General features: G+C 40.7%; 35 protein-coding genes. 15 read left to right on the top strand and 20 right to left on the bottom strand.

Features of this window, described 5'->3' with window-relative positions; genetic code table 11:
* Nucleotides 1-18 precede the first annotated feature (18 nt).
* On the bottom strand, nucleotides 19-1,056 hold the full coding sequence (locus tag GNE10_RS04815; protein WP_185563900.1) for an NADP(H)-dependent aldo-keto reductase: 1,038 nt from the start codon (nucleotides 1,054-1,056) through the stop codon (nucleotides 19-21).
* Between the two features lie 70 nt (nucleotides 1,057-1,126).
* Nucleotides 1,127-1,285 carry a hypothetical protein gene (locus GNE10_RS04810; RefSeq protein ID WP_185563899.1) on the bottom strand — a complete coding sequence of 53 codons (159 nt, stop codon included), beginning with the start codon at nucleotides 1,283-1,285 and terminating at the stop codon, nucleotides 1,127-1,129.
* 935 nt (nucleotides 1,286-2,220) lie between these two features.
* Between GNE10_RS04810 and GNE10_RS04805 the strand changes: the two genes are divergently transcribed.
* Nucleotides 2,221-2,901, top strand: a complete 681-nt coding sequence (locus tag GNE10_RS04805) for a peptidoglycan-binding domain-containing protein (protein WP_185563898.1) — start codon at nucleotides 2,221-2,223, stop codon at nucleotides 2,899-2,901.
* A gap of 372 nt (nucleotides 2,902-3,273) precedes the next feature.
* Here GNE10_RS04805 and wecB read toward each other — a convergent pair whose 3' ends face one another.
* The gene (gene wecB / locus GNE10_RS04800; RefSeq protein ID WP_185563897.1) at nucleotides 3,274-4,386 is read right to left on the bottom strand and encodes a non-hydrolyzing UDP-N-acetylglucosamine 2-epimerase; all 1,113 of its coding nucleotides are present in this window, start codon (nucleotides 4,384-4,386) and stop codon (nucleotides 3,274-3,276) included.
* 453 nt (nucleotides 4,387-4,839) lie between these two features.
* Nucleotides 4,840-5,214, bottom strand: coding sequence for a hypothetical protein (locus tag GNE10_RS04795; protein WP_099066106.1), 375 nt, complete (start codon nucleotides 5,212-5,214; stop codon nucleotides 4,840-4,842).
* 731 nt (nucleotides 5,215-5,945) lie between these two features.
* Between GNE10_RS04795 and GNE10_RS04790 the strand changes: the two genes are divergently transcribed.
* From GNE10_RS04790 to GNE10_RS04780, 3 genes are all read left to right on the top strand, one after another.
* Entirely contained in the window at nucleotides 5,946-7,226 is a 1,281-nt protein-coding gene (locus tag GNE10_RS04790; protein WP_185563896.1) for a type IV pilus twitching motility protein PilT, read from the top strand.
* Nucleotides 7,227-7,426: 200 nt separating this feature from the next.
* Complete coding sequence (locus GNE10_RS04785; protein WP_185563895.1) at nucleotides 7,427-8,194, top strand: circadian clock KaiB family protein; 768 nt, start codon at nucleotides 7,427-7,429, stop codon at nucleotides 8,192-8,194.
* A gap of 256 nt (nucleotides 8,195-8,450) precedes the next feature.
* Nucleotides 8,451-8,939 carry a hypothetical protein gene (locus GNE10_RS04780; protein ID WP_185563894.1) on the top strand — a complete coding sequence of 163 codons (489 nt, stop codon included), beginning with the start codon at nucleotides 8,451-8,453 and terminating at the stop codon, nucleotides 8,937-8,939.
* 90 nt (nucleotides 8,940-9,029) lie between these two features.
* On the opposite strand, the gene GNE10_RS04775 is transcribed toward GNE10_RS04780, so the two are convergent.
* A complete protein-coding gene (locus GNE10_RS04775) occupies nucleotides 9,030-9,428 on the bottom strand; it encodes a nuclear transport factor 2 family protein (RefSeq protein ID WP_185563893.1) in 399 nt (132 codons plus the stop codon).
* Nucleotides 9,429-9,653: 225 nt separating this feature from the next.
* On the opposite strand from GNE10_RS04775, the gene GNE10_RS04770 reads away from it, so the two are divergent.
* Nucleotides 9,654-10,559 carry a DUF4437 domain-containing protein gene (locus GNE10_RS04770; protein ID WP_242062267.1) on the top strand — a complete coding sequence of 302 codons (906 nt, stop codon included), beginning with the start codon at nucleotides 9,654-9,656 and terminating at the stop codon, nucleotides 10,557-10,559.
* A 63-nt stretch (nucleotides 10,560-10,622) separates the two neighbouring features.
* Complete coding sequence (locus tag GNE10_RS04765) at nucleotides 10,623-11,366, top strand: arylmalonate decarboxylase (RefSeq protein ID WP_185563892.1); 744 nt, start codon at nucleotides 10,623-10,625, stop codon at nucleotides 11,364-11,366.
* 164 nt (nucleotides 11,367-11,530) lie between these two features.
* Here GNE10_RS04765 and GNE10_RS04760 read toward each other — a convergent pair whose 3' ends face one another.
* Together GNE10_RS04760 and GNE10_RS04755 are read right to left on the bottom strand one after the other, a co-directional pair.
* Complete coding sequence (locus GNE10_RS04760) at nucleotides 11,531-12,844, bottom strand: hypothetical protein (protein WP_221642730.1); 1,314 nt, start codon at nucleotides 12,842-12,844, stop codon at nucleotides 11,531-11,533.
* Nucleotides 12,845-12,954: 110 nt separating this feature from the next.
* Nucleotides 12,955-13,596: a hypothetical protein gene (locus GNE10_RS04755; RefSeq protein WP_185563891.1), complete on the bottom strand. Its 642-nt coding sequence runs from the start codon at nucleotides 13,594-13,596 to the stop codon at nucleotides 12,955-12,957.
* Between the two features lie 1,083 nt (nucleotides 13,597-14,679).
* Here GNE10_RS04755 and GNE10_RS04750 point away from each other — a divergent pair.
* On the top strand, nucleotides 14,680-15,108 hold the full coding sequence (locus GNE10_RS04750; protein WP_185563890.1) for a hypothetical protein: 429 nt from the start codon (nucleotides 14,680-14,682) through the stop codon (nucleotides 15,106-15,108).
* Between the two features lie 178 nt (nucleotides 15,109-15,286).
* On the opposite strand, the gene GNE10_RS04745 is transcribed toward GNE10_RS04750, so the two are convergent.
* A complete protein-coding gene (locus GNE10_RS04745; protein WP_260446803.1) occupies nucleotides 15,287-16,003 on the bottom strand; it encodes a glycoside hydrolase family protein in 717 nt (238 codons plus the stop codon).
* A gap of 326 nt (nucleotides 16,004-16,329) precedes the next feature.
* Between GNE10_RS04745 and GNE10_RS04740 the strand changes: the two genes are divergently transcribed.
* On the top strand, nucleotides 16,330-17,292 hold the full coding sequence (locus GNE10_RS04740; protein ID WP_185563889.1) for an aldo/keto reductase: 963 nt from the start codon (nucleotides 16,330-16,332) through the stop codon (nucleotides 17,290-17,292).
* Nucleotides 17,293-17,362: 70 nt separating this feature from the next.
* Here the strand turns inward: GNE10_RS04740 and GNE10_RS04735 are convergent, their stop codons facing one another.
* From GNE10_RS04735 to hemF, 9 genes are all read right to left on the bottom strand, one after another.
* Nucleotides 17,363-17,878: a MauE/DoxX family redox-associated membrane protein gene (locus GNE10_RS04735; protein WP_185563888.1), complete on the bottom strand. Its 516-nt coding sequence runs from the start codon at nucleotides 17,876-17,878 to the stop codon at nucleotides 17,363-17,365.
* Nucleotides 17,879-17,988: 110 nt separating this feature from the next.
* Nucleotides 17,989-19,404 carry an NAD(P)/FAD-dependent oxidoreductase gene (locus GNE10_RS04730; protein ID WP_185563887.1) on the bottom strand — a complete coding sequence of 472 codons (1,416 nt, stop codon included), beginning with the start codon at nucleotides 19,402-19,404 and terminating at the stop codon, nucleotides 17,989-17,991.
* A 394-nt stretch (nucleotides 19,405-19,798) separates the two neighbouring features.
* On the bottom strand, nucleotides 19,799-21,526 hold the full coding sequence (gene cobJ / locus GNE10_RS04725; protein ID WP_185563886.1) for a precorrin-3B C(17)-methyltransferase: 1,728 nt from the start codon (nucleotides 21,524-21,526) through the stop codon (nucleotides 19,799-19,801).
* A gap of 33 nt (nucleotides 21,527-21,559) precedes the next feature.
* On the bottom strand, nucleotides 21,560-22,423 hold the full coding sequence (locus GNE10_RS04720; RefSeq protein ID WP_185563885.1) for a DNA methylase: 864 nt from the start codon (nucleotides 22,421-22,423) through the stop codon (nucleotides 21,560-21,562).
* Nucleotides 22,424-22,459: 36 nt separating this feature from the next.
* A complete protein-coding gene (locus GNE10_RS04715) occupies nucleotides 22,460-23,752 on the bottom strand; it encodes a DNA methyltransferase (protein WP_185563884.1) in 1,293 nt (430 codons plus the stop codon).
* 300 nt (nucleotides 23,753-24,052) lie between these two features.
* Nucleotides 24,053-24,442 carry a hypothetical protein gene (locus GNE10_RS04710; protein ID WP_185563883.1) on the bottom strand — a complete coding sequence of 130 codons (390 nt, stop codon included), beginning with the start codon at nucleotides 24,440-24,442 and terminating at the stop codon, nucleotides 24,053-24,055.
* A 316-nt stretch (nucleotides 24,443-24,758) separates the two neighbouring features.
* The gene (hemN, locus tag GNE10_RS04705) at nucleotides 24,759-26,156 is read right to left on the bottom strand and encodes an oxygen-independent coproporphyrinogen III oxidase (protein ID WP_185563882.1); all 1,398 of its coding nucleotides are present in this window, start codon (nucleotides 26,154-26,156) and stop codon (nucleotides 24,759-24,761) included.
* 180 nt (nucleotides 26,157-26,336) lie between these two features.
* Nucleotides 26,337-27,089: a heme oxygenase (biliverdin-producing) gene (locus GNE10_RS04700; protein WP_185563881.1), complete on the bottom strand. Its 753-nt coding sequence runs from the start codon at nucleotides 27,087-27,089 to the stop codon at nucleotides 26,337-26,339.
* Between the two features lie 29 nt (nucleotides 27,090-27,118).
* On the bottom strand, nucleotides 27,119-28,162 hold the full coding sequence (gene hemF, locus GNE10_RS04695; protein ID WP_185563880.1) for an oxygen-dependent coproporphyrinogen oxidase: 1,044 nt from the start codon (nucleotides 28,160-28,162) through the stop codon (nucleotides 27,119-27,121).
* A 252-nt stretch (nucleotides 28,163-28,414) separates the two neighbouring features.
* Here hemF and acsF point away from each other — a divergent pair, with 252 nt between their 5' ends.
* The gene (gene acsF, locus GNE10_RS04690; protein WP_185563879.1) at nucleotides 28,415-29,491 is read left to right on the top strand and encodes a magnesium-protoporphyrin IX monomethyl ester (oxidative) cyclase; all 1,077 of its coding nucleotides are present in this window, start codon (nucleotides 28,415-28,417) and stop codon (nucleotides 29,489-29,491) included.
* A gap of 172 nt (nucleotides 29,492-29,663) precedes the next feature.
* On the opposite strand, the gene GNE10_RS04685 is transcribed toward acsF, so the two are convergent.
* Nucleotides 29,664-31,325 (bottom strand): alpha/beta hydrolase, encoded by a 1,662-nt coding sequence (locus GNE10_RS04685; RefSeq protein ID WP_185563878.1) that lies wholly within the window; start codon nucleotides 31,323-31,325, stop codon nucleotides 29,664-29,666.
* Between the two features lie 551 nt (nucleotides 31,326-31,876).
* Between GNE10_RS04685 and GNE10_RS04680 the strand changes: the two genes are divergently transcribed.
* Nucleotides 31,877-32,338, top strand: a complete 462-nt coding sequence (locus GNE10_RS04680; protein ID WP_260446802.1) for a hypothetical protein — start codon at nucleotides 31,877-31,879, stop codon at nucleotides 32,336-32,338.
* A gap of 84 nt (nucleotides 32,339-32,422) precedes the next feature.
* On the opposite strand, the gene GNE10_RS04675 is transcribed toward GNE10_RS04680, so the two are convergent.
* Entirely contained in the window at nucleotides 32,423-33,469 is a 1,047-nt protein-coding gene (locus GNE10_RS04675) for a M28 family peptidase (RefSeq protein WP_185563876.1), read from the bottom strand.
* 499 nt (nucleotides 33,470-33,968) lie between these two features.
* Here GNE10_RS04675 and GNE10_RS04670 point away from each other — a divergent pair, with 499 nt between their 5' ends.
* From GNE10_RS04670 to GNE10_RS04660, 3 genes are all read left to right on the top strand, one after another.
* Complete coding sequence (locus GNE10_RS04670; RefSeq protein ID WP_185563875.1) at nucleotides 33,969-34,370, top strand: DUF4112 domain-containing protein; 402 nt, start codon at nucleotides 33,969-33,971, stop codon at nucleotides 34,368-34,370.
* Between the two features lie 162 nt (nucleotides 34,371-34,532).
* The gene (locus GNE10_RS04665; protein WP_185563874.1) at nucleotides 34,533-35,804 is read left to right on the top strand and encodes a sulfite exporter TauE/SafE family protein; all 1,272 of its coding nucleotides are present in this window, start codon (nucleotides 34,533-34,535) and stop codon (nucleotides 35,802-35,804) included.
* Nucleotides 35,779-36,444, top strand: a complete 666-nt coding sequence (locus GNE10_RS04660; RefSeq protein ID WP_185563873.1) for a hypothetical protein — start codon at nucleotides 35,779-35,781, stop codon at nucleotides 36,442-36,444. The genes GNE10_RS04665 and GNE10_RS04660 overlap by 26 nt, the downstream gene beginning before the upstream one ends.
* A gap of 120 nt (nucleotides 36,445-36,564) precedes the next feature.
* Here GNE10_RS04660 and galE read toward each other — a convergent pair whose 3' ends face one another.
* The gene (gene galE, locus GNE10_RS04655) at nucleotides 36,565-37,563 is read right to left on the bottom strand and encodes a UDP-glucose 4-epimerase GalE (RefSeq protein WP_185563872.1); all 999 of its coding nucleotides are present in this window, start codon (nucleotides 37,561-37,563) and stop codon (nucleotides 36,565-36,567) included.
* Nucleotides 37,564-38,114: 551 nt separating this feature from the next.
* Here galE and GNE10_RS04650 point away from each other — a divergent pair.
* Together GNE10_RS04650 and GNE10_RS04645 are read left to right on the top strand one after the other, a co-directional pair.
* Complete coding sequence (locus tag GNE10_RS04650; protein ID WP_099066132.1) at nucleotides 38,115-38,747, top strand: hypothetical protein; 633 nt, start codon at nucleotides 38,115-38,117, stop codon at nucleotides 38,745-38,747.
* Nucleotides 38,748-38,927: 180 nt separating this feature from the next.
* Nucleotides 38,928-40,679, top strand: coding sequence for an ABC transporter ATP-binding protein (locus GNE10_RS04645; RefSeq protein ID WP_185563871.1), 1,752 nt, complete (start codon nucleotides 38,928-38,930; stop codon nucleotides 40,677-40,679).
* Nucleotides 40,680-40,740: the final 61 nt, after the last annotated feature.

The following is a 40,740-nucleotide window of genomic DNA, read 5'->3' as shown; positions in this document are numbered from 1 at the left end:
TCCCCCATCGCCCCACCCTTACGGCGCTGGGTTCGGTGACTGTGTATGAGCCTTATCCAATTCTTCTAAAATGTCTTTGTCGAGAACTACATCGACACTTTGGAGATTTTCTTTGAGTTGTTCGAGTGTTGTGGCACCAATAATTGTGCTAGCTACAAACCAACGACTCCGCACAAATGCTAAAGCTAGATGTGCTGGACTCAGTTGATGGCGCTTGGCAATATCCACATAAGCTTTTACTGCTTCATTTACTTTTGGTTTCAGATAGCGCTGACCAAAATTTTCAAACAAACTTACTCTTGCTTTCTCTGGTTTGCCGTTTAAATATTTACCAGTTAAAAAGCCAAATGCTAAAGGACTATACGCTAGTAATCCAATTTGTTCGTAATAAACTGCTTCTGCTAAGTGTCCATCAAATACTCTATTGAGTAAATTGTAGGCATTTTGAATGGAAACAATTTTGGGCAATCCTAACTGTTTGGCAATGTTACTAAACTGGGTGACTCCCCAAGGAGTTTCATTACTCAAACCGATATAGCGAATTTTCCCTGCGTTAATGACATCGCGGAAAACTTCTAGCTGTTCGGCAATGGGAACTGTTTCGCCTACTTGAGTTGGATCGAAAACTGTTTGTCCGAATCGTGGCACGTAGCGATCGGGCCAGTGAATTTGGTACAAATCTATATAATCTGTTTGTAATCTTTTAAGGCTATCATCTACAGCTTGTTTAATATTATCGCGGTCAATTGCTTTGGCTCCACCACGTACCCATTTAAAGCCTCTACCAGGCCCTGCAATTTTAGTAGCGACAATAAGTTTATCCCTTTGTTGATGCTTTAACCATTCACCAATGTAAGTCTCAGTTAATCCATAAGTTTCAGCACTTGTAGGGACTGGATACATCTCAGCCGCATCAATAAAATTGACTCCTTCACCAATAGAATAATCTAGCTGCTGATGTGCTTCTTCGATGGTGTTTTGCTGTCCATAGGTCATGGTGCCCAGACAAATTTCAGAAACTTTTAAGTCACTATTACCAAGTTGGTTGTACTTCATATTATTGAATCAATTTTCAGTCTAATAGAATGGTTTTTCAATAATTTATATAAAATAAATTATTCTATAGCTATGCAACTTTAATATAACTTTGCCACACTATATTTGCTAAAGAATAAACTAACCATGCAGTGGTAGTTTCTGCCATAAAACTACCAATCATAGATATCATTTGTCCGCTAAAAAATAGCCGGAAATTTCTAGACTCGAAAGATTGTAAAGTTTGCATTACATTCATTTTGAAGAAATGTTTAATTTAGACTTTATTTTTCCATACAAATTCCTTATTTATAATTAAAACTATTCTGGCAGTTAACTAATAGATAAATCTCTGCAAAATACTTATCTAATCAACTCTGGTAAAGCCAATTCCAGTTAATCTTAAAGCACTATATAGCAATCCAAAATGATTTGTAAAATATTACATCTGAGAATTGTTGACTGTTAAAACCAATGCTGTTTATGGTTGCATAGATTAATTAGATATGTAAACTAAAATTGAGCAAGAAAAAGTCCCAAAATGTAATAAAAAATACTTGCTTTTATTAAGTTTTCGTGGATATGGACTTTTTTAGCCTCAGTTATACTACGGTAAATATATACAATTGCAGTAGTATATCAGAAAGTCTTAAGATTCTTCTAAATCAAGTCTTCATAAATGTTCATAGATGCTACTGGCAGCATTAGCACAGCAAGTTAGTTTTGTAATTGGCAATGAGATGATGTGAAGTTGCAGTCAAAGTATACAGGACTTACGCAGGCTTGATTGCCTGTTGGGACTGGTTGTAAGGGTTTTAGGGACTTGCAACTTAAAAAACATTCCATCGCATTAAGGGCAGTTCTTAGCACAATACAGTCCAGATAAGGGACTTCCAAGTAAAAAAATATTCCACACAAGACTGTTAACTGTTGACCGTTGACACTTAGCAGTCAACAGTCAACGACCTAAATTGGAACAATTTATTTTTTGGAGTTCCCTAAGCCTGTTTTTTCTGTTCCCCATTCTTTATTCCCTTGCTTCCACAGACGAAGAAAGCAATGAGGAATTTGCTAGCAGTAAAAAAGTTTTTCTGAAAATTGCTATAAAATATACACAGGATAAATACAGAGAAAAACCAAGTAATTCTCTGTCAGCACTCATTTTTTGATATACAGGAACGCATTATGGAATATCTTGCTTATTCCCACATGTTTATTGCTCAAGAAGAGGCATCTAAAAATATTGAATATCAACTTCCTAAACCTGAATTTCATTGGCGAAAATCTCTGAAATCTTCTGTAGTTATTACTAAAAAACAAGCATCCCCAAACAGTAAATATCATTTCCTCAAGTCTAAATTCAATTGGAAAAAACTTCTTAAATCTTCTGCTTGGTTAGCTTTAGCTGGTGTTGGTGTATTACTGATTGCTGTCAGCCAAATTCAAGTCACTTTTGCAGCATACGTCAGAACTAACGGCAGTTGTTTGCGTATTCGTACAGGCCCAAGCGTTAACTATTCCTATGTAGATTGTGTAAAAAATGGCACTCCACTTCCAGCAATTGAAGGCTATGAAAATGGTTTCGCTAGGCTTTCTACAGGTAGATATGTTTTTGCTCGATGGGTTGGTAATAAACCTAATAGTCCGACTGTGAATAGACCTGGTGGGGTTGGTGGTTCATTTATTCTCACTCCTGGTTCTAGAGGTCAGCTTGTCAGAGATGTTCAAACAGCTTTGGGTAACCTAAGAGTTGATGGAATTTACGGGCCAGAAACTGTTCGTCAAGTACGCAATTTTCAAGCAAGTAAAGGTTTACTTGTAGATGGCATCGTCGGCCCTGAAACTAGATTAGCTCTGGGTATTTAATACTAATTTGAAAAAAGAATCAGACACACGTATCTTAGGGGTGTAAAGCTTTGCGCCCCTGTAGATTTTCGATCTGTTGTAAAGATTTTTTATTTCTAATACCAATTTGAAAAATGATTGCGACAGATGTATAGCCAAAAGCGATTACTACTAACTGTTTCACAATCCAAAATCTAAAATCTAAAATCCAAAATGGTATAAATTACGTAACTCTTATCATATTCATATAAATTAGCACTATCGTATAGTCCGTTATAAAGGTAACGTACTATACAAAATTGCTTTCATTTGCTTACGGCATTGAAGAATGCACCCTAATAAATAGAAACTTGGGATTTTGTTTAATTTAGTTTTTTAAATTGCTGTTGATAATCAAAGACCCAAGTACTTTTGGACAATCTCCAAGATGCGTTCTGCTGCATGACCATCACCAAAAGGATTAATAGCATTTGCCATTGCTTCATAGGCGGCTTTGTTACTGAGTAACTCGCTAGCAGCTGCAAAAATATTTTTACTTTCAGTTCCTACAAGTTTGGCTGTACCTGCTGTAACAGCCTCTGGTCTTTCTGTGGTGTCTCTTAAAACTAGTACTGGTTTTCCCAAGCTGGGGGCTTCTTCTTGCAATCCACCAGAGTCAGTGAGTAATAAGTGCGATCGCCCAATCGCTCCCACTAATTGACCATAATCGAGAGGTTCTGTCAAGAAAATTCTCTGATGATTTCCTAAAAGTTGTTGTAATGGTATTCGCACTGTGGGATTGCGATGTAATGGTAACAGCAATGCTGTATCAGGAAACTGGTCTAAAATTTGTAAAAATCCCGCCGCAATACTTTCTAGTGGTTCTCCCCAATTCTCCCGACGATGTACCGTTGCTAACAATACACGATATGAATTCCAGTCTAAGCCCGGTACATCACAGTTAACTTGAGTTGCAGCCACATTCAACAAAGCATCAATTACAGTGTTACCAGTCAAGTGAATTTCACCTAAAACACCAGAACGCTGCAAATTTTCCACAGCCCAAGGAGTTGGCGCAAAATGCAACTGAGTAATTTGAGAAATCAACCGCCGATTAGCCTCTTCTGGGTAAGGATTGAATATATCATCAGTTCTTAATCCGGCTTCTACATGACCAACAGGAATTTTTTGATAAAAAGCTGCTAAAGCTGCGGCAAAAGCTGTAGTAGTATCTCCCTGCACCACCACCAAATCAGGTCTTCTCTGTCGAAATAATGCATCTAAACCTTGTAAACTCCGACAAGTAATATCATTTAAAGATTGCTGAGCTTGCATAATTTCCAAGTCATAATCTGCTTTGATATTAAACAGATCCATAACTTGCTCAACCATTTCGCGATGTTGTCCAGTTAAAATTACTTGGGATTCAAAATCTGAACATTTTTGGAACACCTGAATCACCGGAGCTAGTTTAATCGCTTCCGGACGAGTACCCAAAATAATGCAAACTTGCTTTCGATTAGTCATTTTTCCGTTGAAACTTGTCAAAGCTATAGTCAACGGTCTACGCTCAATAGTCAATAGTCAACAGCCAATCATCACAGAAACCATAAATATCAAAGTATAAATCACAAAAAACCTGAAAAAACGTGGCTTTATTGGGCGTTGGGCATTGGGCGTTGGGCATTGGGCATTGGGCATTGGGCATTGGGCAAAGGGCAAAGGGTAAAGGACAAAGGGCAAAGGGCAAAGGGCAAAGGGCAAAGGGCAAAGGGCATGGGGGAAGGAGGAAAAAAAAGATCCCTCCTTTTCCCTTTAACCTTTCCCCTTTTCCCAAGGCGTTGCCATCCCCCTCATCTCCCCAGTCAACCGTCAACCATCAACCGTCAACCATCAACAACATCCATCTAAAATGAAAAAACCCGGCTTAACCGGGCAGACGCACTGTTTGTCGAATTTAGTTGTAATGACTAGAAATGATTAGATTTTGATTTCACAGGTTAAGGGGCAAGATGCATAAACAGTAGTCTGCGTTTGGTCTACTTCTCCATGCAACCAGCTTAACCATTTAACATCGCTAGGATGAACTCCTCTTGCAGTTAGTACACCCGCAGCAAATACAACTGCCAGAACATTGAACATCACTAAACAGCCTGCAACCAATAAAACTGCACTAACAGGCATTACAGATTGTAAAACAATCGACAACAGACATCCGACCGTAGCCATTAAAACAACTAATGGGAAACCGACAACCAGCAAGCATACTGCCAATGTGAAAGTCCATATTAAAAAGCTTTTAATCATCATCAAGGAGTAGGTCTTTCCTAGATTAGAGCTCTGAGCCGAAACCATGACTTTTCCTCCCAAAAATACACAGCAAGTTTTAATTTTCAGTTTTTTTACGCTTTTTGCGAATAAACTGAATCATTTAGTGAAGTTCAGTATATAAAACCTAATTAGGAAAATGAGCATTTTTTTACTAAACTTTACAGTTAATTTTTTGTAATTATGAATGTAAAGTCAAGTTGCTTTTTATTCAAAAACCTTGCTTCTTTCATCTGTCTTCAGGAGTAGAAGCTAAAAGGCATCAGCTTTTAACTTTGATCCCCAGGACATCACCCTGATTCAGCTTAACATTTCTTATAAAAATTAGTACTTCTTCTCATAATTTGTAGATTGGCTAAATTCATCAACTGCTAATGGTTTGTGTTGTTAACTGCTAGCAATTAAACGCGATAGTTGCAATTAATTTCTCATTTAAGAGAATTAGAATATTTACTAGCTAATTTTGAAGTGCCACATAAAACTTTTTGTTTTAGAGTATTTACTGAGTAGCGATTAGCCTTGAATGTGTTAAACCAGGTTATACAGGCTAAATAATTTTTATTAAATTTCCAATTAGTTAAATCGCCGATAAAAAAGATACAAATTGAGGGGGATGAAATGTATTGACCGTGGTTCTAGAGTTTCAATCGCCTTGCATTGCCTTTAAGCCTTGTATGCCAGACTCTTTCAGAACTCATCTGAAGAAGTTATTTGACTTCTCACTAATTCCATTTCTGAACTGCCAAATGTGAAGATATATGACAGAATCACAGTCTCCATTAAATTCTAATTCTGCTACCGGTCGTAACGTGCCACCAGCACCACCACCACCTCCACCAGGTATGAGTACGCAGCGCCAAATGACACAAACATTGGATATGAGCGCTAACTCTCCTGCTGTTAACTCTGCGCCATCAGGTCATCGTCCAGGTACACCACCACCAATACCTAGTTCAGCTCGCCCTAAAACTAGCCCTCCAGGACTGACTTTAGCGCAGATTATCAGGGAAGCTTACGATCAAGGATATTCCGATATTCATTTGGGTGTAGGCGAAGTACCGCGTTTCCGCAACCGAGGAGAAATTCAATCAACAGAATATCCAGAAACGGATAAAGAGAGTTTGATGAGTTGGTTGAGGGAGGTGATGACGGAGGCAGAAATTCAACGCTTTGAAGAACATCTAGAATTTGATGGAGCAACTCAGTACGAATTTGCTCGCGTGCGGATTAACGTATTTGGTTCTCTAAAAGGGCCTGCAATGGTGTTGCGGTTGATTCCTTTAAAAATCTTGACAATGGAACAGTTGAGATTACCCCCCATTTTTCGGGATATTTGTCATCACCACAAAGGCTTAATTTTGGTAACCGGGCCGACTGGTTCTGGTAAATCCACAACAATGGCGGCGATGATTGATTACATCAATAAAGAGATGGCTAAGCACATCATCACCATTGAAGACCCCATAGAATTTGTCCACCAAAGCCGCAAATCCTTGGTAAAGCAACGGGAAGTGGGAATGCACACCCGAAAATTTGACAACGCTTTGAAAGCAGCTTTACGGGAAGACCCAGATTTGATTCTAGTGGGGGAAATGCGGGATAAAGAAACAGTCAACACCGCCCTCAAAGCTGCTCAGACTGGTCACTTGGTAATGGGAACCTTGCACACCAATAGCGCTGTGAAAACCATTGAGCGGATACTCAACCTCTACTCTGGTGAAGAGCAAGATGCCATGCGAGTGGCAATTTCTGAGTCTTTAGTGGCTGTAATTGCTCAAGGTTTGTGTCGTACAACAGACGGTAAGCGAGCTGCTTTCCACGATATCTTGATCAACACCGAAGCCATCAAAGAATGGATCAAAGATGGTAAGTATGATGAAATTACCGAATTGATGAAACAAGCCAGCTTTGACGGCATGATCACTATGAATCAGTCCTTGCTCAATCTTTATCAAGATGGTCGCATTACTGAAGAAACAGCCCTAGAGATGTCACCAACTCCTAACGAAATGGCACAATTTCTCCGAGGTCGAGTTTAGTATTGGGGACTGGGGAGATGAGGGGGATGGCAACGCCTTGGGAAAAGGGGAAAGGTTAAAGGGAAAAGGAGGGATCTTTTTTTTCCTCTTTGCCCTTTGCCCAATGCCCAAATTCTTTGTATTCCTGCTTGCAGTTCTCGCTAAGGTAAAAGGTAAAAGAGAAAGTTTTTTAGTTTTTACCTTTTAATTCCTTTGCTGTTGTGAATAACTTGACGACAAACAAACTATCTACACCCCAGTTGTTTAAAGGTATTGCGCTATTTACACCTGGAGGAGATTTAATTTACTGCATCGACCCTGGTAAGCAAGGTCGATGGCATTTGCATTTGTGTTCTGCTTTGCAGGAAATTCTAGATTTACCAGAGCCACCACACTTTTTAGTACCTTGTTATACTGCGACTATTGACCACTGGTTAGATCCGCGTACTCAACGAGTGCGAACTTTTGCGGAAGCCTATCCATCTGTAATCAGATATCAACCTTTGCTGAATGCTATTTTTGATACAGAGGAGTTAGTATGGCAACCAGCTCCTTGGCAGGAAGGATTGTGCGATCGCATGGTGCTATCAACTTATCGTTCCTCATTTCCGCAACTTTGGGAAGATCACGATTTAATTGTACGTTTAGATCTTTCTGAACCTGTACCAAAATATCACCAGCCAGCGATCGCACAAAAAGAACAATCCACAACACAAGGCTATGTCCTGCGTTTGTTTGTTGCAGGACATAGCGGAACTACCGAACGCATACTTCAAAATTTACACGAGTTGTTAGAGCGATCGCTCCGACACCCTTATACTTTAAAGATCATTGATGTTTTAACTCATCCAGAACAAGCAGAAATTAATCAGGTTTCTGCTACTCCTACTCTTGTTAAAGTTTGGCCTCACCCAATTCGCCGAATCGTTGGAGATTTAGATAGTGCAGATAAAATTGTACAAATGTTAGCTACTAAGGAGAAATTTTAACTTTTATTAAAAGTTTTAATGTTTTTATATGGGATTGTTGATTGATGACTGTTGACTAGGCATAGGGCATTGGGCATGGGGCATTGGGCAAAGAGGAAAAAAATATCCCTCCTTTTCCCGGTTGGTGAGCTTGTCGAACCATTAACCTTTCCCCTTTTCCCAAGGCGTTGCCATCCCCCTCATCTCCTTACTCGCCAATCCCCACTCCCTAAACAGTGGTAACATGTTCTCATGGCTGCTCTAATCCTTGCTATTGATGAACAAATTATTGGATGAAACGCTGTCAATTAAAATTGCTCAAAGCATAAACAGCAAAGCTAGTACCCCGTTTGACAATGCATACAAAGCAGCGTTATCAACTGAGGGAGCAAAATATGTCCAAGGATTTTTAACTTTTGTGGGAAAGCCATACAGACCAGTTGAACACAGTTGGATTGAGGTAAGCGATACTTCCAGCAATGACTCCCTTATACGCATTATCGATCCCACATTACCGCATCTGAAAAAAAATCCTCAAGAACTCTGGTATTTTGCTGCACAAAAGCTGACTGTAAAAAAACTCAAAGCCATTATTGAAGAATCAAAAGAAGACTATCCAGAAGACGATCCGTTACCTATCTATGGTGAGCCACCTTATGAATATTACGGTGATGTGATGCTGGGCGGTCAAGACTATTTAGCGGCATACCAAGCAGCAGAAGCTAAATGTAAAGAAATTAACCAACTGAATATTGAGAAAAACTAATGAAATTTTAGATTTTTGTTTTCAGCTTTGACACTCCTTTGTGGTAGTTACTTTCTCAGACAAAGCGATTTCTGAATTCTGAATTCTGTTTTAATACGATTTGCCATCACTACCAAAATATTCTCGATAGCCACAAATTTTGTCTCCACGCACATCAAAGGAAACTGCTACTCGATTTTTGTAAGGCTCTCCAAATAAAAGTCCTTCATCACGAAATTCAAAGACAGCAGTTGTTTCATTGCTGGTAACACGGTCTAAACCAGTTAGTTTCAAGCCTGGTGTGAAGGATTGAGAAACATACTCAAAAAATTCTCTAGCTCGGTCTTTTCCTACATTCAAACCGTGAAATTTCCCCATAGGAAACCAAAGGGTAAAATCTTCCGAGAGCATATCTAACAATGCTTCCCATTCTCCTGTTTCCATGCCATATGTAAGATTTTTAAATGCCTGCTGAGCAATTTTTAAAGTATTTTCTGAGTTTTGTGTCATTTGTAGATTCCCTTTGATATCTAACTTTTATACATTTTTAGTTTTTAAGTTTTAAAATTACTATAGCAATCCTATTTCAGTTGTGAACAATATCGGTGTTAATTGTTGACTGTCAACAACCTTAATACGTAATATTTCACAAATTATTTAGCATTGCTATATATGCTTAAAGGAAATTAAGACAATCAAAGCTCAAATTCTATCCATAATAACGTTGAAATTCAAATGAACAAGAATATCTTTACAGGACGCAAACATGTAGAAACTGAAGAATCACTCAACTCAGTTATCGACTTTCCACAAGTGCCTTTTGAGGTAAAAAACTTTGTGATTGGAGAAGATGCTACTGCTCAAGTTCTATCCATCAACGAAAGTACAGGTGAATCTACACAGCGAGTAGTCTTGAAAAAGGGTTGGAGCGCACCTGTTGGTCATTTTACTACCAACGTGGAAATTTTTGTCTTAACAGGGGCACTCTATCAGGGTGGGTTTATACTACGCAATCTCAGTTACTCTTTTATCCCTGCTGGTATACCTACTGGCCCTTGGAAAACGCAAGAAGACACCATTTTGTTGTGGATGCCAGATGCTACACCTACCTATATCACAGAGGACTACGCAGAGCTTCCACAAATCCCGGAAACTTCTGTATATCACGTAAATATGCAGACTCACGAACGTATGACTGAGTATATTCCATTGCAAGAACTCCATGCAATGAAATGGGAGAGTACAACGTTTTTACCTCCAGGTTCAGCCCGTAAAAGTCTATATACCAATAAAAAAACTGGACGCGCTACGTGGATTCTCGGTTTAGTACCTATGTGGATTGAAGGCAATTTCTATGCTGGTCATCCTACCACTGAGGAGGCCTATGTGATTTCTGGCGATGTCCTTGGACATTGGTCCATGAGTGACGATCCCTTTAATAGACGCTATACAGCAATGTGCAAAGATGGCTATTACTGGCGACCCGCACACATTCCACACGGGCCGTTTTGGACAGAAAGTGGCGCACTACTTTTGTTTCGCACTAATGACCGTCTAGATTGTTATTGGATACTGCATAACCCAGACATTACTCAGCAAGATCAAGCACGTCTGGAGGCTGCAATTAATAAAGACAAGTAAAGTTTTAGTGGAGCGAAAACTATAATTAGCACAGCAAATAACTTTATCCACAAGGACTTTACCATGACGGACGCCTTAGGATGGCGAAAAAAATTTGGGGTGCTTGCGCCCAGTACAAACACCATCGTCGAACCAGATTTTCACGCGATGGCTGTACCGGGCGTTACGTCTCATATGTCCCGGATTTATATTCGAGACCAAGACTTGAGTACCGATAAAAAAATGGTGCGTATTCTGGAGGAAATCGACAAGGAAATTTTTTTCGCAGTCGATCGCGTGATGACTGCGGCTATCGACTACGTAATCATGGGAATGAGTGCTGAGACTTTTTGGGGAGGAATTGAGGGAAATAGAGCTTTCATCAAACGACTGGAAGAATATACTGGCCTGCAAGTGGCTACCGGTGCTTCAGCGTGTCAGGCGGCTGTAGAAGCGTTCAAATTAAACAAGATTGCAGTCATTACCCCTTATCAGGCTGTGGCGGACGATAAGTTACGCCGCTTTTTTAGCGACATTGGCGTGGAAGTCGTCCGCCTGAAAGGATTGCGTTGTCCCACTGCAACAGCGATCGCCGAAGTCTCAGAAGATACTCTTCGCAATCATCTTCAGGAAATCGATGGTGATGATGTAGACGCCATCATACAAATGGGTACTAATTTGAGTATGCTCCGACTCGCCGACGAAGCAGAGCGATGGCTCAAAAAGCCCGTGATTGCCATTAATGCAGCAATCTGGTGGTACGCCTTACGACAAAACAACATCCGCGATCGCTTTTATGGGTATGGCAAACTCTTGAGAGAATTGTAAAAAATATTATTGTCATATCAAATTGGCATAGGAAGTATTGTTTGAAATTTTGCGAACAGCCTTGTATCAAATGTTTTTAATCCAAAATCCAAAACTTGTACTGAGCCTGTCGTTGGCGCAGCCTCTCGTAGAGAAGTATCCACAATCCAAAATTGGTATGAAAATTACCAACTACGAATTTTTAAAGCTCGTTGTTTGTAACGGAATATACATAAGAGAACAATTAGCAATATAAAGGCTTTGACTGTAGATGGCTCTACTACCTTTTTTACTTCCGTGGGGGTTTGAGGAGTAACACTACATGGAACTTCAATAACTTGTGTACCTTGCGAACCGTTATTATTGGGATTTAAATCGCATTCTCCTTTGTTGGTGAGAGACAAAGGTGGATTTGTGGGAGGGGGAATAACTGGTTGTGCTGAAGAAACTGAAGAACCTGAAGAACTATCATCACTTAATAGTAAAAGCAGAATTAAACCAAGACCACCAACTCCAATTATTGGCCAAAGCGGGAAAGAATCAGAATTGTCTTGCACCAAAACATCTCCCGCAGAACCAGGGAAAGTATCGAGGCTGATTGCTTCTCCATCCAATGGTAGTGCATTGTCAGCCAGCAAAATATCTCCTGGTATATCTTCTCCCAAGAGTTGATTGAATTCTTGCGGAATTGCATTATTGGGGCGTCCGAATTCCCCACCATCTTTAGAGTAGGGAAAAGATAGTACCTCAAAAATCCTGTTTTCTAATTGGCTCCGGTCTCCAGAATTCAGTGCGTCCAAGCCTCTAGAGATTTTATTTACATAAAAATTCGTCATTTCTGGGGACAGGCCTAGAGACTGAATCTGCTCTCTAATGTTGGAAATTTTTGAAGCTTCTTCAAACAGCAATCGTCCGTATGACAATTTGAGATTTAGTAATCCATTACGGAGGCTCAGTGAGTCATTCACTCCAGAATATGGTGCCCAATAAAATTGGTTGGTTACAGATCCCAATCCTTGTACTGGACTACGGCCAAAAGATTGTCCCAGGACGTATTGAGATCCATCCATGATTGTGGAGGATTCTTTTCTCCAAAAAGAAGCAAAAGGCACTGTAGAGAGATTGGGATTGTTACCGTAAAAGCTAGCGAAATTCTGGAAATTTTTCTCCCCGCCAGCAGCTCGTATCAGTAGATTTTGATAATTAGTCCCACCATTTAGCTCAATTAATCGTTGGATTACCGTTCCAGTTTTATTGCAAGTCAAACCAAATCCCACATCACATGCAGGAATTACTCGCATCTGACTGAGATTTTGGTTATTGACTTGGTACTGGAGATACTCATACTCCAGTCCTCGTTGGATACCATAGCGGCCAATATTTAACTGTGCAAAAGCAGACTGCCACGTAGTGAGTACTACTCCAACAGATGAAAATGCGATAGTTGCCCAGCAAACCGCTTTTGCCGCAGCGATTTTTTTAATAGTTGATTTAGGCAAGATGTACCTCCAATAAATACAGATTGGGCATTGGGCATGGGGGATGAGGGGAATAAATCCTCCTGATTTACCAGTCATCAGTGAACATTCATCAGTCCCCACTCATCACTTCAACTCTTAGGCAAATCAATATTGATGGTGATTCCCGTACCTTTGAGGTTTCCTGATGAGAGTGTGTGATATATGACTAATGCTCGGTTTGGTTGGTCAAAAAGGAATGCGCGAGGTGTAGGTTTAATCTTTCCTTGCTTAACTAGGGAAACGAAAGCTTCTAAATATCTGCGTATACTTTCGCGGTTGTCTTGATTAGCATTCATATGACGCTCAATTAGCATCATAAAAAAGTCCAAGCTACGATTTTCTTGACCCTCTATCAGACTTCCTTCGTCTAAGAAAGAACTTGCTATGAGTCTGTTATCAACTTGTTTAACTTTAAAAAGAGTAAAGTAACGTCCTTCTTTTTTGGGATCGTTGGCATAACAAACCCACGAACCTTCTTGATTCTGTGTAAAACCCTGGTCAGCAAGGTAGGAAAGTAAAGAATTACTCGCTTTGGTTTGTGGCGGAGGTAATAAATCTTCAATGGGATCTAAAGAGCAAATTCTTTGGGTTGTTGTCTGTTCAGGAACAGTAGGAGTCTCTTGGGTATAGACGCCGGTAGGTTTGTCATCAGACATTGCAATGTTAGACATTGCAGCCAACGCAGACACTTGAAAAAAGAATACTCCAAATAAACGAACAATAATATTCATGTTTGTCCTGTTACTTTTGCTTACATTGTTAATAACTAATTTGTGACTCAATACGATTGGTTTAGTAGCCTAGAATTATTTGCTAAATTTTATTGTTTGCCAGATTTTTTCAAAATTCAGCTACATTTTGAGAGAAAAAAAGGAATATTTGACATGAGAAATTAGCGTGCATAGACATCATAATATTAGATAAAATGCACATTATTAAATTTCAATTGACATTAGAAAGTGTGTCTTTCGATGTTTTGAGATACACGAAAAACAACTGACATAGTGTCAATCCTTTATATTTCAGCTAAAATATTCATCATTTTGAGAAAGTTTTATGATGTACTTTTCTGTTTATGATGATTACTAAGAAGTGGCTTTTTTTGCTATGAATAGCTTATATAATGGAAATTATAAAAGCTGTGTGCCTTATACAGTAAAGCTTTTACTGATTCTGGCGATACATTAAATAATGTTTTGTTTTTTGAGAGTTAGCACACCTAACTACTTGTTTCAGCATGTTTCCAATTTGATGTATAAAATGTTATCTTTTGACAGTAAAATAATATTACCATGAGCTTGAAATCTGCAACTATTTTGTGGACAGTTGTTAAAGCTGTACACACTAAATTGTAACTACCTCTTGATTAGATTTTATGGCAAATACCTGAGAACAAAAGTCAATTGACTTACATACACCTAGTATTTTAAAATCTGATACTATTATTCTTAATGGTAGTAGTTAATGTTTTAAATACTACAAAAAATTAAAACGACTACGGTTGATTAATATATTACGATTGTCGAATGAGGCTGAATTTATCAGTTTTCAGGTACAGGCGATCGCGTGAAAAAAGTTAAATTAGATTACAGTAATATAACTATTATTTAGCAGGTCTTGTTACAGGCCTGAATCTTTTTACTCATGAGTGCTTAGAGGATTGCTATATATTGTTATGAGTAAACACATGTAATGATATTTGCTCTGTAGATAGAGGAATATCCTTAACAAAATAAGTAGAATTTTATGATAGCGATGGCTATTCTTGACTAGAATCAAAAGATGAACTTGGTATTTTTACAAGTTTTGGCTGTATGAATGTGGAATTTTTTTACAGGATACCTTTGATGCCTTTAGGCTTACTCTGGCTAGCTTATGCTTTCCTGGGGTGGTATCTTGCTGCTAATCATATCATTTGGTTAGTGGGAGCTTTTGTAGCTGCTATGGTGATAGCTGTAACACGCAAGAGTATTTCTTGGTTAGAACGCTTAGTTGAATTTGGCTCTAAAGCTTTAGTAGTTGTCTTATTTTTAAGCATATCAATTGCTTTAGTAGCAACTTGGTCGTTATTATTTAGTCTATTTCTGATACCATTGACAACTACGCTTTTAGCTGACTTAGAAATGCGTTTTTCTGGTTTTAATAAACTAGATTCATTTTGGATATTAACAATTTTAGCAATATTAGGTTTGATAGTAGGTGAACTAATAGATATTCTATTTTTTCCCAGTAGCAGATATTAGACTGGGAAAGGGTAAAGGGGAAAGGGTAAAGGGATAAATTTAACGTTTCTCCCTTACCCCTTTCCCTTTTACCATTCGCTGGAAAGCCCCATGCCCAATACCTAATCACCTGCGGGTCTTAAAACTTCATTTTGTCAGATTTATTAATGCGTGAATTTTGAATTGGTATTATCTGATTTTATCGTGGTTGACTTGAAGGATTTGGGGATGGAGTTGAAGTTTGGGTTGTTGGTTGCTTGGCTGCTTTTAATTCTTCTTGCAACATTTTCTGATAAATTTTAGGCAAAGAACTACTAATAGAGTTAGTTTCTATGCCGTATCCCAAGCTTGTCCAAGTGGGAGAAAGTAGCCGCAAAACTTCTTTTAATTTTCCCTGACGCAAGAGTTGAGAAATATCAGTTCCCCAGACTTTTGAATCATTTAGCCAACGATAAACTACTGTGTCTTGATATTCTGCTTCAAAACTATAATTTACCCAAAACATCAACTGCATTGGGTTTGGGTGATAACGAGGAGCTATATTATACCAAGTAGTATTGATAATTTGATATCTACCCGCAGCAGTGGAACAATTACCTGTGTTGGGGCCTGTGACAATTGTGACGCATATTTCAGGATGGCGGCTGAGGTCGTTGACTTGCTGACCACCATATAACAGAGAATAGGGACGGTTACCATTTGCCTCACTTGCGGAGATGGTTCGCATTAAAGCGCGGATATAAGGATCGCCATTTTTCATCACCAAAGGTGGTTGTCTAACTTCAAAGATGGGATCGGAAGGCGATCGCAATTCTCCTTGAATATACCACTGCAACAAACACACAAAGCCGAGAAGCGCCGCTATTGGCCCAATGAGTTTTTCAACACCTTTGAATTCAAAGCCTTTCAGAGTCAACTCCTTAAAATTCGCTTTCTTCAGTAACCAAAATCATCGACGAATTCATTGTGACAAAGTTCGCGTTTGTTGTCAGTTAAGTAGCTGTGCAAAATTACAGAATAGGGAACTGGGAAAGTAATGTGTCTCATTGATAACAAGTAAGCCGTAGCTAGAGATTTTTCACTGAGGTTCATGGAAAATTGAAATACTGAGTAAATTATAGAAATCCTGCCTTTTATTGTGGAAAAGTGTATCTTGAGAGAGATATTGTGAGATTTACATTTTGTTTAAATTAGCACCTAGTTATATCTACTTAAGTAGTGGTTGCTATACAAGGGAAACAAATGTCCGAAACTACATCAAATTCACAAATGCTATATCGAGTTCTTGGTAGTACAAATGAAAAAGTTTCTGCCATCGGACTCGGTGGTTGGCATATTGGCTTGAAGGACGTTGATGAGCAACTCGCTATCCGAATTGTTCGCACAGCAATCGATCGCGGCATTACTTTTATGGATAATAGCTGGGATTACAATGGTGGAGTTAGCGAAATTCGCATGGGGAAAGCACTCCGTGATGGCTACCGTGACAAAGTGTTCCTGATGACGAAAATAGATGGTCGTTCCAAGAAAGCAGCAAAAAAACAACTAGACGAATCACTTCAACGTTTGCAAGTTGATTACATCGATCTCGTTCAGCACCACGAAATTATTCGCTATGAAGATCCATATCGAGTTTTCGACCCAGAAGGTGCTAATGCTGCTTTAATTGAAGCGCGAGAAGCCGGCAAGCTGCGATATATCGGTTTCACTGGACACAAAGACCCCCACGTGCATTTGCAAATGCTGGAAGTTGCAGCCAGTCATAAATTTAAATTTGATACAGTGCAGATGCCACTGAATGTCATGGATGCACATTATCGGAGCTTTGAGAAATTGGTTTTGCCAGAACTAGTCAAACAAAACATCGGCGTTCTTGGCATGAAAAGCTTAGCAAACAGTATAATTTTACGCTCCAAGACTGTAGAAGCAATCGAGTGTTTGCACTATGCTCTGAATCTGCCGACATCAGTTGTAATTACCGGAATTGACAGCATGGAGATTCTCGAACAAGCCTTGACAGCAGTGCAGACATTCCAACCGATGAATGAACAACAAGTGCGATCGCTCCTAGCAAAAACCACAAAAGCAGCATCAACCGGCGAGTTTGAACCATTCAAAACTTCATCAATTTTTGATAGCACTGCCCAAAATCCAGATTGGCTAGGTGAGGAGCCACAACGCATTCAACAATTGATGCCGGGTTAAAGAAGAATTCAGAATTCAGAATTCAGAATTAAAGATGGGTTTGAAAGCATTGCCCGTTGCCCGTTGCTTTCTACATATCATTGTTAGAAGCATTCAGAACATAATCGGCTGCTGCTTGACTGCGACGGCGGCTCATTTTTTGTTCGCGGGCATCATAGGCGATACAGATCCAAATTAAAGCCATAAATAAGATGGTTTTGTTAAAGCTTTCGGCTCCATTAGGAAATAAACTACCAGCCGGTATGATACCAAATGCCAAAGTAATACTAAATGTCACTAATATGAGTAATAAACCAGTCCAACGCGTCCAATAATTGAGAGCAAACAACGCACCGAGAAGGATTTCTGCTAAAGGTAACAACCAGGCATAGGGAATGGCAATGAACCAAGGTAACGGCCCCAGTCCTTGCCATCCTGCTGGAATTCCAGGGCCAATTATTTGCAGTTTTTGAATTAGAACAGTTTGGTAAAAACCGTTATCAACACTAAAGTTGAGATAGTTAGCAACACCAGAAAGAAAAAAGAAAACACCCATCATTACACGGCTGACAACAACAGCCGTCCGTAGGTTAAGTAAGTATTTCATCAGTGGATTCCTAAAAATTAAAATTGGTGGTGACTGTTGACTGTTGACTGGGGAGACAAGGAAACAAATTGCAACAATTGTTTGCCCTCATCCCCCTACTTTCTTGCCCTTCAACGAGAAGCAGGTGTTAGGCCATCCAGTAAGCTTGGTACACCAGTCCAAGTGAGGTTTTGTTGGAATTGCATTGGAAAAGCAGCGCGCCAGATGAGGGGAGTTGCTAAAATTAGTCCAGCGGCGAGGGTTGCAACGCCATGCAGTAAAGGAGTTTGTCCTAATTGCATGTGAGAAAAAGGGCGATGGCGCTGGAATAATTCGTCGGTTAGCCATTCGGTTGTGGCTTTGCGATTATGTGCAGAGTTTGGTAGCAGTTGTAGATATGTTGCTTCCCGAATGAGATGGCCGGGCTGCCCTTTTATCTGGACTTTGTTAAATAAGTTAGCGACACCTTCGTTGAGTCCGAGTTTCATCAAAGTACCGCGCATTTGGATTTGCACAGATGTGGGGGGTTTACCTTCTCCAAGTCGCTTGAGATTGTGAGCGATCGCTTTTCCCTGTTGATAAGCAACTTGGGCTGTGGTTGGTTGGGGATTATCCCTATCTATGGCACAGTCTCCAGCTGCAAATATTTCGGGAAAATCAGGGAGTTGTAATGTAGGCGTTACTACTAACCGCCCGCGATTATTTGCCACTGGTAACTCCATCAACAAAGGATTGGCAGCAGTTCCAGCAGTCCAAGCGATGGTTCCAGCAGGTAAAGTTTGGGTTTGCTCGTGTTGACGGTACTCTACGCCATCTGGGTTAATCTTGGTGACAGCCGCATCAAATAGGAAATCCACGGGAACCACCCGACGTTTAAGCGCCCGTTGGACTGTACACTGCAAATGACTATTCACATCTCCTTTGAGGATTTCTCGGCTGCGGTTAACTAGTACCACCCGAATTTCATCGGCATCACCGCCCAACTCGTCGTACCAAATGGGTAGTAAATCTGCTAACGTACAAGCTAGTTCAATGCCAGCTGGCCCTGCACCAATGATGGCTACAGTCAGCAGTAACCGACGACGTTGTGAGTCTTGAGTTTGGATTGCCTGATGCAACCTGTGTCGCAAGTGTTTTCGCAAAGCCATCGCCTCTTCCCCAGAGGTAAAGGGTATGGCATGTTCCGCCGCACCGGCAGTATCGAAGTAAGTAGTTTTACTACCCAGTGCTAATATTAAGTTACCGTATTCAAAAACTTTTCCAGAGGCTAGGATAACTCTGCGTTGATGTAGGGCAATGGATTCCACTGTATCCTGCACAAAAGTGACACTACTATCAGCTAAAAGCTCTTTGTAGCGGGGATAAACTTGTGTGTTGTGTAATTCACCACTCAATAATTCATATAATAAGGGTTTGAAACTAAAGCGATCGCGTTGCTCAATTAAAATAATGGGATGCGAGTAATTTTGATGGCTTAAGTGGATAGCTGTAAACAGTCCAGCAAAGCCACCACCCAGGATGACAGTGGGATATGATGCTTGCTGCATAAGTATAAAAGTTGCTGCGAATGAACTGCTTTTAGTATGCCGACACCCGGCAACTCTTAGGTGATGAAAAAATAAGGCTTAACTGAAAAATTCTAGGGAATTTACAGCATAGTTTTCAGTATTTTCTCAGCAATAATTCATATAGCAAGACTATGGGATATGCCGTTTGATTCGGAGAATTAGTCGTGCAGATAGGGAATAGGGAATAGGGAATAGGGAATAGCTAAATTGACTGTGAACCGTCAACAGTCAACCGTCAACAATCAACAATAGACTTGTTGCAAAAGTGGGGTAAAGGGTAAGGGGTAAAGGGGAAAGGGCAAATAAAAACCCTTTTCCCTTTAACCTTTTCCCTTTCCCCCTCTTACAAAAGTTACTTTTGTAAGAGGTCTAATCAACCAATATAACGACGCGGTGTATAAACCCAAACATTACCACCGATGCGCTTGATGATTCGGGTTTTTGTGGAACCGATAAGAATGACAGTCCGCATATCGGCGGTAGCTGGTGCTAATTCTTCAAGTGTTATCACTTTCACAGTTTGTCCAGGCCTGCCGAGATTCCGCCCTAAGACCACTGGTGTATCCGGTGTTCGATGTTGCAACAAAATATTTCTTGCTTCTGCTAGTTGCCAAGTACGGTCTTTGGAAACAGGGTTGTAGAAAGCAATCACAAAATCAGCCTCAGCAGCAGCAGCAATTCGTTGGGCGATGGCCGACCAAGGTTTTAAGATATCGGAAAGGGAAATTGCACAGAAGTCATGCCCAAGGGGCGCACCAATGGCTGCTGCTGCCGCTTGCATTGCTGAAATACCTGGTGCTACATGAATGTCGATAGTTTCCCATTCCGGTTTAGCATAGCGATCGCATACTTCAAAAACCGCTGTTGCCATTGCATAAATACCAGGGTCGCCAGATGAAACCACGGCTACATATCGCCCAGATGCGGCTAAATCCAGCGCCATTTTTGCCCGTGCTTCTTCCTCGCGGTTGTCGGACTCATGCCGTTGCTTACCATCTCCAAGAGAACCAATTAAGTCTAAGTAAGTCTTGTAACCTACAAGGTCAGTTGCCGATTTGAGTATTTCCTTCACTTCCCCAGACATCCACTCTTGACCGCCTGGGCCTGTACCAATAACCGCTAACCGTCCGCGTGGTTGACCGATGGTGTTTGGGTCGATGGGCTGTTGGGCAATGGCGATCGCAATGGTAGGAGAACCGGATATGGGAGTTGTGGCTGTGGCGGTCATTGCTGCGGGTTGAAAGGGGGTATAACCTTGAGAAAATAAGTTTCCTAGCTGGTTTGAGGGAAAAAACCGAGCAGGCACTTTCAAGGCGCTAGCTACGGTATGGAGGGCAGGTTTGGCTGCGGCGCTAGTGGGTGAAAAGATCCCCGCCACTGATGCCATTGCCAGTCCAGCATCGGCTAATAGTTGCTGTACTAAGGTTAGTGTTTGGTCTGTATAATTAGCGGAGGCATCAATGGCGATCGCTATAGTTGCAGGATGGTATACAAGGCAGTTAGGCGCGGGAGTCACTAAACGTTCTGTAACTCGGATAGTCAAATCTCCATCTGGATGTATGGGTAATTTGCTATCCCTCAACCAAGGTGCTGTGCCTTCTAGCTTGACTTGCGCCCCAGCAAGTAAATCTGAAATAAATTTTTTGGCATCGTCTGGGTTAGCTAAATGGTATCCTGGCAAAGGAGACAATAGCGCTGTACCTAAACGTAAATCGCCTGTGGTAGTAATCGCAGGTTTGACATCAAGAACTTGGGCAATGCAGCGTGCCAAATCATTGACACCAGCAAGTCCCCCCAAAAGCGGGACGACAGCGCTACCATCTTCAGCCACAGCTAGCACTGGTGGTTCTTGCCGTTTGTCAGAGAGGATCGAAGCTAGCGTCCTAATCAAAATACCAGCAGCACAAATCCCAATTAGCGGCCTTCCCTGAGCAAATAACTCCCGCACCGTCTCACCAAAATTCCTGAAACTGACATCAACCCCAGACGTGCGACCCTCTAAACCATATAATGTCGAGCCTGGTAAGACGCTGATTATTTTGCGTGCTACTGCCACGCTATTTTGACCTAATACTATAATGGCGGGTGCAACGTTCATCATTAATTGCAGATTACAAATTATTCAATCAGTATTTTAAACAAAGGTTCTCAAAAATTTGATTGCTTCAGTCTTATTTTGAAACATCGCGTGAATTATATCGCCGTTGTTATAACGAATTTCAATCTCGTATTTCAGGGCTGGAGCAAATGTAGGTTGATTATCTGAATAATTTTGGATATATTCAATAGCGTTATTAATGGTGGCAACTTGTTGAGATAGTCCGTGTAGTACAAGAACATTGACTTGCTGAATTGATCTAGCAAAAGATTGAACCAAAGTATTGATAAATTTCTCTATTTGATATTTTTCTAAATTGAGTATTTGAGCTTTGATGTTACTAATATCTAGTGTTGATAATTTGTTCCATTGCTCAATCTTACTTTCAAACTCTGCTTCTGGTGTACTTTCATTGAAAGAAGCATTTATTCCAACAGACATAAATGATTTAAGGACATTTTCATACTTCAGACAAAGAATTTTAAAACCCTTAGATTCTAATTGGTCAAGCGCCCCTTGAGTAAACACACCCGCCAGAATAGCGCCTAAAAATGGGTTAAGGTGACTATAAGTCTCTGCTAAAGGGATAAGCGCTCCTTCAATTTCTTGAACCTTGTTTCTAGAATGTTTAGTGTAACGCCGCCATGCAGTTTCAATAAATGCTACTGGAAGACCAAGAGTATCTTCAGTACCTCCCCGCTCCATTACATAATCAAGGTCATGATAGTTTCCATAGCGATCCTGCCATGATACCTTTTTACTAATTCTTACCTTACGCTTCCTCTGATAGTCTAAATAAAAACCATGTTCATCAGCTACTTGTTGAAGTGTTTCACGAATCAATTCTTGGATGAGATTTCCTAGAATCTGACCCCATTTATGTGAAAATGACTGTGCCATTAAACTTGTGCAAAAACGATCTTTGTTGAAATTAGCCTATCCGCGAACCCACAAACGGCCTTCACAAAGAGGAACTCTATGCTTACGATTTTTCCACTTCACATTTCGGTCACGGATTTTTTCAAACTCAAAAGATGTGAATCCTGCTGCTTCTGCTAATGTAGCCATCCATTCAATGACTGGGATGTAAACACCATAGGGAGCAGAATCACCAATAACAAAGCAAACTGTTGCAGGAGTTTTACATACTCTGCGAAGTGCTGTCCAAACTCTAGACATATCAAGAAAATAGCAGGCAATCATCAAATGATAATTTTTTTTACCTCCATGTAAATTTCGCTCTTGGAACAACTGGTGGCAGGTTGCAATAATACTGGGTTTGAGTGGATCTAGTTCTGGAGACGCTAGAATTTCATCAAAATTTACATTTTTATTTGTGACGTGCTGCGAACATGAACGAATTAAGTATTGCCTCACTGTACTTTGTAAATCACTCCAACCAGAAATTTCCTTCATAAAACACATTTCAAGACGTGTAGCATCTGCATAATCATAGTTGTTAGCGTATGGCGGTGAGGTAATTACTAAGTTGGCAAAATTATCAGGTATACCCTGACAAGTCCGAGCATCAGATTGAATGAGTGTCGCAGTAGAAGCTGCCATTTTTCCTACGATTCTTATATCTGTAGCTATAATCTCTGACATTAGTCTAAAAGCAGACATTGGTTCTAAAAAAGATTGTTTCTTTTTATTTGGTAAAATGTACTGCCAAGGTGCAGTACCAGCATAGGAAACATGACGAAGAATAGATACTAAGGTTAACCAAACTAACTGAGATTGAGATGAATCATCAGCAAGTTCTTCCCAAGCTTGGCGAAATCTATCCAGAGATTCAAGTGAAGATATGCTAAAGCATTGATGAATTAATTTTGGGTATGTATCTATACAGGCTTGCAGATTTTCAGCACGTTTGATGACCTTTGTTATATGTTTAAGATAATCATCAACGTCAGTTTGATATAACAGTTTAGATCTTGCTATACGTGCTACAAACGGATGAGCTTCGATTCCAAAACATTGAACTCCAAGTTTTTCAGATACAAGTAAGGTTGTACCAGAACCAGCAAATGGATCTAATACAATAGTTTCTCGTTGGTCTTTGAAGTGATTAATTATAGTTTCGACCCATTGTGCAGAGAAACCTGCACTAAATCTAAACCATCGATGCACGGGCAATTTCATGTTATCGATGAATGTAGATGAACTGTCAAAGGAATTAGAAATACTAGAATAAAAATTTTTTGATTTTAAATCTAATTGTTGATTCATGTAGATATTTATTATTATTTATTCAAACCAGTTGGGAATTGAAGATTCTGCCATCGCCCTGATGCAGAGGGTCATTTGCTTGCTTCAAATCCACTGATAAGCTAAAACACATTGAACTTACATACACTAGGCGGGCTTTCCGGCTCACCCTAGAAGAATTTAATGAATTTTAATTATGCAAACTAAATGTGTTTTAGCTTACCTAATGCTAGCTTTTTGGTGGTTTTTGACTGTCAACATCAACAAATGAGATGGGGAGATGGGGAGAGAATTTCACCCCACCAGTCCCTAGTCCCTAATTCAACTAGCTTTACGGTCTTTGAGTACCCGATCTAGTAAGTCTCTTGCCGGTTGCGCTTTAGCCAAGGCTGCTTGATGGTCGCTATGAGCGCGAACAAGGCGAAAAAGACTGCTCATACCTGTTTTGAGTTGCTCTAGTTCTTCACCTGTAACCAGTTCTCCATCGAGCATCCGTCCAATTAAGGGTTTGATGTCCCCCACTTCTTGACGGACTTTTTGCAGCTTTTCTACGGAACTGAGTAAGGTTTTTAGGGAATTCAATATCTCATCAATATCCTGGGTACCCTCCACCGATTCAAGTTCTTCTTCACTTGTTACAGTATCTTTGTCTGAAATTGTAGGCAATTCCTGTGCAGAAGTTTCACCTTTAACCCCGTTTACCCGTGCCATTAACGTTTCCTCAAGGAATTTTTCTTAGTGTATCGCTTCTTGCAAGTTCCTCAAGCTCGGATTGTTATAATTCGTTAAATAAGTACTCAAAAATTTCTCAATCAAAAAATGTCCAAAAATTTGATTTAATAATCTTTTGAGTGGTAAAAAGAAAAAAAAATCTACCTAGTTTCACAGCAATTAAATATGAGTTCTATAGATTCAAGAGGAGGATACATCATTTCAAATTTTACCCATTGAATTTGCATGATTTTTTGATGTTAGCTGTTGACAGTTAACCGTCAACAGTCAACAGTCAACATTTATCACCATAACTTTAAATCGCTCTGGAAAACCCACTAAATGACCGATCGCCAAGATAGCGATCGAATACAGCAGCAATATTGCGGATGAGTAATCGACCACTAGGCGTAACTTCGATATGATTGGGAGAAACTCTAATCAAGCCATCGTTTTCTAGCTGTTGTAGTTGAGATTGTTCTGGGAAAAAATATTTTGCAAAATCACAATCAAAGCTGAGATGATATTTTTCTTGAATCTCATCTGGTGATACTTGAAATTGACACATCAATTCCATAATCAATGTGCGGCGAATGATATCATCGCCATTGAGTATGACTCCCCTTTCAATTGGCAATTCACCAGTGTCTATCGCCCGAAAATAATTTTTCAACGATTTATGATTTTGCACATATACATCATGAAGCATACTAATTGAACTTATACCAAATCCAAATAAATCGGACTCTGGTTTAGTGGTATATCCTTGAAAATTGCGGTGTAATTGCCCGTTACTTTGAGCGATCGCTAATTCATCATTCGGTTTAGCGAAATGATCCATACCAATGAAAACATAACCATTTGCTGTTAACTCCTCTATGGTCATTTGTAAAATCTTGATTTTTTCAGCATTTGATGGTATTGCGTCTTGTGGAATTCGGCGCTGAATCGGTTTTAACCACGGCACATAAGCAAAATTGAAAACGGCAATGCGATCGGGATTGAGTTGAATTGTCTTGCGGATAGTACTTTTAAAAGTTTCTAGAGTTTGATACGGCAACCCATAAATTAAATCAACATTGACGCTGGTGAATCCCGCACCTCGAACCCAGTCCATCACTTGAAACAGCATATCTTCCGGTTGAATCCGGTTAACTGCTTGCTGTACTTGGAAATCAAAGTCTTGAATACCAAAACTAATTCGGTTGAACCCCAGTTGTTTCAAGAAAAATAAGTACTCTCGATCGAGCGATCGCGGATTCACTTCAATGGAGATTTCTGCATTCTCATCAAACTGGAAATGATTGCAAAGAGTGTTCCATAGTATCTCCACTTGACTCAGGGATAAATAGTTAGGAGTACCTCCACCCCAATGCAGTTGCTCAACAGTGCGATCGCCATCAATTAAACTCGCCACCTGCCGAATATCGCGAGTCAAGTAGTCTAAATAAGGGTCTGCAATTGCTTTGCGCTGGCTAATGATGGTATTACAACCACAAAAATAGCAGGCACTTTCACAAAAAGGAATATGACAATAAAGCGACAACGGCCTTTTTTTGTAATTTCCAACAGCAACGGCAGCTTTAAAATCTACAGATTCAAAATCTTCCGTTAACTCCGTAGCTGGTGGATAGCTCGTATAGCGTGGTAAAGGGCGATCGTATTTTCTCAGTAAATCGGCATCAAATTTAACAGTCTGTGGTAAAACCTTCATATCACTTTAATTGATAATACTCAGTTGCAATCGAAGACGTGGGAGTGGAGCATGGGGCTAATGAATGGGGAAAAGGGAAAGATTAAATTTATTGCTTTTCCCTTTTCCCTTTAACCTTTTCCCTTTTCCCTTTAACCTTTTCCCCATCTCCCTAAACGCAGCTATCACGCGCTAAATTTTCTAATCCACTACCGTCAACTCTAGGCCAGGATTTTTAGGAGTCAGTTCTGTGCTGCCAACTTGATCTTGGCGAGTAATTAAATCAAAGACATGTTCGCCAATTACTGCTCTGACATCGGCTTCAAGTTCGTGAAAAACATCTCTATTCAAAGCAAAGGCGTAGTTTGCTTCGTTGACAATCTTCTGAATCATTTCCTCATTGAGAGGTAAAAAATTTAAGGCTTGACGATACTGCTCTTTAAATTCCCGTCTGGCTTCAGGAGTCGCAATTTGTTCAAATTCATGCATCGCTGTGCCGACATCGCTTGGTAAATCCATTGCGGAACGAGCGATTTTTCTCAATGCTTGTCCACCGGATAAATCTCCCATATAACGGGTATAAGCGTGAGCAATTAGCAAGTACGGTTGTGTTTTGGCAACTTCATGAATGCGGGCAACATAAGCCTCACCTGCACGAGAAGGAATAATTTGCGATCGCCACTCTTCACCGTAATAAAAAGCCAAATCTTTCTCTAAATTTGCCTGACGATGCAGTTCTGGAAAGTACATCATCCCAACTATCGGATGATGCTGATAGCGCTGGAGTTCTTCTTCTAAAGCGCTGTAGACAAAGTAGAGATCCGCCAACAACTTGCGAAAAAAGCTCTTTTCTACTATCCCTTTGAGAAAGCATTTCATAAAGGCGGTGTTTTCTGCCATTGTGTGGGAATGCTTAGTCCCTTCTCGTAAACGAATATCTAAATGGCTGCTCATAATAAATACCTAATTGCTGAAAAATGTTGTTATTTTTGGGCAAAAGTCCCATTTAACCAATCGTGAGGCTGGAGAAATATCTGGCTCAGTCTTGCTTCTGGTGTGTCTGGTTCTGGTTCGTAGCAATATTCCCAGCGTGCTAAAGGTGGTAGAGACATGAGAATGGATTCTGCCCTTCCCTGGGTTTGCAAACCGAAAACTGTGCCTCTGTCATAAACGAGATTAAACTCTGCGTAACGACCCCGACGGTATAGTTGAAATTGGCGCTGGCGATCGCCATACTCTGTGTGCTGTCGCCGTTGCACAATGGGCATGTAAGCAGGTAAAAATGCTAACCCACATTGATGCACAAAGCTGAATATGTCCTTCCAACTCCGAGATACTTGCCCTACTTTTTGACTGTAGAGTGCTGCGGGACTATCTGTGTGCTGCCCAACATAAAGTTTTCCACTTGCATCTTGATAGTCAAAAAATATGCCACCAATGCCTCGTTGTTCTTGCCGATGCCGCAAATAAAAATATTCATCACACCAGTGTTTGAAGACTGGATAATACTCTGGATGATAGGCATCACAGGCACGTTTGAGGGAAGAATGAAAGTGAATAGCATCTTCTACAAAGGGGTAGTATGGCGTTAAATCGGCTCCTCCACCAAACCACCAAACTGGGCCAGCTTCAAAGTAGCGATAGTTGAGGTGTACGGTTGGTACGTAGGGATTACGAGGATGCAGTACTAAGGAGGTTCCGGTGGCAAAAAAATCATGTCCAGTTGCTTCTTTTCGCTGGCTGAGAATCGCAGGAGGTAAAGTATCACCCCAAACTTCTGAAAAGTTAACACCCCCTTGTTCAAATACCCGCCCTTCCCGAATTACACGGGTGCGTCCTTCACCCCCTTCTGGTCGTTGCCAACGGTCTTCTCGAAAGTGGGCTTTCCCGTCGAGCTGCTCTAATACAGTACAAATTTGATCCTGTAAGCTCTGCATAAATTGTTTTACACGCTGGCGTGAATCTGCGGGAGGTTTATTGTCCAAAGGTGTAAGTAATTGTGGTTGATTCTCACAATGACGCCCCATACTGAATACCTCGGAATCTCTCAATTTATTTATTTTTATAACTATATAGTTATCAAAAATATTAATGTCAGAATTATACAAAAGTTAATAAATTGCTTTTTTCCAAATTTTCCTTACTTTGCAACAGTTTTAGATGAGTAATGTGAACTTTTTTGAAGAAATCTAGAAATTTACCTCGTGAATCTAGTCAGAAAGCAACAATTATCATAACTTTGTAGTTATACAAAGAAATAGTTGATTAACAGCGCAATCATGGTCAATACCCTACCTCAGTCTGCTCCCAAGCAATCAAAAGACGGAATCAAAGACCCAAGCCAAGAAACCATTCTGACTCCCAGGTTTTACACCACAGACTTTGAAACTGCTGCCAATCTGGATTTGTCTGCTCAGGAAACTGAGTTAACAGCGATGCTTGAAGAAATGCGAGCAGACTACAACCGCCACCATTTCGTCCGGGATGAAGCCTTTGAGCAGTCGTGGGAACATATTGATGGAGAATCCCGCCGCGCCTTTATTGAATATTTAGAACGTTCGTGTATTTCCGAGTTTTCTGGGTTTTTGCTGTTTAAAGAACTATCGCGAAAACTCAAAGGCCGCAATCCGCTTTTGGCAGAAATCTTTCAGTTGATGGCACGTGATGAAGCCCGTCACGCTGGATTTCTCAACAAAGCAATGGGGGACTTTAAAGTTTCCCTGGACTTGGCTACTGTGACTAAAACTCGCACTTATACATTTTTTCCCATAGAGTGGGTGATTTATACAGTGTACTTATCAGAAAAAATTGGTTACTGGCGTTACATTATTATTTACCGTCATTTACAAAAACATCCAGAAAACCAGTTTTATCCTATCTTCCGTAAATTTGAAAGTTGGTGTCAAGACGAAAATCGCCACGGGGATATATTCAAAGCACTTTTACGTTCTCAACCGCAACTGTGGAACAACTGGAAAGCTAGACTTTGGAGCCGTTTTTTCCTGTTATCAGTATTTGCCACCCACACGCTGACTGTTCACGAACGCGCTAGTTTTTATGATTCTCTAGGAATCGATGCAACGGATTTCGATCGCCAAGTAGTTCGCAAGACCAACGAAACTGCGGGACGGGCTTTTCCTGTAATGTTGAATACCGAACATCCCCAGTTTTTCGTGCGTCTGCAACGATGCTCAGGCTATAACTTAAAAATTGCAGAGATTGAAGGCAGTTGTGCGCCAAAATTGGTGAAGCAAATTCGCAAACTACCTTTAATAGCAGCGATCGTTTGGAATCTGCTCTTACTTTACCTCATTAAACCAATTGATGCTGAGGCTTTGCGGGAAACTGTACGTTAGGACGGTTATCTGTTGAGATTGTGTGTAAGTGAGTCAAACAAGTCAAAAGTCAAAAGTCAAAAGAAAAATCTTTTGACTTTTATATAGCAACCCTAAATCATTTGTGAGACATAACCAAGGACAAAGGACAGTCAACACCAAAATTTTCACTAATCAAATAGGATTGCTATAGTTATTTGTCAATAAATTCTTGGACTAAAGCCATAGCATTAGGAGGAATTTGGGTAATTAGGCGAAATGGAAATGCAGAAGTAGATCTAGAGTTGACATAATCTGATGTGAGAAACACAGCGTAGTTTTTAGCTTCTGGAGTTAGTTGTGCAGCGAAGGATAAAGTTAAAGCTTTAACTAACTGACGAACATCAGCCGCTTTTTCGCCGACAACTTCATCGCCACTGATGGGTGTACTGATTTTTCCTATTTGATCCTGAGTGGTACTTGGGTCTTTGACACTCAAATGAGTACCTCCAACTACACCAACTAACCATTTGGGGGATGGGATTTTATCAAATCCAAGAATTTGTTCGGTTAAAGCCGGGGTGGTTTTATCTGCTGAACTTGTTAACACCAAGGTAGGAACCTGTACCTTGGTTAACCCAGTTTCACCAAATATTAGAGAAGTTGTAGGATTAAGAGCGATCGCAGCTTTAATCCTATTATCCCGCAATTGATAGCTATTTTCTGGCAGTTCTTCAGCGATACACTGCATAGCTTCCCCTAAACTCAAGATAGCCAAGTTCCCTTTACAGCGTTGTTTGAGTCGTTGTAGTTGTAACTCGCCGCCAGCAATTGTCAAAGCCGTACCACCACCAAAAGAATAGCCAACAATCATCGCGTTCTGAGTCGCAAGTTTACCCACAAGAGGGTTATTAGCTGTTTGATTCAACTTTTCTAACTCGTCGAGAACAAAACTAATATCTTGAGGGCGATTTAAAAACTCCTCTGGCTTGACAAGTCTGTTTTTACCTTGTAAAGCTGAGTTAACATTATTTCCATTACTACCAGGATGTTCTAAAGCTACAACGACATAACCGTGGGATGCTAGATGTTCCGCCAGATAACTCAAGTCAGTGCGGACAGAACCGAAGCCGTGAGAAAACACAATTACAGGTTTTTCAGGAGTTACAGCAGTTGACCAGTAAACATCAACTGGAATATTGCGATTGCGCTTTTGGTCATTTAAGTCTAATTTGAGGATTTCTACTTTAGCGGTTCCTGGTTGCGAAGGGTCAAAAAGATAAGTAACTTGGGGTATTCTCGGCTGTGGGTTCAAAAGGTCTAGTTGAGGTGCAATTGCCAACATAAATTGTTGGGTACGCCAAAAAGCTGTATTTAAACTCCCTGCAACTTTAAAAGCCTGCGGTACATTAATTTCCAAGCGTTTACTCGGATAAGCTGCAATAAAACTGAGTATAGAAAGACCTTGTGGTGCAGTCGATCCTAGAACTAATCCTGCCCTGAGTGCTTGTACTCCAGCTTTATCCTCCCTGGCTAAAGCCGTAGACAAGTCATTGAGAATACTAGTACCAATCTGCGTATTTACTAACCTATTAATAGTAACAATATTTAACGGTAAATTCATGTTTAACGCCCCAACAAACAACTGGCGTTGTTGTTCCGATAAGCGTTTAGCATAAGGCTGCAAACTTCTGGGTAATTTCCCAGTTTTTGCAGTCTTTTGCAATTCAGCAAGGGTGATAGTTTCCGTAAATAGACCAAAACGGACAACAACTGTGTCAGCTGCTTTTGCAGAAGTATTTGTACTGAATTGCGTCAGTGCAATGGCGCACAAAAAACTACCAAGCTTTTTCAAACTTTGCCAACTTCTAGCCATGAAGATTTTCACCAATTCATACTTACGTGAATATAGCGGATATTCGTGTATTTGACTACTTCATTCACCGCCGAGAAATAGACGCAGATTTTCTTTAAAAGTTAATAGCGATCGCTCCTATGTGGTAAATGTATTTGCTAGGGCGATGGCGATTCATCAAAAACATCACAAAAATAAAAAATTGTACAATTAATTACAGCTAAAAATTTGAACAAAAATCGGTGTTAATAGCCACAAAAAACCGATTGTTTATCAATTAAGTTTAATACTGCAACAAATATCCTTTGTCATTAGTCATTAGCCATTGGCTATTAGTTATTAGCCATTAGTCCTTTGCTCATCCCCAATGCCCAATGACTAAGGAAACTCCAAAAAATAAACAACGTTTAACTGTTGACTGTGAACCGTCAACAGTTTTCTATAGAATATTTTTTTACTTGGAGTCCCCAACCTGTTGCATGTAGATAGTTTTATTTCTGTTGCTGCACTACCATTACTCTTCAAATTGCGCCAGTAGCACCAACACTTTTTTTAATTTTATGCTTCCTCGAATGATTTATATTTTTATTTTCCTGCTTTCCCTAAGTATTATTACATTATGGTGGCCTGTAAATGATTCTGTTTGTAATTCTGAAGCTTTTTTAGCATCAAATACTACAAAATTTCAAATACAAGCCACTAAAGTTGTTGTTAAACCGTGGCTTGGTAAACACAAATCATACGGAATCTTTATGATTCCTGATGAATACAAACAAACTCCCTATTTTGTGTTGACAGTCAAAGGAGCAGGAAATTACTGTTCAAAACAATTCGGCTATCGAAAAAAAATTGATGACATTGTTGCTCAGCCAGAAACTTATCTATTAAGAAAATTCATTAGAACACGAACATCTGTACGATTGATTCTTCAAGGTTTATACTTCGAGATTAACGATAAAACAAATTGGACATTAACTTTTCCTCTCATCTCCTCTGACAGCGAACAGGGAAGAGTAGATGGTGGCGTGCAATAGACCGGCAAAAATAGAGATTAGGGAGTAGGGAAAACAAATTTTCATTACATGAATTATTAATGACCAATGACCAATTACCTATGACTAATAACTAATAAAATCCTCATTTTTTTCTAATAAAGCAGTGGTAGTATTGAGGACAATCTGTGCCGAACCGATAAAAAACGATCGCTCAATAGTGGCTGGAACGTCGCTGGGTTGATGATAATGGGGAGTACGTAAATTTGCGGTATCTGTCACCAGTACAGCACCCGCTCCTTGATACCAAAAAGGTGCATGGTCGCTGCGTAAAGTATCTGGTGTCAGTAGACCTTTAAGGGGAATTGGCAATGTTAAAACTGCTGGCAGATTTGATTCGTGCTTATTCTGAGCAGTTGGGGGAATATTCTGGGAGTTTTTAAAGGCATTCAATAAAGGTAAATGCTCTGTATCGCCCACTACCACCAAAAAATCGCCTTTGTTACTAGGTGGGGTAATAGGTAATCCCGCAGGATATTTTTGACACCCTGGTGTGTAACAAGCATAACCTACCATATCCATAACGATCGCCCCGCCTAAATTTTCCAAGCGTGCTTTGTGAGTAACAAAAGCCTGACTACCTAAAAGTCCTGCTTCTTCTTGGTCAAAAAACGCTAATTGTAACGTCCGTGGTGTGGGACGAGAACCCAATAACCTTGCAACTTCCAGCATTACAGCTACACCACTGGCGTTATCATCAGCGCCAGGAGAAGAAGCAACAGTATCGTAATGCGCCCCCACGAGAATTGTTTTAGCCGTTTTGTTAGTTCCTGGACGTTCGGCAAAAATATTTACACCGTTGTCGAACTTCTCTAATTTAGGTGTCCAGCCGAATTTTTTTAATTCAGTTGTGATATAAGTGCGAGTACGCGATCGTTCTGTTGTTGTGTAGCGCTGAAAATTCAACTGTTGGATATGGGTTAACAGTCTTTCACCAGAAACTTGTAGGTTCGTGTCAACTTCCTGAAACTCTGGCTGTGGTTCTGGTGTTTGTACTGGAACACTCTGAACAATTTCTGGTGAGGGAGGCTGTTGAAAAAACGTGCTACCTCTGCTACCCACTACCACAACTGTCATCACCACCAACACCATCAGCCAGATCCATTTTTTCATGTGATTTATCCTTGGCTTCCAGACTTAGGGTAGCGCAAATCCCTAATAAGCTGTAAAACCTCTACAAAGCATGTTTTGTGGCTGATGGGGAGACTTGTACTGAGCGGAGCCGAAGTATGGGAAGATCGGGATATGACCAGAGGAATTGAGCAATTAAGCAATACTAATTATTTAAATTAAACATTATAAATAATTTGTGAATTTAATATGAAGAGGAAATTTACATACTAATAATGAATAGCTTAGAGCCTATTTATAAACTAAATATTAAGTAGGGTGTGTTACGGCTGTGTAGGAATTTGAGGGTTTAAGAAAGTCTAATTTAACTGCAAAACACCATATTTACAGGTGTGTTACTTACTGCCTTAACGCACCCTACAATTTCAGGTTTACTTTATAAATGGTCTCTTAATAAACTTCATAACACCATTATTTCTAACGGTACAAGACAAATAACGAAAAATGGTGCAATTTGAAAGTAGTATAAATATCGTAAATTATGGACGCTGCCAAACGCCTTGCTACTCTAAATCGCATCCGCAAACTCAGCCGTTTGATGGATACATCTATACGCATCCCTCTAACAGGTTTTCACATTGGACTAGACCCAATTATTGGTCTAGTTCCAGGTGCTGGTGACTTAATTAGTACAGGGTTTTCAGCTTACATCATATTTTTAGCTACTCAGTTTGGCATCCCACATCGAGACTTAGCCAAAATGATTTTTAATGTTGGTTTAGAAACAGTCCTGGGTACTGTGCCTTTTGTGGGTGATTTGTTTGATGCTTTTTATAAATCCAACATTAGGAATTTAGCGATTTTAGAGCAACATTTGACAGCTGTTGAACCAGAACTTAAAGAAGTGTCCGATCAACTTTACTCTCGTCAATATCAAGTTTGACAACTTGTCTTTTGACAGAGAGCGCAACTTCACTTAGAGTGCCCCAATGGAGGAGTGCTAAGTACTCAGTACTAAGCAAAAAGCAAGAAAAAAAATTTCTTCTCTTCAAAATCTTTATTTTGAGACTCAGGATTCATAACTCACAACTGTCGGACTTTTCTTATGGTAGATTTATTGCCGATCGCAATCCTGGGGTTTCTGGGTAGTTTTGGGCATTGCTTTGGTATGTGCGGGCCGCTAACAGTAGCGTTTTCCCTGTCTCATCAGCCAAAAATTTCCTACACAGCTTCCCGTGGAGGAACCTCAACCTTAGAAAAGTCCAACAGTTGGCAACAGCAATTAAAGTTTCATATCTTGCTCAATCTCGGACGGATGTTGAGCTATGCTCTAGTGGGCGCTGGTATTGGGGCGCTGGGTTCGGTATTGCTGCAAGGCGGACAACTAGCAGGTATTGGCAGTGATTTCCGGCGTTGGATGGCAATTATCACTGGTGTGATGCTCATCTGGTTTGGCTTAGCACAAATAAAACCAGATTTGCTACCCCACATTCCTGTGCTGCATCCTTTACTAAAAGGCGGTTTACACCATCGCCTCAGCACAGGAATGGTCAAACTTTCCTTAAAAACCAAATGGTGGACGCCATTACTTTTAGGAATGACTTGGGGATTAATGCCCTGTGGTTTCCTATATGCCGCTCAAATTAAAGCTGCTGGAACTGGTAATTTATGGATGGGTACAGCAACCATGCTGGCTTTTGGCTTGGGAACTCTACCCACGATGTTAGGTGTAGCCGTCTCCACCTCTTTGGTGAGTCAAGACAAACGCAGTCAGTTGTTTCGATTAGGTGGCTGGGTTACCCTCGTCATTGGCGTCATCACCTTGCTGCGGACTGGCGACACAATGGTAGATTACACCGGACACGCCGCTTTATTTTGCTTGATGCTGGCCTTAATTGCCCGTCCCATTAGTGGCTTGTGGGCGTCAGCACTGCGTTACCGCCGTGCTTTAGGTGTGGGAGCTTTTGTGCTTGCAGTGGCTCACACCATCCACACCATCGCACACTCATTCCAATGGGATTTGACTCGCTTTTCTTTCCTGCCACCACAATTTCAGTGGGGGATGGCTGCGGGTGCTGTAGCATTGATATTAATGTCCCCCGCCGCTTTCACGAGTTGGGAATCATTGCAAAAATCTTGGGGCAAACGTTGGCGACAGATTCATTTATTAAGTGTGCCAGCTTTGCTCTTGAGTGCTATTCACACTGTGTTGATTGGTTCCCATTATCTGGGTTCCTGGCAATCAACTTGGGGAAATAAATTAGCGGCAGTACTGATGGTAATTGTTACCATTGGAGTTTTGTTAGTACGTTCCCGCTTTTTTTGGTCAAAGTTAGCCTTAGAAAAGTTTTATGTTCCCCCAACTAAATCGCGGTAAATCATTGTTATCTTCTGCCTCCATTCCCACGAGTTTAATCAACAAAGGAAAGATTCAGTATTTATTATTCCTGAGTTGCTTAGCCATATCAATAACTAATCTTTCCCCTGCTGCTGCTCATAAAGTAGAAGTCTCTGGAGATGTGGGTGGCACACTTCACATTGAACCAAACGATAATCCGCGTGCTGGAGAACCCTCCCAAGCCTGGTTTGCCCTTACCCGCAGAGGTGGAAAAGTAATTCCCCTAGCCCAGTGTAATTGTCAATTAGCTGTTTATGCCGAACCGTACGCAGCCGGAGAGCCAGCACTTTTAGAACCAACATTAAAACCTGTGGCTGTTGAGCGTTATCAAGGCATCCCAGGTGCAGAAATTGTTTTTCCCAAGCCAGGACTTTATCAGCTGGAACTAAATGGTAAACCAGCCTCAGGAGCAAGATTCAAGCCTTTCGAGTTCAAATTTGAAGTCACCGTAGCCGCTGGCTCGACAACAAATACACGAAATATCCAAAATGTCAATACAAATGTAGCCCAAAATGAAAGTCAAAGCTTACCACTTTGGGCGATCGCTCTGCCAATCCTTGGATTTATAGCCATCTTATTTGTTGCATTCCGAGGGATGAGAGGAGGGAGTGGGGAGTAGGGAGTAGGGTAAGCAGGGGAAAAGGTTAAAGGAAAAAGGGAAAAGCAATAAATTAAATCTTTCCCCTTTCCCCCTTACCCCTTTCCCTTTCCCCATTCATTAGCCCTATGCCCTACTTATTTATTTATGTCGCTTTTGATGCCACTGCCACGCATGAGCGACTATATCTTTGATAGATGGATATTGAGGTTTCCAGTTTAAGATGGTTCTGGCTTTTTCGCCGCTACCAATGAGAATTGGGGGATCGCCAGGACGGCGTGAGCGTTCTTCGACTTTGATGCTAACTCCTGTGACTTCTTCGGCGGCGGCGATGGTTTCTCTGACAGAAAAGCCGCTACCGTTGCCTAAATTAAAAACTTCGCTATCGCCACCTTTTAATAAATATTCCAATCCTAAAATATGAGCATCTGCTAAGTCATTCACATGAATATAATCGCGAATACAAGTACCGTCGGGTGTGGGATAATCAGTACCGAAAATTGAAATTGACTCTCGTTTGCCTAAGGCTGTCAGCAATACCAAGGGAATTAAATGCGTTTCTGGTTCGTGATCCTCACCAAGTAAACCATCGGGATTAGCACCAGCAGCGTTAAAATAGCGAAAACGCACTGATTTAAAACCATAAGCCGCATCAAAATCAGTGAGAATTCTTTCTACCATCAGCTTAGTGGCCCCATAAGGATTAATGGGATTTTGGGGATGGGTTTCTGGAATTGGTACGAATTCTGGTACACCATAGGTGGCGCAAGTGGAAGAAAATACAAATTTCTTTACAGAAGCCGTTAACATGGCTTCCAATAGTGTGAGAGTCCCAAGGACGTTATTGCGGTAATATTTGGCAGGGTCAATTACCGATTCTCCCACGTAGGCATAGGCAGAAAAGTGCATGACAGCGGCGATATCGTGGGTTTTGAATAGGTGGTCGAGTAGAGAGCGATCGCCTGTATCGCCCACTATAAGTTCTACTTCTAATACCTTTTCTACTAAATCGCGATGTCCGTACACCAAATTATCAAGAATCACAACGTTATAACCTGCTTGCTTGAGAGCTAGCACCGTATGAGAGCCAATATACCCAGCTCCCCCTGTCACCAAGATGGTAGGCTTTCCAGACAACATAGTTTTTCCTTTTAAGTTCATAACTACTGAATTAATTTAACTAATTCCGTGAAATTCCCCACAGCTCAATAGATAACTATAGAGTGACGATGGTGAGAGCCTATGCGGTAGGCTAGTTTACTTTACTGGTGCTACATTACTCTTCTGGAAATTTATAAATAATAGACGCAGTGTCAAAAAATTGCACTAAAATCACTACGACGGTAGTCTTTCGGTGTGAGGTTTGAGGTATTTCAAGTCAAATGGTGCAATTACAATTTGACGATAGAATAAATCCATTTCCCGAAACCTCTAGGCTAAACTCTTACGGGTTAGCTAGTTGACACCTGTGGCTCATGCTTAGACAGTATCTTTGGTGGGTATTTTCCGACCAATGCATTGTCTTTACAAGATCCCACTGTTGTCGGGAAAAATTTCGGTAGTTCCTTGGAGGGAAGCCATAACTTTGCTGAGCAATGCTCAAGTCAAAAAAATGGCACAAAACCCCAATCAAAGCGGACTGCCTCACCACCGTACTGGCTCACCGCACCAGAAAATTTGAGAGTTAATCTATGTTTCTATTGCTAAGCCGGGTACTGTTGTGGCTGCTGATTGGCACAATCGTATATTCTCTGTTCCAGCGATTTTATCCTTCTGGAACTTTTGTAGGGCGATTAATCTTAGTCATTATGTTGGTAATCGTAGCCCTATCGTTTCTCAACCCCAATGAACCAGCTGTGGCGTCGTTGTGGAGGATGATATCTTTTCCACTCAAGCCTCTGGGAGCCTCTGTGTTAATGATGATTTTTGCGGCTCAAAGAATCAAAGGAGGCGGGATAGACAAACCAGGAGGATACTTAGTAGGCTGGGCACTAACGATTTTGCTGTTGGCGAGTACACCAGCAGTGGCTTATTTTCTTTATAGAGCGCCTTTAGGAGCAACTAATGTATCAACACCAGAAACATTAGTAGCTTTAGGACAACCAACCAGCACAGGCAATGTTTCAGATGTGACGGGGAATAACATTCTTTCTTATAATTTGAGAGTGCCTCCATACTTAATGCAAGGAAATCCTCAAGAAATTCGGACACGCGGTTTACGACTTGAAGACTTTGTACCTAATGCAGAAACCTTGCAATTGACCACAAGAACTTGGGAAAGTTATCTCACAGAAATTTACAGGTTCTTGCGTGTTCAGCGGTAAAAAAGTAAAAAAGAAATACTCAAAAGGTCGCAACCCACTTTCTAGTACTGCTTTCTTTAATAGGTAGCAGTACTAGTGAGCAGAATAGTTTAGGCTATGATTGCCGCCAAGCATTATTCCCTCAGCTGCCTTGTGGGAATAGCGGTTAATTTAGGATGATAAAGTTGCAAAATTGCTTTAATGGCAAAATCTCGAAGACTCGCTAAACTCGGTGCTTACCTCCGACCCCATTGGCGGGAAGCGTCTTTAGGCATTCTCGCTCTGTTGTCTGTGAATGCCCTTGGCGTTTATATCCCTTGGCTGATTCGTGATGGCGTTGACAAACTATCAAAAAGCTTTAGCTGGAATCAGATACTACATTACGTAGTTATTATTGTATTGCTCAGTTCCGCAATGTGGCTAATGCGTATGGCTTCACGCATTTGGCTATTTGGGGTTGGGCGTCAGGTGGAATTTGACCTCAAACAACGGATTTTTGAACACTTACTGAAGCTCGAACCGTCTTATTTTGCCAGTAATACTGCTGGCGATTTGATTAGTAGGGCTACCAGTGATGTGGACAATATCAAGCGGTTGCTGGGTTTTGCCGTGTTGAGTTTGGCAAATACAGTTTTTGCCTACGCTTTGACACTGCCAGTAATGCTAAGAATTAGTGTAGAGCTGACACTAGCTTCTTTGGCAGTGTACCCTTTTATGTTCTTGTTGGTGAGTTTGTTTAGCGATCGCTTACGCAAACAACAAGCAGCAGTGCAAGAGCAACTCTCTGATATCAGCGAACTCATCCAAGAAGATATTAGTGGTATTGCTTTAATTAAAATCTACGCCCAAGAAGCCAACGAGCGCCGAGCTTTTGCCCAGAAAAATCAGCAACTATTAACTGCAAATCTGGAACTGGCAAAAAGCCGCAATACACTTTTTCCATTAATTGGCGGTTTAGCTAACGTCAGTTCCCTAGTAATTATTTGGCTAGGTGCAACGCGGATGTCTTCTGGGACGCTTCAGATTGGGGACTTTCTCGCACTCTTAATTTATGTAGAGCGTTTAGTGTTCCCTACTGCTCTTTTAGGGTTTACAATTAGCACCTACCAACGAGGTGAAGTAAGTATAGACCGGCTGGAATCTATTCTCAGTGTGACACCGCAAATTCAAGACACACCCGATGCGATACATCTAGAAATGGATGAACTCAAAGGAGAAGTGACGGCAAAAAATCTCAGCTACACTTATCCTGGTTCCGTGACTCCAGCCTTAGCAAATGTTAACTTTACCATTGCTCCGGGGGAAACCGTGGCAATTGTTGGGGCAATTGGTTCGGGAAAATCTACTTTAGCCAACGCTTTACCGCGTTTGTTGGATATTGAACCAGAACAATTGTTTTTAGACGGACACGACATTACTCACATAGCCTTGGCAGATTTGCGGAGTGCGATCGCCTACGTTCCCCAAGACAGTTTTCTTTTTAGTACCACAATCAAAAATAATATCCGCTACGGTGACCCAGTTACCGAACAAGAAAGGGTAGAGTTAGTAGCTAAACTAGCTCAAATTGATGCAGAAATTAATAATTTTCCCCAGCAATACGAAACCATCGTTGGCGAACGCGGTATTACTCTTTCTGGCGGTCAGCGCCAACGTACTGCTTTAGCTAGAGCTATGCTGGTGGATGCACCAGTATTAATTTTAGATGATGCCCTCTCCAGTGTAGATAATCAAACAGCTACACAAATTCTCAAAAATCTGTCTGGTGGTACGCAGAAAAAAACGGTGATTTTTATTACTCATCAATTATCTGCTGCTGCTGCTGCTGACCGGATTTTTGTTATGGAAAAGGGAAAAATTGTGCAGATGGGAAGTCACTTAGAACTTGTGCAACAACAGGGACTTTACAGAAATTTGTGGAGCCAGCATCAAGTTGAGGAATTACTGCATTAACGAACGGGCAACTCTTAACAGGGAACAGGGAAAAGGTTAATGGTTCGACAAGCTCGCCAAC

Origin of the sequence: Nostoc sp. 2RC, from assembly GCF_014222165.1 — a bacterium.
GTDB lineage: Bacteria > Cyanobacteriota > Cyanobacteriia > Cyanobacteriales > Nostocaceae > Nostoc > Nostoc linckia.
The sequence above is the reverse complement of the archived record's forward strand: the minus strand, read 5'-3'. Positions and strand labels throughout refer to the sequence as shown.

Bases quoted from the DNA above. Each gene is read 5' to 3' on its own strand.
- galE (WP_185563872.1), bottom strand. From the start codon at position 37,563: ATGTTGTCTGGAAAGCCTACCATCTTGGTGACAGGGGGAGCTGGGTAT.
- hemF (WP_185563880.1), bottom strand. From the start codon at position 28,162: ATGGGGCGTCATTGTGAGAATCAACCACAATTACTTACACCTTTGGAC.
- GNE10_RS04700 (WP_185563881.1), bottom strand. From the start codon at position 27,089: ATGAGCAGCCATTTAGATATTCGTTTACGAGAAGGGACTAAGCATTCC.
- GNE10_RS04665 (WP_185563874.1), top strand. From the start codon at position 34,533: ATGGTAGATTTATTGCCGATCGCAATCCTGGGGTTTCTGGGTAGTTTT.
- GNE10_RS04815 (WP_185563900.1), bottom strand. From the start codon at position 1,056: ATGAAGTACAACCAACTTGGTAATAGTGACTTAAAAGTTTCTGAAATT.
- GNE10_RS04780 (WP_185563894.1), top strand. From the start codon at position 8,451: ATGAACAAATTATTGGATGAAACGCTGTCAATTAAAATTGCTCAAAGC.
- wecB (WP_185563897.1), bottom strand. From the start codon at position 4,386: ATGACTAATCGAAAGCAAGTTTGCATTATTTTGGGTACTCGTCCGGAA.
- GNE10_RS04805 (WP_185563898.1), top strand. From the start codon at position 2,221: ATGGAATATCTTGCTTATTCCCACATGTTTATTGCTCAAGAAGAGGCA.
- GNE10_RS04790 (WP_185563896.1), top strand. From the start codon at position 5,946: ATGACAGAATCACAGTCTCCATTAAATTCTAATTCTGCTACCGGTCGT.
- hemN (WP_185563882.1), bottom strand. From the start codon at position 26,156: ATGAAGGTTTTACCACAGACTGTTAAATTTGATGCCGATTTACTGAGA.
- GNE10_RS04710 (WP_185563883.1), bottom strand. From the start codon at position 24,442: ATGGCACGGGTAAACGGGGTTAAAGGTGAAACTTCTGCACAGGAATTG.
- GNE10_RS04775 (WP_185563893.1), bottom strand. From the start codon at position 9,428: ATGACACAAAACTCAGAAAATACTTTAAAAATTGCTCAGCAGGCATTT.
- GNE10_RS04750 (WP_185563890.1), top strand. From the start codon at position 14,680: ATGAATGTGGAATTTTTTTACAGGATACCTTTGATGCCTTTAGGCTTA.
- acsF (WP_185563879.1), top strand. From the start codon at position 28,415: ATGGTCAATACCCTACCTCAGTCTGCTCCCAAGCAATCAAAAGACGGA.
- GNE10_RS04740 (WP_185563889.1), top strand. From the start codon at position 16,330: ATGTCCGAAACTACATCAAATTCACAAATGCTATATCGAGTTCTTGGT.
- GNE10_RS04685 (WP_185563878.1), bottom strand. From the start codon at position 31,325: ATGGCTAGAAGTTGGCAAAGTTTGAAAAAGCTTGGTAGTTTTTTGTGC.
- GNE10_RS04770 (WP_242062267.1), top strand. From the start codon at position 9,654: ATGAACAAGAATATCTTTACAGGACGCAAACATGTAGAAACTGAAGAA.
- GNE10_RS04765 (WP_185563892.1), top strand. From the start codon at position 10,623: ATGACGGACGCCTTAGGATGGCGAAAAAAATTTGGGGTGCTTGCGCCC.
- GNE10_RS04645 (WP_185563871.1), top strand. From the start codon at position 38,928: ATGGCAAAATCTCGAAGACTCGCTAAACTCGGTGCTTACCTCCGACCC.
- GNE10_RS04730 (WP_185563887.1), bottom strand. From the start codon at position 19,404: ATGCAGCAAGCATCATATCCCACTGTCATCCTGGGTGGTGGCTTTGCT.
- GNE10_RS04720 (WP_185563885.1), bottom strand. From the start codon at position 22,423: ATGGCACAGTCATTTTCACATAAATGGGGTCAGATTCTAGGAAATCTC.
- GNE10_RS04680 (WP_260446802.1), top strand. From the start codon at position 31,877: ATGATTTATATTTTTATTTTCCTGCTTTCCCTAAGTATTATTACATTA.
- GNE10_RS04755 (WP_185563891.1), bottom strand. From the start codon at position 13,596: ATGAATATTATTGTTCGTTTATTTGGAGTATTCTTTTTTCAAGTGTCT.
- GNE10_RS04715 (WP_185563884.1), bottom strand. From the start codon at position 23,752: ATGAATCAACAATTAGATTTAAAATCAAAAAATTTTTATTCTAGTATT.
- GNE10_RS04795 (WP_099066106.1), bottom strand. From the start codon at position 5,214: ATGGTTTCGGCTCAGAGCTCTAATCTAGGAAAGACCTACTCCTTGATG.
- GNE10_RS04810 (WP_185563899.1), bottom strand. From the start codon at position 1,285: ATGCAAACTTTACAATCTTTCGAGTCTAGAAATTTCCGGCTATTTTTT.
- cobJ (WP_185563886.1), bottom strand. From the start codon at position 21,526: ATGATGAACGTTGCACCCGCCATTATAGTATTAGGTCAAAATAGCGTG.
- GNE10_RS04735 (WP_185563888.1), bottom strand. From the start codon at position 17,878: ATGAAATACTTACTTAACCTACGGACGGCTGTTGTTGTCAGCCGTGTA.
- GNE10_RS04675 (WP_185563876.1), bottom strand. From the start codon at position 33,469: ATGAAAAAATGGATCTGGCTGATGGTGTTGGTGGTGATGACAGTTGTG.
- GNE10_RS04650 (WP_099066132.1), top strand. From the start codon at position 38,115: ATGTTTCTATTGCTAAGCCGGGTACTGTTGTGGCTGCTGATTGGCACA.
- GNE10_RS04660 (WP_185563873.1), top strand. From the start codon at position 35,779: ATGTTCCCCCAACTAAATCGCGGTAAATCATTGTTATCTTCTGCCTCC.
- GNE10_RS04670 (WP_185563875.1), top strand. From the start codon at position 33,969: ATGGACGCTGCCAAACGCCTTGCTACTCTAAATCGCATCCGCAAACTC.